This is a genomic window from Paenibacillus alkalitolerans, assembly GCF_016482785.1.
GTDB lineage: Bacteria > Bacillota > Bacilli > Paenibacillales > YIM-B00363 > Paenibacillus_AE > Paenibacillus_AE alkalitolerans.
On the sequence record NZ_JAEMXM010000031.1, the window covers coordinates 1 to 55,486 of the forward strand.

Below are 55,486 nucleotides of genomic sequence, written 5' to 3' on the forward strand. Positions count from 1 at the left end.
GTTTCATTGTGGAACAAGCGCTGCCATTTATCCGCCTCCTGATTCCGCACGAAGCGGGTAAGTCCTTGTAGGCGAAGTTTTTTCTTGAAACATAAGAATATACCTTTCATATCGCAAAAATTTATAAATCGTCGAATTAAGCCCCGCAGCCTGTTCAGGCTTACGGGGCCTCATTCGCTTCGACTCTGTTTCTGTCTCTCGTAATACCGCCGCATTTTCCCGGTTTCCGCAATCCCGCATACTGCTCCAACGACGGCTCCGGTGTATTCCCCGAACAAGCGGGTCCGCGGACGGATCGAAACTAATCCTTCAATACAAAGTCGCCAAGCCTGTTCCCGCTTTTCAACTTCAACTTGTAAGACGTATCGGTTCCGGGTACCCCAACGTCCAGATGGACGGCTCGTATCCACCCGCCTCTTTCCGCCCCGATGTCGGCTTCCGAATAGCTGTAATTCGCTTTTTTTTCGATTTCGGTGAGGTGCTCGATATATGTATCCAATCGTCCCAGTTGAATTTCAAGCAATTCGTCTAGGATCGCTCTGTCGGGATGATTTTGAATGAGCTGCCGTAGATGGGGATGACACAGCACGCCGCGGTTGCGGTATCGTTCTTTGAAGTCTTCATCCCCCTCATAATAATCGATGATGGATTCCACATACCTCAGCTCGCACGATCTGGCCATTTCACACAGCGGACAGCGATTGTTGGATGAAAAGCTGTCCAAATAACGAACGGTTTCCGTGTCCGTCTTCTTCTTCGGTTCCTCTTTAATGCCTTGCAATATCGATCGTATACGCTGAACGGGGCTTTCTTTACTGACAGCTTCGCCGATCTTATTTCTCTCATTCATAAAAAGTTCCAGCGATGCCCGATGCTGCTCCAGCAGACCCCTGTACATCACGGCATGGGCCACAGGGTCTCCCGCCTCCCTCACCTGCCAAGCATGATGGTTGCAATAGCCTTTGGCACGTATGTAAGATCCCCTTAGCTCCGTATCGGTGAAGCCTTCCCGAAGAATAACCTTGACAGCGCGGTCGATTCTTTGTTCCACAAGCGTGCACACGGCGCAAGTTCCGTGCTGCAACGCATCCCGCAAATCATGATAGAGAACGTATTTGTCCATTGTATTACCGCCTTCCGTGGAGTTGAGGTTATTATTTCCTCCACGTGACAGGACATGCGCTGCAACGAGAAATAGGGAGTTATGTCCCTTCGAGCCTTGTTTTGTCGCCTTTCCCGACTTTTAAGCATACGGGACCCGACTAAATGTACGGATTGGCTGACTAATGGACGATTTCAAGGCGTGAAGATGGCTGAATTAAGCAGCTTTACCCTGATTAATTGTCAGGAAAGGCGACTAATAGAATGAATAAACCCTACTGATTTGTAAGCCAAAAGCCGATTATGTACACATTAGTCGACTTTCCTGACAATTAACACGAGTTAGGCTGTCTATTAAGCCGGTTACTCTGACTATTGCCGCACCAAAAAACCGCCGCCCGAAGGCAGCGGTTAATGACAGCTATAGATCCCGGTTCTTAACGTTAATCCGCAAGAGCGCGCGCTCAAGGGCGCGTTCCGCGCGGCGGAAGTCGACGTTTTCCTGCTGCGCTTCGCGCAAACGCGCTTCCGCGCGTTCACGGGCCCGCGCAGCGCGGTCCACATCGATTTCTTCCGGAAGCTCGGCGCTTTCGGCCAAAATGATGACCTTATCTTTCCGAACTTCCATAAATCCGCCGTGCACGGCGATTACATGGTCTTTCTGCCCTTCGATCTTGGCTGTGACGGCAGCGATGCGGAGGGGAGTAACAATTGGAATGTGGTTAGGCAAAATGCCGAGTTCCCCGTCAATTCCCTTAGCAATCACCATCTTCACTTCTTGCGAGTAAATCTTTCTCTCCGGCGTGACGATCTCCAACAACATTGTGCTCATGGGCTATATACCCCCGATCACAATTTCTTCGCTTTTTCTACTGCTTCTTCGATGGTGCCAACGTAGAGGAAAGCGGCTTCCGGAAGGTCGTCGTGTTTACCTTCGAGAATTTCTTTGAAGCTTCGAACCGTTTCTTTAACCGGCACGTACTTGCCCGGCTGGCCCGTGAACTGCTCGGCGACGTGGAACGCCTGGGACAAGAAGCGCTGCACTTTCCGTGCGCGCGAAACGGTCAACTTGTCTTCATCGGACAATTCGTCCATACCGAGAATCGCAATGATATCTTGCAGTTCCTTATAGCGGGCGAGAAGACGCTTCACGCCTTGCGCCACTTCATAATGCTCATGGCCGACAACTTCCGGCGTCAAGATTCTGGAGCTGGAAGCCAGCGGATCCACCGCAGGGTAAATGCCGAGCTCCGAAATTTTACGCTCCAAGTTCGTCGTTGCGTCCAAGTGAGCGAATGTCGTCGCCGGCGCCGGGTCGGTGTAGTCGTCAGCAGGAACGTAGATCGCCTGGATCGATGTAACCGAACCCTTCTTGGTCGAGGTGATCCGTTCTTGAAGCTGACCCATTTCCGTCGCGAGCGTCGGCTGGTAACCTACCGCGGACGGCATCCGTCCGAGCAACGCGGACACTTCCGAACCGGCCTGCGTGAAACGGAAGATGTTGTCGACGAACAGAAGAACGTCGCGGCCTTCTTCGTCGCGGAAAAACTCAGCCATCGTCAGACCCGTCAAGGCAACGCGCAAACGCGCTCCCGGCGGTTCGTTCATTTGGCCGAACACCATCGCGGTTTTGTCGATAACGCCGGAATCTTTCATCTCGTGATACAAATCGTTACCTTCGCGAGTCCGCTCGCCGACGCCGGCAAATACGGAGATACCGCCGTGTTCTTGAGCGATGTTGTTGATGAGCTCTTGGATCAATACGGTTTTGCCTACGCCCGCGCCGCCGAATAGTCCGATTTTACCGCCCTTCGCGTACGGTGCAAGCAAGTCGATAACTTTAATGCCGGTTTCAAGAATTTCCGCTTGCGTGGACAATTCCGCGAATTCCGGAGCTTCGCGGTGAATCGGCAATACCGCGTCTCGCGACACGTCGCCGGCGTTGTCGATCGGATCGCCAAGGACGTTGAATACGCGTCCGAGCGTAACCGCACCTACCGGTACGGAAATCGGAGCTCCGGTGTCGGCGACTTCGCCGCCGCGCACCAAACCGTCCGTCGATGACATCGCGATCGTACGGGCGACGTTATCGCCTAAGTGAACCGCCACTTCCGCGGTAACGACCGCGTTAGCGTCGCCGGCGGTGCGATACAATTTAATCGCATTGGAGATTCCAGGCAGTTGACCGCGCTCGAACTCTACGTCGACGACCGGCCCCATGACCTGAAGAATGCGTCCTTTGTTCATCGTTTACCCTCCTTGCTCGTAATGGAGCACTACGCGTCAATCTCACGATTGACTTCTTGCTCGTGATAGAGCACTACGCGTCAACCGAAGGTTGACTCCTTGCTCATGATAGAGCACTTCGCGTCAACCGCCAGGTTGACTCTTTGCTCTCTATAATCCCGTTAACTACCCTTGCGCGTTCGCGCCGGCTACGATTTCCGAAATCTCTTGCGTAATGGCCGCTTGACGCGCCCGGTTGTACTGCAGCGTAAGCGTCGAGATGAACTTTGTCGCGTTCTTGGTCGCATTGCTCATCGCCGTCATCCTCGCGCCGAACTCACTCGCTTTGCCTTCGAGAACAGCGCTGTAAATGAGCGTTTCCGCATAACGCGGCAGAATATGATCCAGCACGACTTCGGGACTCGGTTCAAATTCGTAGCTCGCGGTAACGCCTCCGTCCGACTTCACTTCCCCGAGCGGGAGAAGCGTCTTATCGACAGGCTTTTGCGAAATCGCCGAGTGGAACTCGTTGTACACCATCACCAACTGGTCGATCGTGCCTTCTTCGTAAGCTTTCACCGCAGTCGCGGCGATGTCTTTAATATCCGAGAAACGGGGGAAATCCGGCAAACCGGTCGTTTCGAACGCTACGGGTATGTCACGGCGGCGAAAGAAATCGCGTCCCTTGCGCCCGGTGACGAAGATCATATATTCGTCCTTCGAGCCGTGCTTCTCGCGAAGCGCCACCATCACTTTCCTCAGCAGGTTCGCATTGTAGCCGCCGGCCAATCCGCGGTCAGAGGTGATTACCAAGTAACCCGTCCTCTTAATGGGACGCTTCTCAAGCATCGGATGCTTGACGTCGCCGCCGGCGGAAGCGATGCTTGCGATCACTTCCCGAAGCTTGTCGGCGTATGGACGTGCCGACTGGGCCGCGTCCTGCGCCCGCTTCAAGCGTGCAGCGGCGATCATTTCCATCGCTTTCGTGATCTGCTTCGTGTTCTGTATGCTTTTGATCTGCCGTTTAATATCGCGAATGCCTTTAGCCATGTCTATTCACTCTCCTTCCGCGCTTACGCCGAAACGGAGAAGCCCTTTTTGAACTTTTCCACCGCTTCCGTAATGAGCGTTTCGGTGTCCTTGCTCAAATCCTTCGTATCGCGAATCGCGCCGAAGATTTGAGGGTAGTTCGCATCGACATAGGCGAGGAAATCTTTCTCGAAACGGATTACATCGCCAACCGGAATATCGTCGAGGAAGCCTTTCGTCGCGATATAAATCGAAACGACTTGCTTCTCAACCGGCATCGGTTCGTGAACGCCCTGCTTCAATATTTCCATCGTGCGGGCGCCGCGGGTTAAGCGGGCTTGCGTCGATTTATCCAAATCGGAGCCGAACTGCGCGAATGCGGCGAGCTCGCGGTATTGTGCGAGGTCAAGACGCAGCGTGCCCGCGACTTTCTTCATCGCCTTGATTTGCGCGGAACCGCCGACGCGGGAAACGGAAATACCGGTATTAACCGCCGGACGCTGTCCCGCATAGAACAAGTCGGATTCCAAGAAAATTTGTCCGTCCGTGATCGAGATCACGTTCGTCGGAATGTACGCCGATACGTCGGAAGCTTGCGTCTCGATGAACGGAAGCGCCGTCAAGGAGCCGCCGCCGAGCTCGTCGTTCAATTTCGCCGCGCGCTCGAGCAAACGGGAGTGCAAGTAGAATACGTCGCCCGGATACGCTTCGCGTCCCGGAGGACGGCGGAGCAAGAGGGACAATTCGCGGTAAGCCGCAGCTTGCTTCGTCAAGTCGTCGTAGATGATCAAGACGTGCTGGCCTTTATACATGAAATATTCGCCCATCGCGCAGCCCGCGTACGGTGCCAACCAAAGAAGCGGAGCCGGCTCGGAAGCGCCTGCGTTGACGACGATGGAATATTCCATAGCGCCGTGACGGCGGAGCGTTTCCACAACTTGCGCAACGGTGGATTGCTTTTGGCCGATGGCAACGTAGATACAAATCACGCCGTTGCCCTTCTGGTTAAGGATCGTGTCGATCGCAATCGAAGTTTTACCCGTTTGGCGGTCGCCGATAATGAGCTCGCGCTGGCCGCGGCCGATCGGGATCATCGAGTCGATCGCTTTGATGCCGGTTTGCATCGGCTCGTGAACCGATTTCCGGTCGATAACGCCCGGCGCCGGAGATTCCACCGCACGGGCTTCCGTCGTCTCGATCGGTCCTCTGCCGTCTAACGGCTGGCCGAGCGGGTTCACGACGCGGCCGAGCATCGCTTCGCCGACCGGAACTTCCATGATACGTCCCGTACGCTTAACTTGCTGGCCTTCTTTGATTTCTTTGTAAGGACCGAGAATAACGATACCTACATTATCTTCCTCGAGGTTGAACGCATAACCCACAGTACCGTTCTCGAACTCGAGCAACTCCCCGGCCATGACGTTCGAGAGCCCGTGCGCGCGCGCGATACCGTCGCCGATCTGGATGACGGTGCCGACTTCGACCACGCGAGCTTCGGATTGAAACTGTTCTATTTGCTGCTTAATCAGCGTGCTGATTTCTTCGGGTCTGATACTCAATGAACCTCACCCCTATCGTGCTTTATTGAACGATCTTTCCATTTCGGCCAACTGCGTAGCCAAGCTGCCGTCATACAGCGTGTCGCCGATGCGGATACGGACACCGCCAAGGAGCGACGGGTCGACAGCCGGCTCCACGGTTATTTTCTTTCCGGTTAACGCGCTGAATTGCCGCGCGATTTCATCCTGTTGTTCTTCCGTCAGTTCGAACGCTGAAGTTACCGACGCTTTCGCGCGGCCGAGCGCCTCGTCCGCAATCGAAATATAAGCGGAGAGTACCGCGGAAATCGCCGAACCGCGACCGCGTTCAACGAGCAGCTGAAGCGCGTTCATCACGTGGTCCGACACCTTCCCGCCGACAGCGTCCTTCAACGCGCGAATCTTTACGTCGCTGCCGATGTTCGGATGGTCGAAGAACGCCCGCACTTCCGCATTGCCGCCGATCGCCTCGGCTACCGCCGCCAATTGCGCTTGCGTCTCTTCAATCGCACCCTTATCTTTCGCCACTTCGAACAGCGCTTTCGCGTACCTCTTAGCCGCTACCGCCGCGCCGCTCATCGGTTCCCTACCTCTTTCAGGTACTTGTCGATCAGCTGGTCTTGCGCCTTCGGATCGACTTCTTTCTCGATAATCTTGGAAGCGATCTTGACGGACATCTCGCCGACTTGACTGCGAAGCTCCGCAATCGCTTGGTTTTTCTCGTTGACGATATCCTGCATCGCGCTTTCTTTCAAACGCTGAGCCTCAGCCTTCGCGGCTTCGATCATTTCCTCCGCCGACTTCGTGCTGATCTTGCGGGTTTGCTCAACGATATCTTGCGCTTCCTTGCGGGCTTGTTCGATCGCTTTGCGCTGTTCCTCCAGCAAAGCGGAGGCTTCCTTGCGGCTTTTCTCCGCTTGCTCGATTTCGCCGAGAACGTGAGCCTTGCGCTTCTCCATTACGCTGAACAACGGACCAAACGCATACTTATTTAACAGTAAATAAAGAATCGCGAACGCGACAATCGCGAATACCGTTGATTCCCAATGGAAATCCATGTGGGGGTCACTCCCTTCTTTAAGGCGTTCATTCGCAGTCTACGCGGACACCGGGCGAGGCAAAACGAAGGCGCGGAGGCGTTTGGCCATCCCCGCCGAACCTCGCCGGCACTTTCTAAGCAGTGCCTATTAAGCTGCGCCGTAGAACAAGAATGCCAATACGACCGCGATGATCGGAAGAGCCTCGACGAGAGCGACACCGATAAACATTGTCGTTTGAAGCGAACCTTTCAATTCCGGTTGACGAGCGATACCTTCGACCGTCTTGCTGACGATCATACCGTTACCGAGACCTGCGCCGAGCGCACCCAAACCAATTGCGATAGAAGCCGCCAAAAATGCCATTGCACCCATGAATAAAATCCTCCTTGACCTATTGAAAGGTTTATTTAATGTATTGTGTATCCCTTACCTGCAATACAGGCCGAGCCGCCCCTTAATGGTGAGGGGTATCGAGCTCTTGGGACAAGTACACCATCGTAAGCATGACGAAGATGAACGCTTGAATCGCGCCGACGAAGAGCGAGAACCCTTGCCAGATGACCAGACCCGGAATCCCGAATACACCTGCGCCGATTAATACCGCGATCAGAACTTCGCCTGCAAAAATGTTCCCGAACAAACGAAGACCGAGCGTAAGCAGCTTGGCCGCCTGCTTCAGCAGGTTGAGCGGGAAGAACAAAAAGTGCGGTTCGAAATAGTGCTTCAAGTAATGCTTCGTGTTTTGCGTCAATCCTAAGAAGTGTACCAGTAAGATCGTGATGAGCGCGAGTCCCATCGTGACGGACGCGTCGGCCGTCGGCGACTTCCACCAGACCACTTCCGCGTGCGGATGATGGTTGCCGGCTTCATGCTGCTTGTGCAGCGCCTCGGTAACCGATTTCACTTCATACCCGAATACGCTGAATTCTTTGTCGTGTTCGGTAACGACAGCGAACGGCAAGCCGAGCATGTTCCCAATGAAGATGAACATGATGAGCGTAAGCCCGAGCGAGACGAACTGCTTGCCGATCTTCATGTCCATTGTGCTGGAAATGATGTTGCGCACGAAATCGACGACCCACTCCATAAAATTCTGAAGCTTCCCGGGATTCGTCACGGACAAATTCCTTACGGACATGCGTGCAAGTACAAACACGATAATACAGGTGACGGTAATCATGAGGATCGCCGACAAGTCGATGCTAAATCCGCCTACGTCAATAATCGGTGATTCATGCATGTTTCATTTTTCACCCCTTTCCGCGAGGAATACCAAGAAAACCCAATAGGAGTGTTGCCAATTGCGTCACAAAGTATCCGGCGATGACCGCATAAAGATTGATGCCGGGAACTCTCAAAGCGATCACGACCGCCAGAACCGCTACCGCCGCTCTCGTAAGAAATCCCAGATTCGTACGCCGGTACGACTGCGCCGCGGCGCTGTCCGCAATTCGTTTCACCTTACGAAACAGATATATCGCGTTGACCCAGCCGGCAAGCGCCCCGACCGCAAGACCTGCGGCAATCGGACGCGCCGTAGGGAACAAAGCCCAAGTTAGGAGGCAAAAGGACAAAAAAAAGAAGATAAACCTCGTAACGGACCGAAGATGAACGTTCAAATCATCCATCGGCGCCCTCCATGAACTTTTTGATAAGTAGGATGACGCTCCAGACGCCGGCCGCAATTCCGAGCAGCAGTCCCGCAACCATCCACAAGACGCTGCCCGTCAAGCGCTGTATGTACGAGCCGAGAAAAAAGCCCGCCAATACGCAGACGACAAAATCGATCCCGAGAGCATTTACTATTAAAAACGTCTTCCAAGGCCGTACTGGTTTCTTCTTCGGTTCCTTGTTTTCCGCTTTCATCCCTGTAACCCTCACTAATTGTAACGAAGTGTGAGAAGCTTTGTCAATTCTCCTAATTTCAAACATTCCGTGAACGACCGACCCAAAAACCCTTATGCGGCAATAGTTTTCGGCCTTTCACAACCATACAGTACAACTGTATGCTGTTAACTTTGGCGCTTATGGACGAAACGGTTCAGGACGCTTGTCCGAAACTCCGAAATGGTAAAGGACCGCTTGCACGATTCGCTCCGATGCGCGAGCGTCTCCGTAAGGGTTTGCCGCCCGGCTCATTCTCTCGTACAGCGCCTTGTCCGTAAGCAGCGCCCTCGCGCGTTCGTAAATGCGGTCTTCATCCGTCCCGACGAGCTCAAGCGTGCCCGCGTCGATGCCTTCCGGACGCTCCGTCGTGTCGCGAAGGACAAGCACCGGAACTCCGAACGAAGGCGCTTCCTCCTGCAATCCGCCCGAGTCCGTCAAGATCAAATGCGTATGCGGATAGAAGTTGTACATTTCCTCGAGGTCGAACGGATCGACCAGCTTGATTCGCGGATGGCCGCCGAGCATCTCGTGAGCCGGCTCTTTCACCGCGGGGTTCGGGTGAATCGGGTACACGACCGCGATATCGTCGAACTCGTCGGCGATGCGCCGAACGGCGCGGAACACTCTGCGGTGCGGTTCTCCCTGCGACTCGCGGCGGTGCGCGGTCATGAGGACGAGCCTCTTCCCTTGCGCCCATTCAAGCAGCGGGTGACTGTAATTTTCCTTCACGATGTACCGGCCCACGTCCGTTACTGTGTTTCCGGTAATGTAAATCGCGTCCTCCGGCTTGTTCTCCTTGCGGAGATTGTTCGCCGACCAGTCCGTCGGGGCGAAATGCAGATCAGCAAGCACGCCCGTCAACTGCCGGTTCATCTCTTCCGGATACGGCGACAGCTTGTTCCATGTGCGCAAGCCAGCCTCTACGTGCCCGACCTGGATTTGCTGCAGGAACGCCGCAAAGCTGGCAAGGAACGTAGTGATTGTGTCCCCGTGAACAAGCACGATATCCGGCTTTTCTTCCTTCAGCACCGGCTCAAGCCCTTGCAGGACGCGGATGCTCACTTCATTCAACGTTTGGCGCTGTTTCATTACGTTTAAATCGTAATCCGGCCGGATATCGAACGTTTCAAGTACGCTGTCCAGCAATTCCCGGTGCTGCGCCGTCACGCAGACGACCGAATCGATCGTTTCTTTATGCTTCTCAAGCTCGAGTATGAGCGGGGCCATCTTAACCGCTTCCGGCCTCCCGCCGAACACCGTCATGACTTTAATGCGTTTGGTCATCGGTTTCCCTCACCTTTTTCGTAAAATCACTGTCTTAATCAGCCGAGAGGACTCCCACTTCTATAAGGAGAAAATCGGCTCTTCTTTGGATTTATCCGGAAATTAGGTGTTGCTGTTGTGGGTAAATATGGTATAATCTTGATAGGAACGTATGTTCTATGACAACTGAACATTGCGATTGTAGCAGGTACACCATGGCTCTGTTACGTAAAATGTTCAAGCCACCGTAAGAGCCGAGGAAGTGCTGAAGTTTTAATGTTCCAACAGGCTCAAAAGTAGTCCCAAAGGTTTGTCCGCGATTGACACACCAGAAAACCCCATTTCAACTGGAGTAAATGGCGGGAGTATTCATTTCGTTCCGAACAAGCGGTCGCCGGCGTCGCCGAGACCGGGAATGATGTAGCCGTGATCGTTCAAGTAATCGTCGATGGCTGCCGTGTATATATCGACGTCCGGATGCGCTTCCTGCATCGCCCGCACGCCCTCCGGCGCCGCGATCAGACACATGAGCTTGATTTGGACGCAGCCGCGCTTCTTCAAGAGGTCGATCGCCGCGATCGCAGAACCGCCGGTCGCCAGCATCGGGTCGATGACGATCAATTCCCGCTCCGTGACATCGGTAGGCAGCTTGGCGTAATATTCCACGGGCTGAAGCGTTTCCGGATCGCGGTACAGGCCGATATGCCCGACTTTTGCGGCCGGCAGCAGCTTCAGGATACCGTCGACCATTCCGAGACCCGCGCGTAAGATCGGTATGAGGCCGAGCATACGGCCGGAAATAATCTTGCTGTCGGCCTCAGCCACCGGAGTTTTTACCTTGGTGCTCTCAAGCGGTATGTCACGGGTGATTTCGTACGCCATCAGCGTCGCCACCTCGTCGACCAATTCCCTGAAGTCTTTCGTATTCGTGCGCTCGTCGCGTATGTATGTAAGCTTGTGCTGGATTAGCGGATGGTCGCACAGAAACACTTTCCCCATGCGCTTAGGCCTCCTGACTATGGTCGTTATAAGCAAAAATCTTAACCATTATAACATTGTCCTACTTTGCATGCACCTATGCCCGGCCTTCTTAGGTTCTACCCCCTAGCAACAGTTCATAGAATCCTAATACTAGCGCAAAAGGACTCTATCACACCGCACAATCGGCAAGGAGAAGAGCAAACCATGAAATGGAAGCACGTCGGACGATTTCTCGCCGAAACGGCCGGAAGTTTGGCCAGGGCATTCGGAACGGTAGTTGTATGGTGCATTGTGGGCATTTTCGCGGTCGTCACGATCGTCTCTATTCTTTGGAAGATGGAAGATACGCCGGTACGCGGCTTGGAGGGAGCGGCGGCGTCTTTGCCGAGCGTAGTATTCATCGATATGCTCGGAATGGAGGTCCGGCAGCTGCCGCAGGACGCCAATTCGTCCTCGTTCTCCTCGGAGAAAGTGACCGGGTTTCTTACGCGGCTCGCTACGGGCGTCGACATCGGGGATCCGCGCACCCTGGCCGCCCAAGTGCTGCCGGGCGCTCCGAATAACGAATACGTGATTCTCGTTCGCGGCAAAGATACGGAGGCGCACGAATTCCCGTTGGAAATACCTCCGTCTCCGGATTTGGGGCTGCACGAGGAGCCTGCGGAAGACGGCAATTCCGGGCAGGATCCCGCGCAGCCGAATGACGGTACGCCCGGAACACCGGAGGCGGATCCGGAGCCGAACACGCCGCCGGCCGCCGACTTGTCCAAAAAAATCGCATTCGTCTATCACACCCACAATACGGAATCATACTTGCCCGAGTTGGACGGCGAGACGAAGCCGGATCGTGCCTATTCGCTCAAAGACAGTTCCATCACCGTAACGGCTGTGGGCAAACATTTAGTCGAGCGTTTGGCGGACAAAGGGATCGGAGCGCTGCATAACGAATCGGCCTACAGTTGGAAAACGGCTTACACGCAGTCAAGGAAAACAGTGAAAGCCGTTATGCAGAAAAATGCCGAACTGCAGTTTATCCTTGACCTCCATCGCGATTCGGCCCGAAGGGAGAAAACCACTCTTACGAAAGACGGCAAGACTTACGCAAAGCTTTGGTTCGTCATCGGCAAGAGAAATCCCGAATTTGAAAAAAATTTCAAATTTGCCGAAGAGATCAGCAGACGGGTGGATGAGAAAATTCCCGGTCTTTCAAAGGGGGTTGTCGGCAAACTGGAAGGATCGAACGGCGAGTTCAACCAATCCCTTTCTCCTCAAAGCGTGCTAGTCGAAGTCGGAGGCGTTGATAATTCGTTGGAAGAGGCGAAAAGGTCCATGGAGATCCTGGCTGAGGCGCTTGCGGAAATGTATTGGGATAGCGAAGAAACCGAGGAAGCGAGTGCGCCCGTTGCGTCCGCTCAAGAAGCGGAATCTCAGAAGAACCAATAACGGGTTTTATTTTCCTGAGGATTTGGTTACCTTAATTCCGAACAACCGGCGCATGACCGCTTAAGAAAAGAGGTAACGGAAGATGCAGATGGGAATGGGCGAAATGACGGACTGGCTTCTCGGCCATGTGAACGAATCCGTGATCATCCGCAAGGAAGAAGAAGGCGACGTGGATCAAGTAATGCTGGAATTAGAGAAAATATCGTACCGCGCGGGACAACCCGAAGCCGACGATTATGTGGATGACGACCGGATCATATTGCACGGCAAAGGAAAGATAGCCGCAGACGAAGAGGGCGGCGCCTCCGGCCTGCCAAGGAATTCTTACGAAATTGCGCTCGAGGGCGATTGCAGCGGCACATTGCAAAACAACGAACTGTTGATCCGCACGGAAAGAGCCGTTTACCGCGTCGCACCGGTCCGCCAATAAGCTTTCAACACGCAGCGTTCGCACAGGCGGACGCTGTTTTTTCTTTGCATGATTTCGCCAAAGCCGAGGGATACTGGTAACCGAGCATGAATCTTCATCAACGAGGGGGCACAGGCATGACTAAGAAATACCGTTCTTCCTTCCTGGCAATCCTGCTTCTCATCGGCATATTGGTTACATCTTGCGCCGGCGCGGCTGATGATAACGCGGGAGAAACGCCGCCGGCCGGCGACGGTGACGCGGCTGCCGGACAAGGCACCTTCTTGGAAAGAGCCATGAATAAAGAATTTGCCGGTACGGCGGTCAAAATGTTCGGTCCTTTCACCGACGAAGACGCCGTGAAATTCGACGCCGCGATAAAGCCGTTCGAGGAGCAAACCGGCATCGACATTCAATACGAAGGCTCCAAAGAATTCGAAGCGACGATCGCCATCCGCGTGAACGGCGGCAACGCGCCGGATATCGCGGATTTCCCGCAGCCGGGTTTGCTCGCGAATTTCGTCAAGGACGGCAAGGTGCTGGACGCCGGCACATTCTTGGACATGGACAAGTTGAAGCAAAACTACAACCAAAGCTGGCTCGACATGGCGATGATGGACGGCCCCAACGGCGATATTATGGCGGGCGTCTGGCACCGGGTTAACGCAAAGAGCTTGGTCTGGTATCCGAAGAAAGAATTTGAAGAGGCAGGATATAAGATTCCGCAGACGTGGGACGAGTTGATCGCCCTGTCCAACCAAATCGTCGAAGACGGCGGCACGCCATGGTGTATCGGCATCGAATCCGGCGCCGCCACCGGCTGGCCCGCGACGGACTGGCTGGAAGAGATCATGCTCCGCACCACGTCGCTCGAAAACTACGATAAGTGGACGACCGGCGAGCTTCCTTTCACCGACGAATCCGTAAAGAACGCCGTCAAGAAAATGTCTGAGATTTGGTTAAACAACGATTATGTGTACGGAGGACGCAAAGCGATCGTAACGACGTTCTTCGGAGATTCTCCGAAGCCGATGTTCGACAATCCGCCGGGCTGCTATATGCATAAACAAGGCAACTTTATTACGAGCTTCTTCCCTCCAGGCTTGGCCGCGGGTGAAGATTACAGCTTCTTCTACCTGCCGCCGATCGACGAACAATTCGGTAAGCCGGTCCTTGTTGCGGGCGACTTGATGGCCGCTTTCAACGACCGTCCGGAAGTTAGAGCCGTAATGGAATTTTTCACGACGGGCGAATCGGTGAGTGGCTGGGTCGCATCCGGCGGCGCGATTTCACCGCATAAGGACCTTCCGCTCGACGCTTACACGAACGAGGTCGACCGCGGCATTGCGGAGATTATCCTGAACGCGGACAGCGCCCGATTCGACGGATCCGACTTGATGCCTGGCGCCGTGGGCGCGGGCACGTTCTGGAAAGGCATGACCGACTATATAAGCGGCACGGTCGATCTGGATGAAGCGATGACGGAAATCCAAGCAGGCTGGACGACCGTGAAGTAAAACACGAAACGATAAGCGGCGGAGCCCTCCGCCGTTTTTTCTCTAGAAAGGTGGATTCACTCATGAACTCGACCGGACAACCTCCGAACCGGCGGAAGAAACAACCGTTTACCGGCCGTTTGGCGCTGCTCTCCGTCGTTGTGCCCGCGGCTGCCGTTTTATTGGTTTACGTGGTGTTTCGGTTTTTGCGGGACATAAACCAAGGCTTGCACCCGGTCGTGCAAACCGTCAGCGCCATTGTAGTAGGCGTCGGAGGCTTCGCGCTCGCGTACTTTGCCGTTCACTGGCTGGTGGAACGATATCCGGACTGGGTGAAAGAGCATGTCCAACCGCTCGTGTTTATCGGCCCCGGCATAGGCCTCCTCACCTGGCTGCTGTTCATCCCGACCATCCGGACGCTTTATTTAAGCTTTCTGGACGCAAGAGCGAAACGTTTCGTCGGGCTTGCAAACTATGTGACCGTGTTCACGGAACGGACGCTCGTCACCGCGCTTCGGAACAACCTGTACTGGGTCGTGCTGGGCACATTCGCTTGCGTATCGATCGGTCTGTTGATCGCAATCCTCGCCGAACGGAGCAAATTCGAAAGACTGGCCAAAGCGCTTATTTTCTTGCCGATGGCCATATCGTTCGTTGCGGCGGGCATTATCTGGCGGTTCATTTACTACTACACGCCCGGCAACCAGCCTCAGATCGGGCTGTTGAACGCGATCGTCACGGCGTTCGGGGGCGAACCGCAAGCTTGGACTTCGCTCGTTCAGCCGTGGAACAATTTCTTCCTCATTGTCATCTTGATTTGGATACAGACGGGTTTCGCCATGGTCATATTTTCAGCCGCGATCAAGGGCGTGCCCGACGATCTGTTGGAAGCCGGACGAATGGACGGAGCGAATGAAGTCAGAATCTTCTTCTCCATCATCATCCCGTTCATTCAAAGCACGATCGTTGCCGTCACAACGACGATTATCGTGTTTACGCTGAAAATCTTCGATATCGTCATCGTCATGACCGGCGGACAGTACGGTACGGAGGTCATCGCGACCCAGTTTTACCGGCAGTTCTTTACATACGGTAATTCCGGAGTCGGCTCAACGATCGCAATCGTTCTCCTAATAGCCGTCATACCGGTCATCATCTACAACTTGCGGACGTTCCGACAGGAAGGAGGATTCCGATGAAAGCTAAGGCGCGGAAAAAGCGGATAACCGCCGGACAAATCATTATTAATGCCGCATTGGCGCTCATCGTGCTCATCTGGACGATTCCGGCATTCGGCTTGCTGGTATCTTCGTTTCGAACCCCGGACGCCATACTCGGTTCGGGCTGGTGGACGGTTTTGCCGCACAGGGAGTATGCGATGGCCGAGCAAATCCAACTGCCGAAAGAAACATCGCTGCGCGCACCGATTGAAGTGCCGGGGTACGGAACGTATACGAACAGAGAACTGCTCGAGGGCGTGCCTTTGGAGGGAGGGCAGCGTCTCGTGTGGGCTGACCGCCGCGAGCGGCTACTGAACGTGGAGACTTTGGATTGGACCGCCAACTGGAGCTTTACACTGGATAACTACCGAAATGTGTTGACTGGCAAGACGTTTGAAGTCAATATCGGGGGCACAACGCAGACCGTCAGAGGAGACAACTTGTCGCGCGCCTTCCTGAATACCGTTACCGTTACGCTGCCTGCAGTCGTCTTTCCCATTCTTCTCGCGTCGTTCGCGGCGTACGGTTTTGCTTGGATGAGGTTTCCAGGCCGTAAATCGATGTTCGTCATCGTCATCGCCTTGCTCGTCGTACCGCTGCAGGTAGCGCTCATCCCGGTGTTAAGGGATTACACGACTCTAAACATTAACGGCACCTATTTGTCCGTGTGGCTTGCGCATACCGGCTTCGGCTTGCCGCTCGCCACGTACTTCCTGTTCAACTTCATCAGCCAGCTGCCCAGAGACATCTTTGAATCCGCGTTTATCGACGGCGCCGGCCACTATACGATCTTCACCCGGTTAATACTGCCGCTTGCGGTGCCGGCGATCGCATCCATCGGCATATTCCAGTTTTTATGGGTATGGAACGATTACCTGGTCTCGCTCGTCTTTCTTGGCAACCAGCCGAACGTGCAGGTGCTGTCCATGCGCCTCGCGGATATGGTCGGCTCCCGCGGCAACGATTGGCACCTGCTGACCGCCGGCGCGTTCGTATCGATGATTGTTCCTTTGATCGTGTTCTTCTCGCTCCAACGTTACTTCATCCGCGGGCTGCTTGGAGGCTCGGTGAAGGGATAAGATGCGGCTGCTCCTGAGGGGCAGCTTTTTTGCTCGGCTAGTGGCCTTTTGAAATTAGAGGACTAGAAAATAGAGGAACCACAGACCGTTATCGTAGCATTTTTGCCATATACCAAAACTATAGAGGAAGTAGAGGGTTTTATTCGAACGATTTAACTCGTCTTTTCCACATTTCCATCACAATAGCGCCCCCCAGTTCCTCTATTTTCGAAATTCTCCGGAAAACCAGGCTTACAACGCCCCCAACTTCCTCTATTTTCTCAATGACGCATTACATGGTGTTATCGTGTAACGCAAAGTGACCCACTGTAACACAAAGTGATGTAACACCCGACGTTACCCGCTACGGAAGCGAAATTCGGGCGATTACCGGATAATGATCCGACGGGTATTTCCCGGCATACCGGTCCCGATCGACGACGATACGGTCGATAAACACGTCTTCGGTGGTGAAGATGTAATCGATCGGTTCACCGCCTGCCCTGCCGCCGCGAAAGCCGTGATAAGTGGCGCCGACGGCCGCCGTGCCTCCGGGATACGCGCCGTAGGCGTCAACCAGCCGGCAAGGCGGGGCGCTTAACTGCGCCACCGCCGGACGGCGGGGCCGCGTGTTGAAGTCGCCCAGCAAGACGGCGGGCTCACCGGCGCAGGCGCGGCGCTCGATCAGGCGCGCCGCCGCAAGCGCCGCGCCGCGCTCGCGCGCAAGGCCGCTAATGTGGTCCAGATGCACATTGTAGACGGCCAGTCGCGCTCCCGAACCGTCGGCCGCTTCGAATGCTGCCCACGTGCATATGCGGGGGAATGCCGCACCCCATCCGCGGCTGCCCGGCTTCTCCGGCGCCGGGGAGAGCCAGAACGTCCCGTGCTCCACTGGCGTCCAATGCTCTTTCGCAAAGTAAATCGCGCAATGCTCGCCTTGGGAGCCTCCGTCCCGGCCCTCACCAATGCGCGCATAACCGGGAAGCAGCGAATCCAGCTCCTCCAGCATAAGCGGAAGCCCTTCTTGGGTGCCGATCAAATCCGCCCCGGCGGACAAAATCGCTTCCGCCGCGCCTCGCTTCCTGCACCTCCAAGCGTTGCGCCCGTCCATCCATGAATTCCTCCGCAAATTAAAGGTCATCACCGCTGTTTGCCGCATCGCCGCCGCCTCCTTTTTTCCCAAATATTATAACCTCTCGTAAAGGATTTTTTTGCCGGATGTCAGAAATTATTTATAACCAAAAAAACATTCGGGAGCCGTATGGAAAAAGAAATCGTATTGGGGCAAACAAAGCATAGCGGCGACGGCGATGAAGAAGCCGCATTAATCGAACGGGCGCAGCTTCTTCATGACGCCAAACAAGCGGAAGAAAAGGGATTGCAGGCATTGGAGCGGCTGCGGGATGCTCTGTCGCCGCTGCACGACGAAGCTGATCAATGAACCAAAAAAATTAACCGGATTCCGCAGGTAACGGGGGATCCGGTTTTGATTTCCATTCGTGCGCGTGCCTCCCAGGAGATGCTCGACAGCCTGCGAGCCTTCGTTTTCGTTACTCCGTTCGTTGATTCAGCAGTTCTTCGATCAATATGCCGTTGATTCGCAGCCCTTCTATTTTGCAGTTAGTCAGATTTACATTCGTCAAGTCACAACCGGTGAACGTGCTGCCGGCGACTGCGACATTATCGAATACGACAGGTTGATCCTTCGCACCTGCGTTACGAATCGTTACCCCGCTAATATTCGCTCCGTCGATCGTAAGCCGGCTCAAATTCGCATCGCTGATTTTGCCGTCCCTCATATTCATATCGTTGAAATGGCAGTTGCTTAAGTCCGCATAAGTAACTTTGACGCGGGGCAGGGAAATGTCGTGAAATGTGACGTTTTCCGCACGGCAGTCGTTGAATTCGGAGCCGGAAATATCCGAATTTCTAACGACAAGCTTTTGTTTGGGCTCCCTCTTGTCCAGTATTTCGATCAAAACTTCATTTTCATTCAAATCGTTCGCCTCGCTTTCGTTTTTTTAGGATCGCTCATTTTCGCCTGTCCGGTTAATAGATGCCATAAGAACAAACTTTTGGACATGTAATTTCAAAAATAATATTTTTGTACGATAAAAAGTTAACTCCGTTCATGGGACAGGAGCCTCGTTTGCGCTACAATAGTGCCATCACATGCATCAGAGGAGTGGCGGAACATGGCTAAATTTAATGTGGCTGTCGTCGGCTGCGGAGGAATGGCGAGGAAATGGGTCGAAGGCGCGCTTCGCCGTGACGATTGCGAAATTGTCGCTTTTGTCGACATAAATGCTGAGAACGCCGAGCGGTACCGGAACGAATTCGGCGTCGGTCAAACGTTCACCGATGTGCGGACGGCGATCGGGGCGACGGGCACAAATCTTGTGTTTGACGTTACGATACCGGAAAGTCATTTCACCGTTGTGACGACAGCTTTAGAGATGGGATGCGACGTGTTCGGGGAAAAGCCGATGGCCCATTCGATCGACGCGGCGCGCCGCGTAATAGAAACAGTCGAACGTACCGGACGCACCTATTCCGTGATGCAAAACCGCCGTTATATAAAGAACATCCGGGCACTTGGAGAAGCCGTAACTTCAGGCGTCATAGGAGAGCCGGGATTCATATGCGCCGACTTCTTTATCGGAGCGCACTTCGGCGGATTCCGCGAGGCGATGGATTCTCCGTTGATCCTCGATATGGCCATTCACACGTTCGATCAAGCCCGGTTCATTACGGGCAAAGATCCGGTCGCCGTATATTGCCACGAATTTAATCCGAAAGGTTCTTGGTATAAGGGAAACGCTTCGGCGGTCTGTATTTTCGAATACGCGGACGGTTCCGTATTTAATTACAGGGGATCGTGGAGCGCTGAAGGGCATCCGACTTCATGGGAAGCGGAGTGGCGCATCGTCGGAAGCAAAGGAACGGCCATGTGGGACGGCAAGAACGCGCCTTATTGCGAGGTTGTCATTCCTCCGCAGGAACGCGTCTTCTTGAATTCCTACAACCGGGTCGAGGCCGAAACGACTTGGACCGGAAGAGAGTACCATGACGGTTGTTTTGACGAAATGTTCGCCGCTCTGATCGAAGGCCGCCCGGCCGAAACCGACTGCCGCGACAATATCAAGAGCGTGGCGATGGTTTACGGGGCGATAGAGAGCGCAAGAACGGGCAAGAAAGTGATCTTGGGATAATCGGCGGAAAAGCACCCGCTCCCGGTGAAGGGAATGAGTGCTTTTTTTTATTCGGGTGGAACTTAAAATGTGAAAAGCGCGTTTGTATGATATACAAATCATATAAGGGAGATTATAGGAAGCAATGCTCAAAAAACTACTTTTACTTTGGTTATTTGCAATATTGGTTGGGGGGTGCGGGTTCGCGGATGATAAAGAGGCAGAGCCTGATTCATCCCAAACAGAAACGGTCGGCACGCAGCCTTTATCAGAGAAAACGGAATTAGCGGCTGCGGACGGTGTTACTCTTTACGGCGGCAAAGAAGAGGGTGGGGTTTTTAGAGTGATAACGATTAAAACCGGCAATACGGAAAAAAGCTTTTCCTGGTCGACGGTAACAAACGAGTCCTACTTTCCTGATCTTAAACTCATTGATACGGATCAAGACGGAAACGATGAGATTGTCATAATTGTAACTAAGGGGTATGGCACCGGTGTATATGATCAGGAAATTCATGTCCTTAACGAAGAGGATCTCTCTGAGATGCCTGTGGAAAGTGCAATTGAATTTATTAACGGCAGTGCGAAATCGGAAATTGTGAAGGCCTATGGCAAAATGAAGGTTACTCTCGATATTTCGGGTGAAAAGTTCGAACAGAGCTATGAGGAATCGTTTGCAGCGGTTTGGCATGACAAAGTCGGGTTCGGGTCGATTGTCCGTTATCAACTCGAGGACAATAAAATTGTTGCCGTTATCCCAGGCAATATTTCACCGGCTGGGTTTGTCGTTGATGTGAAGCTGGAGTACGGTGCTGATCTGAAGGTTGAGCATGTGGAGATTGTTGAAATATAAGTTGCATAGAAGCAAGACTACAATTAGAGGAAGTTTGCCTTGCGGCATAAGAATTCACCTTTTGCCGTTTATGACTCATCGTGCAGCCTTTTTTGATTAAAGGATTTTCAGGTACCTATTTATGATCATTGCTGCCTTTCAGCGGCGCATAGGGGATTTGCGGGTGCTTATTTCCACATAGTTCATGGGAAAAGCCGGCGTTCCGGCAAAAATAAGTCCCTGAAAATCCCCTATCGCTAACGCCGCCTCATCAGTACGGAGCAAATAAGTACCTCAAAGTCGCCTATTTACGGCTGAATTAATACTTCAAATTCGGGTACAGCGGATATTTCCCCGTCAGATCGTGCACCATGCCTCGCGCTTTCTCGATGACGGCAGCGTCCTTAGGCGACTTGAGCACCATGGCGATAATGCGGGCGATCGCGCGCATGTCGTCCTCGTTCATGCCCCGCGTCGTCACCGCGGGAGTGCCGATGCGGATGCCGGAGGTGACCATCGGGCCGGCCGGATCGTTCGGAATCGCGTTCTTGTTCGCGGTAATGCCGACCTCGTCCAGCACCTTCTCCGCTTCCTTGCCTGTAATGTTCAAGCTGCGGAGATCAACCAGCATTAAGTGGTTATCCGTTCCGCCGGACACGAGGTTGACGCCTTCGGACAGGAGCTGGTCCGCCATCGCTTTCGCGTTGGCCACCACTTGCGCCGCATGCGTCTTGAAATCCGGACGGAGCGCTTCGCCGAAGGAGACTCCCTTCGCGGCGATCACGTGCATGAGCGGACCGCCTTGCGTGCCGGGGAATACGGCCTTGTCGATCGCGGCCGCCCACGGCTTGCGGCACAGAATGAGGCCGCCGCGCGGACCGCGGAGCGTCTTATGCGTTGTCGACGTAACGAAGTGAGCGTGCGGCACCGGGTTCGGATGTAAGCCGCCGGCAACGAGTCCCGCGATATGCGCCATATCGACCATGAACAGCGCGCCTACATCGTTCGCGATTTGGCCGAGCGTTTCGAAATCGATGATCCGCGGATATGCGCTCGCTCCCGCGACAATCAGCCTCGGGCGGTGCTTGAACGCCAGCTTGCGCACTTGGTCGTAATCGATGTAATGCGTTTCTTCATTCACGCCGTACGCGACGAAATTATAAAGAATGCCGGATGCGTTCACCGGGCTGCCGTGCGTCAAGTGGCCGCCGTGCGCCAAGTTCATGCCGAGCACCGTATCGCCCGTATTGAGCGCCGCCAAATATACCGCCATGTTCGCTTGAGCGCCGGAGTGCGGCTGTACGTTCGCGTGCTCGGCCCCAAACAGCTGCTTCACCCGGTCGCGCGCCAAATCTTCAACGACGTCCACATATTCGCAGCCGCCATAATAGCGGCGTCCCGGATAACCTTCCGCGTACTTGTTCGTCAACACCGATCCCATCGCCTGCATGACCGCTTCGCTAACGATATTCTCGGATGCGATCAATTCCAAATTGCGCTGCTGCCTGCCCAGCTCCTCACCCATCGCCTTAAGCATGTCCGGATCTTGCGACCGCAAATGTTCCATGTTCGTCCACTCCCCAACTATTTGGTCTGAAATTTCGCTATATGTCTTCCATCGTAAGCGTCCCGGTATCCGAAGCGGCCGGCACAGGCTCAATGCCTTCCTGCGGCAGCGTGTAGACCGCCCTTATGCCGCCGACCAGCTTCGGGCGCGAATACGCGGCGTTCACCCGGGCGGCTCCGACAGTTCGTACCGACGGTCTGAACGGAACGGCCACCCGGCGAAGATGCATTCCGATGAGCGTCTCGCCGATGTCGATGCCCGCATGCGCCCGCACCTCTTCGACGATCACGCTGTCGGGCAGGTGGCGGTAGGCCCAAGCCGCCATCGCCCCTCCGGCTTTCGGCACGGGAACGACGCTGACGATCTCAAGCCCGTACCGCTCCGCGGCTTCCCGCTCCACAACAAGCGCTCGGTTCAGATGTTCGCAGCATTGGTAGGCGATGTAGCAGCCCGTCTCGTTCCGGAACCGCTGCAGCCCGGCGAACAATGCCGCCGCCACATCGGATGTTCCCGCCGTGCCGATCCGGCTGCCGAGAACCTCGCTCGTGCTGACGCCTGCCGCGACAAGCTGACCGGCACGCAATCCGCCGGCATCAGCCGTTTCCTTCGCGATCGTATACGCGTCGTCCGCCAAACTTTTCAAATCCAACTTAGTTTCCGCCACGGACATCCACCTCCCGCGATTTGTTTCGCTGCGTGTGCCAAGACGTAAACGGCGTTACGGATGAAGAGACTGCTGCGCCTCTAACGATGTCACCTTTGCGATACGGTTTTTGTGTCTTTCACCTTCGGAGAATTGCGCAGCGAGCCAAGTGCCGATTATTTCTTGCGCTAACCCGGGGCCGACCACTCGCTCTCCCATCGCCAACACATTCGAGTCGTTGTGCTCCCGCGTCGCTTTGGCGGAGAACACATCGTGAACAAGCGCGCAGCGTATTCCCGGTATTTTGTTGGCGGCGATCGACATGCCGATGCCCGTTCCGCAAATAAGGATGCCGCGGTCGGCTTCTCCGGAAATCACTTTGTTGCACACCGCGGACGCAAAATCGGGATAGTCTACCGAATCCGGCCCGTGGGCGCCGAAATCGTCCACTTCATGGCCTAACGAACGAATGAAATCAAGAAGTTCCGCTTTGAGCCGGTATCCGGCATGGTCCGCACCGATTGCTATTCTCATCGTACACGTCTCCCTTGCTTCGATGAATTATGGATAACCGCATTCGAACTAAATCAGAACACCTTTTCCAACCCATATTATACCCCAAGATGCAAAAAAGAGCATACGACACTTGCGTGTCGATGCTCTTGCCCAGGCGACCGGCGTATGCCCCGATGCTCCATTGTGGTGATCCACGAATGTCGCCAGTTACATCAGGGTCGACGTATGTTGACAACATCATATCGCATCCCGCCTGCATTGTAAAGAGGCAACGGCCGGCGCGGGAGGCGGTCTAATTCATATACTTGCGAATAATGATCCGGATCGCTTCCTCCATCTCTTGGGCAACCGCTTCGTATGTCTGGAGAGGCCCGCCGATCGGATCGCCGATATCGAAGTCGGGAAGCTTGCGTTCCAATTCATGTACCTGATTCCGTTCGTCCATAGTGACCGGTTGATTAAGCGCCATCTTCAATTGCAGATCGGCGATCAATGCTTCGCGGTCGCGCAGCAGCGCTACCGTATCCGGGTTGTCGTACGCAAACTCTTTAAGCGTGTACGTCTTTTCCACCGCTTGCGGGAAAGCTTCCAACAAGTAACGCTTGTGCTGCGACGTCATGGTAAAAATCGTATCGGCCCACTCCACCAGCTCCGCCGTCAGCTCCGAAGACTGGAACGAATGTCCGTCTTTGATCCCCCGTTTTTTCAAAACCGTTGCCGAATGCCGTGACATCGGCGCGCCGTTAATAGCGGAGACGCCGGCAGATCTGGCTTCCGCGTCGAATCCCTGCTCCTTCGCCAGCTTGCGGAACAGCGATTCCGCCATCGGGCTCCGGCACGTATTTCCGGTACATACAAATAGAAAATGCTTCACGAGCGATAGTCCCCTTTCCTTCTTTCGGACCGATGTGAAGCATGCGTGCATGCTATGTGTCTATTGTAAACCAAATAACGGTTAAATTAAAAACAAAATTCCAAATGCAAGCAAAATCGCCCCGCCCAGCGCTTCGCCGTACTCGCCGATCATGCGGCCGACCCCTCTTCCGATCAGCAGCCCTGTGGCCGACATTAAACCGCCGAACAACCCGAACATGATGACGGTCAAAATGAGGTCGGAAGCAAACATGCCGAGCGTTACTCCGACAGACAGCGAATCGACGCTCACGCTCATCGCAAATGCAACCAATCCGACCAAAGAGCCGTGATCTATGGACTGGACATTGTCGCCTCTTACCGAGCTGTAGATCATGTGGCCGCCGAGAGCGATCAATAACCCGCCGCCGACCATAACGGCTACGTCGCCAAGGAGAGTGCTTACATATTTCCCCGTGAAAAATCCGACCAACGGCATAAACACATGGAAGACTGCGATCGTCGAGCTGATCTTCGCGACGTTCATCAACCGGACGCCTCTCATCCCGACTCCGAGACTTAGCGAGAATGCGTCCATCCCGAGCGCCGCCGCCATGAGGAGGATGGTGAGCGTCTGCCCCAAATGTTCGTTAATTTCCGCCAAATCTTCCCCCTCCTGTTTGTCCGATTATCATTACACATGCTTATGCGGACAAGGAGGGAAACATGTCTTACGGCACGATAATCTTGCAGCCGCCGGCGGCCTTCTCCAGCCGGTTCATGAAGGCGAGGCCGAGACCGGAAACGTCGATGGCCTCGGCATATATGCGCGCGATGCCGCGGGCGTCGCAGTCTCTTAATGCGGCGTACAGCTTCTGCGCCGCAGCGGTTGCGTCGCCCCGGACGCCGAGGGCGGCGGTGTAGTCGGCGCGGTACGGCAGCGCCGCGCCGGGGGTTTGCGCGAACGCGAGCACCGCCGTTCGCAGCCCTTGCGCCGCGTCGGCGTCGACGCGCGCTTGAATGTGCGCGCGGACCGCATCCGCGGCGCCTTCCACCACGCACAAGCGCCCCTTCGGGGCGTAGTGCGTGTACTTCACGCCGGGGGAACGCGGAGCTCCCCCGGCGTCTGCGGCGGCGGTCGCGCCGTCCGCCGCCACAACGAATCCGGCGGCTCGCAGCGCTTCCGCCGTCACGCCACCGGGCCGCAGCACGCGTACGGCCCCGGTATCGCGGTCGACGAGCACGACCGTCGACTCCAGCCCGACGTCGGCGGCGCCTCCGTCGACGATACCGTCAATGCGGCGTTCCAGATCGTCCCGCACATGCGCGGCGACCGTCGGACTCGGCCGCCCGGAACGGTTGGCGCTCGGCGCCGCCACCGGCACCCCCGCTTGCGCGATCAGCGCAAGCGCAACCTCGTGCGCGGGCATGCGCACCGCCACCGAATCGAGCCCCGCCGTCACGCGGGGCGATACCGCGCCGGGCCGAACCGGCAGCACAACGGTCAGCGGCCCCGGCCAAAACCGCTCCATGAGCCTGCGCTCCGTCTCGCCAACCGACGCCGCCAGCGCTTCAGCCGCCTCTATACTCGCCACATGCACAATGAGCGGGTTGTCCGACGGCCGGCCTTTGGCGGCGAAAATCCGCTCCACCGCGCCGGTGTTCCGCGCATCCGCCCCAAGCCCGTACACGGTCTCGGTCGGAAACGCTACGAGCCCGCCCTCGCGCAGCATGGACGAAGCCTCCGAGAGCCGTTCCCGGAGGCTTTGTTTATCGATATTTGTTACATCCCATATGTATGTGCGTATCGCTGACATTTTGGTGATCGTCCGTCCTTTTGTGCAAATAGCCGTCTATTCTTCGCGAAACATTTGTACCCCCATCATAGCGAAAACGAGTCCGCGAAAGCAACTTCGGCGCCTGGTGTCACACCCTCACTGTGCGATCTGGGGCGGAGATCCATACATTTCGTTGAAAACCTTTCTAAACTGTACCGGTACAGACTCCAATTATTTTGATATTATCGGACATAATTCACTTATCTGTACCCGTACAGATACTGATAAATATTCTCAAACTACACTGTTACATATCATCTGTACCGGTACAGTTCATAAGGAAGCTTTGGAACGGACTATGCCGATTGACCCCGGTCTTCCCAGTTGTGATAAGCGGGAGAATCGGGAAAGGCGACTGCTCATTATCAAGCGAACCAAGCTTGTACCGTTTCCCACAATTCCGAGAACCAATCGAGCAGGAAGAACCGGTACTCCACCTCGGGAGATACTGCAGCGGTAGCCGTCACTTTCGCAAGCCCGCTTATGCCGGCCGCTTCTTCACCTTTCTCCTTCGGCGCTTCTCCTGCGGCCACATCCACGAAACAAAGCGGGGGAAACAGGACGCACCACCAATTTTGCCCGAGTCCGCTGCCGAGCGTAATCCGCAGCGCCTCGTAGGCGCCTGCCGGATATACCCGGTCGCCGTACACTTTCGTGGGGAACTGCACTACGCCGAGATCCACGTTGTAAGAATAATCGAACCCCGCTTCCTTCACCATGCGGCCGACAAGCAGCTCCAGCTCGGGCAGACGGGAGCGAACCGTCTGGCGGGCTTCATCCAAAGTTTGCGGTCCCGTTACCCATGCGTTCATCGATTCTATGACAGCATCGCGAATGCGGCGCTTGAGGATTTGATCGGCCGGAGCGTCCGAATCCGCGAGTATGCGGAGACGGATCGATTCTTGCGGAATCACGTTCGAACCCGAACCCGCAACCGCGGCGAACGCTGCATCCGTCTTGCTTTGCTCCCATGACATGACAAGCACCATTAGAGCGACATGAATAAAAAAGAATGATTTCCAAAACGATTTCATCGGGGCTCCCCCTCCTCAGCTTATAGCATCAGTATGGGCAGCCCCTGCCTTCTCTAAACCTATCACTCTAGCAAGCTATCAATTTTTCTTCGTTTCAAGTAGGGCATCACTTCGTCCGTTTCCATCCGGTAGGCGGAGGCATTGTACGTACGGGTCATTTTCAGCAATACAGGCTTTTCATCGCAATTTGCGCATGGCACAAACAGTATCACTTCGACGTATTCTCCGACTCCCGGTTGTAATGGAATCTTTATTCCGATTCCCCGGTTAGGAATCGGCTTTAAACCTAATTTACCCACAAGCCCTCTCACACTTATCCACGGAATCCACACACTTATCCCCAAACAATAGCACATATTAACACTTTCTTAACATTCAGCCGCCAAAATGTGTGCGTAACCCATCCGATTACCTACCCCTTCACCCGGCGCAACGCCAACACATGACGCTCGATACCCGCCAAATCCTCCACAATGAGCGTCTCTTCCCACCGGCCGGTTTCGGCCAGCATACGCTCCAGATCCCGGGCTTGCCCCATGCCTACTTCAAAGCCCACCAACCGCGGCCAGACGCCGAACCGTTCCATTTGCTCCAGCATGCGGCGATACGGCACCAACCCGTCCGCACCGCCGTCCAAAGCAAGATGCGGCTCGTACTCCCGCACCTCGACCTGCAGGCCGGCCAAATCCCGCGAAGGAATATACGGCGGATTCGACACTAAAATATCGATGCCGTCCGCACCGTACTCCCGTACCGCCGGTTCGAACAAATCCCCCTCGAGCAACGCGATCCGGCCGGCCACTCCGTTGCGAACGCAATTGCCGCCCGCAACTTCAAGCGCCGCCGGACTGATGTCCACAGCGGCGACCCGCCAAGAAGGACACTCCGACGCCAGCGACACCGCGATCGCGCCGCTTCCCGTCCCAATATCCACAGCGAGCGGCGAAACCCCGCAATCCGGAGGCCATAACTCTCGGCCTAAGGCAACGATACGCTCCACCAGCAGCTCCGTCTCCGGGCGCGGGATCAACACCGCCGGTGTCACTGCAAACGGCAATCCGTAAAAATACGTCTCGCCCACAATATACTGTACCGGCTCCCCCGCCGCGCGGCGCTGCAGCAGCACCCACAGCCGCTTGAACGCTTCCGCGTCCATCGGGTCGCTCCACAGAAGCAGCAGCCGCGTACGCGTCACGCCGAGAACATGCCGCATCAGCAGTTCCGCCGATGCCGCGTGCTCGCCGACTCCCCGCTCACGCAAAAAAGAAGAAGCCTTGATATAGGCTTCTCTTACCGTCATTCCGGCATCTCCTGTACTCACGCCGAATATTCCCCTCTCTCGGCCATATCCGTCTGGGATGCAACCGTCAAGGCGGACACAATCTCTTCCAAATCGCCGGCCAACACCTGATCGAGCTTGTGCAGCGTCAATCCGATGCGGTGGTCCGTCACCCGGCTTTGCGGATAGTTGTACGTCCGGATGCGCTCGCTCCGGTCGCCCGTGCCGACCTTCGTGCGGCGTTCGGAATCGTATTTCGCCTGCTCTTCCTGCAGCTTCTTCTCATAGATGCGCGCGCGCAATACGCGAAGCGCCATCTCCTTGTTCGAGTTTTGCGATTTGCCGTCTTGGCACGTAGCCACGATGCCCGTCGGAATGTGCGTCACGCGCACGGCCGATTTCGTCGTGTTTACGGACTGGCCGCCGGCTCCGCTCGAGCAGAACGTATCGACCCGGATATCGCTCTCGCGAATTTCCACCTCGACGTCTTCCACTTCCGGCATCACCACGACGGTGGAGGTCGATGTGTGGATGCGCCCGCCGGACTCTGTTTCCGGCACGCGCTGCACGCGGTGAGCGCCGCTCTCGAACTTCAATTTCGAATAAGCGCCTTTGCCCTTCACCATGAAAATAATTTCTTTGAAGCCGCCGAGATCGCTCTCGCTCGCTTCCATAACTTCCGTGCGCCAGCCCTGCGAATCGGCGTAACGGCTGTACATGCGGTACAGCTCCGCCGCAAACAACGCCGCCTCCTCGCCCCCGGCCGCGCCGCGAATTTCCACGATGACGTTCTTGTCATCGTTCGGATCCTTCGGCAGCAGCAGCACGCGGATGTTCTCCTGCAGCGCCTCTTTGCGCTCGGTCAATTCGGAAACTTCCATCTTCACCAATTCGCGCATTTCGTCGTCGAGCTTCTCGCCAAGCATGGTGCGGGCGTCATCCAACTGCGCCGACACCGATTTATATTCCTGATACGCGTCATACACCTCTTGCAGATCGGACTGCTCTTTGGAGTATTCGCGCAATTTCTTGCTGTCGTTCGCCACATCCGGATCGCAGAGCAGCTCGCTGAGCTTCTCGTACCGGTCTGCAAGCGCCTCTAGACGATCAAACATGGTCTCTCACCCTCTTATATAAGAATGACTTCATCCTTACAGTATATGTTGCGCAAAAAAACAATGTCAATGTACAAAAGCTTCCGCCCCGGCAACGAACCCTACACATTAAACCGGAAATGCATCACATCGCCGTCGCGCACGACGTATTCTTTCCCTTCGAGCCTCAGCAGCCCTTTCTCCTTCGCCGCGTTCATGGAGCCGCAAGCGATCAAATCGTCGTATGCGACAACTTCGGCCCGAATAAATCCGCGCTCGAAGTCGGTGTGAATGACGCCGGCCGCTCCCGGCGCTTTCGTGCCCGCGCGAATCGTCCACGCGCGCACTTCCTGGACCCCTGCCGTGAAGTAAGTGTACAGTCCAAGCAGCTTATACGCCGCGCGAATCAACCGGTCCAGTCCGGACTCGTTCAAGCCGAGCTCTTCCAAGAACAGCGCTTTGTCCTCGCCCTCCAGTTCGGCGATTTCGGACTCCACCTTCGCGCTGATCGGCACCACTTCCGCGCCTTCCGCCGCGGCAAATTCGCGCACCTTCGCCACATACGGATTATCGTCCGCGTTCGCAGCTTCATCTTCACTTACGTTGGCGGCATACAGAACCGGTTTCATTGTGATGAGATGCAGATCCCGCAACAAAAGCCGCTCTTCGTCCGACAGCTCCACGCTGCGCGCAGGCTTGTCGCTATATAACGCCTCTTTCACCCGCTCCAGCGCTTCCGCTTCGACCGCATACTTTTTATCGCCGCTCTTCAAGTTTTTCTTTGTCCGATCCAGACGCTTCTCCACAGACTCGACATCGGCCAAAATCAATTCCAAATTGATCGTCTCGATATCGCTCAGAGGGTTGACGCCGCCGGAAACGTGAGTAATGTTTTCATCCACAAAGCAGCGGACGACGTGCACGATCGCATCCACTTCACGGATATGAGCCAAAAACTTATTCCCCAGACCTTCGCCCTTGCTCGCGCCCTTCACCAATCCCGCGATATCCACAAATTCGAATGCGGTCGGCACGATGCGCTGCGGATTGACGATTTCAGCCAATTTCTGCAGACGCTCGTCCGGCACTTCAACGACTCCTACATTCGGATCGATCGTGCAGAACGGATAATTCGCCGATTCCGCGCCCGCTTGCGTAATTGCATTGAACAAAGTCGACTTGCCCACATTCGGCAACCCGACGATCCCCGCCTTTAAAGCCATCTATTTACAACTCCCGTTCGTTATTATTCCGTTATCATACCTGTACATTATATAGCAGGCAAAGCTTCAGCACAATTTGCTCCCGCTCGTTTAAACCTTTACACTTAGAATTGTAGACAGCATTCACAGAGTTATCCACAAAATTATACACACCATGTTAACAAAAGAATGTTTGTTCGCACCAGTTATCCACAGAATCGTCCTCGGAGGACCATTTTACCATGCAAAATGACGCGCAAAACCAACATATTCACTGGATGAGAGAGGCGATCGCCGAGGCGCGGCGGGCTGAGGCGATCAACGAGGTGCCGATCGGCGCCGTTGTCGTGAAAGACGGAGAAATTATCGGCAGAGGCCACAATGTAAGGGAATCGACGGCCGATCCGACCGCTCATGCGGAAATGATCGCCATCAAGGAAGCAAGCAAACGGTTGAATGCGTGGCGCCTTACCGATTGCGACCTGTACGTGACGTTGGAACCGTGTCCGATGTGTGCGGGCGCCATCCTGCAATCGCGAATTCGGCGTGTAATATACGCGACCCCCGATCCCAAGGCCGGCTGTGCGGGAACGCTGATGAATTTGCTGCAGGATCCGCGCTTCAATCACCGGACGGAGGTCGTTGCCGGCGTGCTGCAGGAGGAGTGCTCTTCCATGCTTAGCGACTTCTTTAGAAAGCTCAGAAAAAAACAGTGAGGTGTTTGAGAGCCATATGACGTTTACATATTTCCCATTCGACATATCGCAGCCGGAACACGCAAAGAGCGTAGTTGAACTGCAGCAATTGTCATATCCGGTGGAAGCGAAATTGATCGGACTCGAAACGATTCCCCCGCTTCTAGACACGCCCGATACCCTGATGAGCTGCGGTGAAACGTTCATCGGCTGCTTTGAAGGAGACCTGTTAGCCGGCGCCGTTTCCTACAAGCTGGACGGCGACACGGTCGATATTCACCGAATGATGGTGCATCCCGAAAGGTTTCGAAGAGGCATTGCACAATCGCTCCTGGATGCCGTTCTATCCGTTCCGGGAGCGCGCAAAGCGGTCGTATCTACAGGATCGGCGAACGTTCCGGCCGTCAAGCTTTACGAGAGAAACGGATTTAAAGAAACGGAAAAAGTCGAAATCGCGCCCGCCGTTACCATCACCCGCTTTGAAAATGATCTGTCCTGAACATCAACAAAGTAGCTGTTTTCCCCATCGTAGTTAGTGTATCATTGAATACGGACGAACAGGGCTTAATTTGATGATTCACCGGGTTGGGGAAGAACTTGCCGCCGCTCCTTAACTCTTGATATCCACAGGCCGGTATTTCCCGTCGGGGGCCGATTGATATGTTTGACGTCGTAATGCTATTGAAAAATATTCCGATTCTTGAAGACTTTGATCCCGAAGATTTGAAGGCAGTCGGTCCTTTGCTGAAGGAACGAAATTACAAGAGAGGGTCCATCCTCTTTTTCGAGGGGGACCCGGGGGAAGAATTATTCGTAATCGGATCGGGATTCGTAAAAATTTACCGCTTGGAACAAGCGCTGGATCAAACGAAAGAAATTACGCTGTCGCTGTTTAAAGACGGGGACTACTTCGGTGAAATGTCGTTGATCGAGAAGGATGGCACCCGCTCCGCCACCGCGGAAACGATCGAACCGAGCACTATATTTACGCTTTCGCGCAACGACTTCGTCCAATTTTTGGAGAGAAGTCCTTTGCTTTGTCTGAAATTGCTCGAAGTGACGATGAAACGGCTGCGCAAAGCGAACGACCAAATTCACGATCTCACGTTCTTGGACGTACGCTCGCGCATTATTAAAAACATCGATCGTCTCTCGGCCGAGTATGGCGTTGAGGCCGGCGGCCGCTTGCGGATCGATCTCAAGCTGACTCACCAGCAAATCGCCAACATGGTCGGCACCGTCCGGGAATCGGTAACGAAAGTGCTCCAAGAATTGCAAGATGACGGAATCATAACGATCGATAAGAAGCGTATTATTATATTGGACGCCATTCGTTTGAAGAAATCGATCCAATTATAACCGGTTTTTTTGTGCGAAATTGCTATGGCGCTTGGGTGTTGCAACCCGTTATAATTCATGTTAGATTAATATTTACTTCGTGCGCCCGTAGCTCAGCCGGATAGAGCGACAGTTTCCTAAACTGTGCGTCGCGGGTTCGAATCCCGCCGTGGCGCGTACCAAACCCTTGTGTATCAAGGGTTTTTCTTTTTTGTAACATAAACCGATTGCGTTCTTGCATCCCAGGCCACTGTGGCGTTCACCGCTTCGGCCAGTTCGCGCAGCGCCACATAACCGGATCCGCCGATCAGTACCGTCGGAAAGGGAATACCGTTGACGGTCACCATTCTCGCTTCTTGCTGCCAACCTACCGCAGCTCCCAAAGCTTCACCTGTCCGTCTGGCCGGAGTCCACGTCTGACCGTCGATCAGCCGGCCGTCGGTGATATGCTTGCCGTTAATACGCACAATGACGGGGTCACCGAGTTTCGGCTTCTGCAATGAGGCATCCGCGACCTGATCGAGAAACCATTCCTTTGTAATCGCGCTGCCCGGGCACGTTTTTCCGGGTTGCATCTCCCGGTGGAACCGGATATCTCCCGTAACGCGTCCCCACAAATACATGACTGCGCGGGTCAGACCGACAGACGTACTTAACTGCGGACCTTCCAGCTTCTCGTTCCCGTAATCAAAGTTGCCGATCATCTCGAACATGAAAGGGTGAACTCCGTCATTATCCGGATCGTTATTGCCGTATGCCGAGGCCGGCGGAACAAGAAGCGACCGGCCGTCCCAAATATATCCTTCCGGATCGATCGAAGCGTGCTGCGCGATATCTGTAAATCCTCTCAGCAGGTGCGCGCGCCACATGATCTGAATTATTCGTTCCTTATTCATCTCTTTCCGATAATCGGCGATTGTGGGCCTCCATGTGCCGTGAACGTGAATCTTGGAGAAATACACCTTGCCGGTATTCGGCCGCAAAACTTGTTCAATATAGTCGGGGAGCGTGTATCGTTTGAACTGCCGTTGAACCATAATGTTACTCATCTCCCTTCATTTCATTACGCGCCAGCTCATACTCGAGCTCGCGTTGATTATATACTATGATATATATCTAAAGGCAGTCCCGAATTATTGACTTCAAGCCGGCAGTTGACCCGATCTCTCGGGGCAGATCAATTTGTCCTATCCGCTTCAAACGAACGAAATCGAATAGCGACTGTATATTGGCAAACAAAGGAAGCGGTTACAAGGCAATCTATGTGAATATTCAAAAAATTTACCGCAAATAATACAGCTACACCAACAAGGAGGTGACACCAAATGCCACGAAGAAACGTACCGGTTGTACCGCAAGCTATCAATGCTTTGGAACAATTGAAGTATGAATCCGCGCGTGAAGTCGGCGTTCAAGTACCGCCGGACGGTTATTGGGGACATGTAGCCGCTCGCGATGCGGGCGCGGTCGGTGGAAGCATGGTTCGAAAGATGGTTCAGATCGCAGAGCAAACGTTGGCTGGTCGTCGTTAATTGCCGAAGCTGCGGTTGATTTCCTCCTGTCATATATTGCGTTAACCGGGAGCCTGCTCGCAGGCTCCCGTTCCTGTTTGGGCAATACGAAATAACCGTATTACTTTGATATTTTCCGGCCGATTCGGAAGCGAGTTCGGGAAGCAAGTTTCTCTTGATTTCGCAACTAAATCATGTTACATTATTCGATGTCGTCGCTATTAAAGCACGGCTTCGTCGAGACGTGGCTCAGCTTGGTAGAGCGCTTGGTTCGGGACCAAGAGGTCGCAGGTTCGAATCCTGTCGTCTCGATACCGTTAAATACAAGGAACTGCGGGCTTTGGCCCGCAGTTCTTTTTTTACACAAGAAAAACAAGCCGAACGCAGCTCGTGAAATGCTACCGGATCCGGGAGCTGCGGCGGTCAATGTCATAATCGAAACCGCGATTCCGGCGTGATTCGATATAACGTCGCATTAAAAGATGATAATAAAGAATAGTCAATGTAATGGTGATCAAATATACAGGAAGCGAGTACAATAATTTCCACGTATTGTACTTATAAACACGGGTTAAGACGCTCACCCATTCAAAGCCGGTCGCAAACATCGACCACAGCACGATATACAACCATACGGCGAAGCCCTTCGGCTTCCATCTGTCGTAAAAATATATTAAGTAATACCCGAACGGCGTATATAAAAAATACATCAGCAAATCGAATATTTCATATTTGGGGCTGTCGTTTACATCGAATGAATCGGTTGGCGGAGTGCCGAGAATATGATCCAATGTTTTGGCGGATGCCACACTGAAGAGCATGATAAGCAGAGCGACGGATGTGGGGAGTCTTTTGGGCAGCAAAAGAATGATGACGGCATTTACGGCGATCGTTGCCAGGACGAACCACTCGTTCGTGTCGAATTTTTCCGGTAAAAGTATCAATCTAATTCGAGCTCCCTTTTCAAAACACGCTGAAATCCTTTATGAAAAGCCATTACCAAAATGATGAGCGCAAGCCAAGACACGATCGTCATCCATATTTGCCAGTGCACATGTTTGATTAATCCTGTCCAGACGGTGACATACTGCATAAAAGACAAAGTAAGAACGGCGATTACGGTATAAACGGATTTCAATATGTACGAACGCGCCCTTTTGCATAAATCTGCAAGCCAAATGATAAATAACGGAATGAAGATGAGACGATTGACAACCAGCGCCAAATAGTCAGTGGGGTTCATCGTATATGTGATCCATCCCAGGTTTATCGTTAAGGCGGCAAAGAAGCTTTGATAAAAAAATGTCATCGAGATCCAGAGAAATATCATTTCAAACATATGAAGCCTTTTGGGTACGACCGCAAACAGAATGGCAACCATAAGGTTCAGCGACAGGTAGGCTGCAAACGACATATTGGTTCTCCTGGAAATGTTTGATTGTGAAGATTATTTCCGAATTCACCGTACACTATTCACGATGTAGTCTTTTCGTTCCCGCCAAGGCATAGGATTGCAGTAACCGTGTGTTGGAGGGATTCAAGTGCTGACTGCATCCGACTTGTCCGCTTGGGAGGAGCACCGGTTTTGGGTGGAAATATTGGGCGATCACGCACGCTTCGTCAGGGATGCCTTGTCGCCGGAAGAGGCGGGGTGGGTGGCCGCGGCGCAAGCCTATATCGGCGATTTTCGCCGGCTTCGTGAAAGCTTGAGCGGCTTGCCGCCTTCCGCTCCCGCTTCTTCCGCCGCGATGATTCGATTCGCCGTCGAAAGCCAAGGAACTGCCGCGAGTTATTACCGCTTTGAAGGCGGCTTGCAGCATTTGCGGATATTCAATCGGGTAAACCTTGACCTGACCCCTAGCTTCTTGAACGGGACGCTCAATGAAAATCAGGAGTATTTACGGCTTCTATCCTTCTATGTGCAAGGGCTAAATCCGGCTCCGCTCCCGCTGAGCGAGCTGCTCGATTTGTGGCTGGGCGATCAGCTCGGACACGCTTTGCTGCTGTCGCGCATTCTGGATCCCGTAGAGATACCGCTTATTGAACGGGCCGAAGCGGTGATTCGCGAACTTCAATCTCACCTTGTGAAAAACCAGGCCATTAAAGGCTATTTGCGGTTTACGCCCCCAAATTTCCCATTGCAGATGAATTTCGGCGGACAAGTAGCACGGTCGGTGGCCGTCTTCTATAATTTGGTCCTGGAAGTTATATCTCTGTATAAAGAATCTGAAGTATTGAACAAAACGACCTTGCGTTTCTTGGAGCATCATATTCCGGAGACGTGCTACTTTATGCAAAAATTGGCGCGCTTTAACCGGAGTTTTCTTACGATCCCCGATTGCCCTTTAACGAAACCTTCGTTCGACGGATAAAGTACAGACCCCGGGCACAAGTGAAAAATGGTTGAGCGGGCGTAAACCCTCCGCTCAACCATTTGTCCATCGTACGGACGACAGATCCGTCTGAATCGCTTATTTTTTCCCGGCCTTCTTAAGCGTCTCCGCCAGCATCTTGTTGAATTGCTTTTCCGCGGCCAACATTTTCGGAAGCACTTCCTTAATTTGCTTCTCGTCCCCGGACTCGACCGCCCGTGAAAATTGTTTCACCGTGTCCATATGGTCTTGCATTTTTTCGTCGCCTTCATGGAATTTCCGCTTCATTTCCTGACGAAACGAATCCCGGCCGGCTCCATCCAATCCCTTGACCGCTTCCATAAGCCGCTTCCGCTCTTCGAACACCTTCCTCCACTCTCCGCTTGTCTCAGGAGCATAGCGGTCGGCGAGCAGCTGCATATACATCTCCTGGTGAACGGAGGGGCCTAATACGGCGTGATGCCGGTGGTGATGGTGGTGCTTTTCCGGCTGAGCGACCGCAGTACCCGCTCCGAAGAGGGTTGCCGCAGCAAGTGTCAGCGTAACAATTATCAGCTTTCGCATATCGTTCCTCCCGTCTGCAATTAAAACAACCGGGAGTAGTATGCTTCTAATTGGAAACATTATGCATTCGGCTTTAATTCTAACGTTAATCCGGCAGCCCCCGGTAACGCCCGGTCCGAAGCTCCTTCGCATACTCGTTCAAATACGGCATCTTTTCGGCTGCGGCCATGCGAATCGCTGCTTCGATATCATACGGGACGCGTGCAAGTGTCAATCCGAACGGCCCCGCCTCTTGACTCCCGTAATCCCCTTCGATAATTGCATATGAGGCTTGCGTGATGTCGAGCGGGTTTCCGACACTTCCGGCATTGAACAGCATTTTTCCGGGAAAATGCTGCACATAAGCGTTATGGACATCCCCGTAACCGACAACATGCGGGCGCGCTCCATGCGCAGGTGTTCCGGTCTGTTCCGTATTGTCGAACATGGATAAGCGCAATTCGAGCGGATGCCATGGTTGGACCCGCTTGTACACGCTCTCGGGAGAAGCGTGAAACAACCGGATAAATTTGCCGCTGCACCAAAACTCCAATGAAAACGGCAAGCCCTTAAGGTATGACAAGCGCTCTTCTCCAAGCCTGTTCCGATGCCACCTTAGCTCCGGCTTTTCGGTCTGTTCGGTTATGAACTCATCCCAGTTTCCTTGAACGACCGCCTCGCAGCTGCCGCGGATCGTATCTACCGTTCTATCCGGGTGAGGGCCTTTGCCGACTAAATCGCCGAGGCAGAAGATGCGCCCGATATCGCGCTGCCGAATATCTTTCAAGACGGCTTCCAGCGCCGGAACATTCCCGTGAATATCGGAAATAATCGCGATGCGTTCCATCCCCCGAACCCTCCTGCTTGAATGTTCTATCCGAGGTGCAGCCTAACGTAACCCGCGTCCCCCAAGAAATCTTCTCTAGTAAGCTTCTCGCCTGTAAGCCGTCGACGATAATCCGTAATCGTTCCTTCATGGCTGACAATGAAGACTCGTTCGCCTTGCCGGGAGCGAATCCATTCGAACAGCCGGCTTACAGCCTCTTCGAACCGCTCGGGAACCGCCCGATTCAGCCCTTCGTTCGTCAATCCTCTATAGTGTTCGTGCAGCACGATCGTCTGTGGGAACTTCCGCTTCACGGCTTTCGCGCTAAGTATGTAATCGCACATGTGCGTCGCTCCCCAGCTATCCGCCGTCGGAAACATTCTAGGCCCTACAAGAGGAGTGACGTAAATTGGCGCTTGAGCGCGTTCGGCAAGAATGGCGGATGTTTCAAGCGTTCTTATTGTGGGACTAGTCACCAATACATCTCCGTGCGTTACTCTCAGCAAGTCCCTTAGCGCCGCGGCTTGCTCACGGCCGCGATCCGTCAACGCGGGATGAATCTTCTCCAGCGATCCCGGCACATCAACAGTATGTTCCCCTTGGGCATGGCGAATGAAATAAATCTCCAACCCCCACACTCCTTGCTTCGGTTCTACCTTCGCGGACAACCTACGGTTGCCTCTTTGTTCCAGCCCGGTAAGGCTTTTCATCATGGATACGCCCGAACGACTTATTTTATCCCAAGATCCCGATTCGTTTGTTGAACTTACTGTACCATATTTTTTACGGTTGCGGGTAAGCGTTTGCATTCTGCCCGCCGGACGTATCCTGCGTACATACTGGCAAAACCAGGATATTTATCAAGGATACATGCTATAATGTAAACGGATGGCGGAATCATTGTCCTATCCTTAATATTCAGTGGAGGAGACGGTTCTCACATGAAATTTCAAGATTATCCTTACTCTCGCCCCGATGTGGAGAAGTTTGTTTCGGAATTTCGAGCTCTTCTCGACAAATTCACATCCGCAAAGAACGCAGAAGGGCAAAATGCCGCTTTAGCCGAAATTAACCGTTTAAGATCGGGCTTCGGCACCATGGAAAGCATCTCCCATGTTCGGCATACGGTCGATACGAAAGATCCGTTCTATGAAGCGGAGCGCGAATTTTTCGACGAAGCGGAACCGACGGCGAAGGGTCTCGTTTCGGAGCTGTATAAAGCTCTGATCGCGTCGCCTTACCGGGCGGAGCTCGAATCGAAGTGGGGACGCCATCTGTTCGCGCTTGCGGATGCCGAGGTGCGGACGTTCGCTCCCGAAATTGTAGAGGAGCTGCAGCATGAAAACAAGCTCGTCAGCGAATATGTGAAGCTGCTTGCTTCGGCTTCCATCGAGTTTGACGGAGGTACATACAATTTATCGCAAATTTCCGCCTTCCTTGAGTCGGACGACCGCGATGTCCGCCGGCGCGCATCCGGGGCCAGATGGTCGTTCTTTCAAGACAACGGAGCAAAGCTGGACGAGCTCTACGATCGATTGGTCAAAGTCCGCACCTCCGTTGCCAGAAAGCTGGGATACGACAACTTCGTCGGGCTTGCATACGATCGTCTGAACCGCACCGACTACGATGCTTCGATGGTTGCGAATTTCCGCAAGCAAGTACGCGAGCAGCTCGTTCCCGTCGCCACAAAGCTGTGGGAGCGGCAGCGGCAGCGCATCGGCGCCGATACTTTGATGTATTTTGACTTGAATTATTATTTTCCTTCCGGCAATGCGAAGCCGCACGGCGGAGTGGAATGGCAGCTGGAGCGCGGATCGAAGATGTATGCGGAACTGTCGCGGGAGACGGACGAGTTTTTCCGCTTCATGGTCGACAACGGCTTATTGGACTTGGAATCGAAGGCAGGCAAGGCAGGCGGCGGGTACTGTACGTATTTCGATTTGTATAAAGCCCCGTTTATATTTGCGAATTTTAACGGAACCGCGCATGACGTCACCGTGCTGACGCACGAGGCCGGCCATGCGTTCCAAGTGTACTGCAGCACCGGGTATGAGGTTCCGGAGTATCATTGGCCGACGCTGGAGGCGTGCGAAATTCATTCCATGAGCATGGAGTTCTTTACTTGGCCATGGATGGAATTGTTCTTCGAAGGCGACACGGAGAAATTTAAATATTATCATGTCGTGAGCTCTTTGCAATTCATACCGTACGGGGTGACGGTGGATGAGTTCCAGCACTGGGTATACGAAAATCCGGAAGCGTCGCCGTCCGAACGAAAGGCGAAATGGCGCGAGCTCGAGCGGGTCTATTTGCCGCACCGGAACTACGAAGGCAACGATTTTCTGGAACAGGGCGGCTTCTGGCAGGGGCAAAGCCATATTTACCGCACCCCGTTCTATTATATCGACTATACGCTGGCGCAAATTTGCGCGTTCCAGTTCTGGAAGCGTATGAGAGAAAACCGCGAAACGGCTTGGGCCGATTATGTCCGCTTATGCCGGGCCGGCGGGTCGAAGCCGTTCACCGAGCTTGTTGAAGCAGCCGGTTTAATTTCGCCGTTCGCCGACGGATGTATCGCTTCGGTGATCGACGCCGTCGAGCAATACTTGGCCGGCGTCGACGATTCCGCTCTGTAACATGCAATGGCTCGCGATCGTCACGATGCTGGCGGACCATATCGGCGCCGTCTGGTTCCCGGATGCGCCGGTATGGCGCTTGATCGGGCGGTTAGCGTTCCCCATCTACGCTTACTATGTCGCCGTCGGAATGGCGCGCACGCGCAACAGGCGCACGTACGTAATCCGGTTGGCATCGCTTGCCGCCATATCGCAGTTGCCCTTCATGCTGTTGTTTAACACGTGGACTGTGAATGTCATAGGCACATTCTTGGTATCGGTAACGGCGATATACCGGATGGAGCGGACCGACGATCCCCGGTTGAAATGGCTGTGGCCGGCGGGCGCCGCCGTGCTGATGGAGACGGTGCCCTTTGATTACGGAGCCTACGGTCTGGCCCTTATTCTTCTTTACCGGTATGTACAAGGGGAATTAATGTGGCTTGGCCATCTTGCGATGAACGCGGTTTATTGGTCGATGGGATCAACGCCTCTTCAAGTATTCAGCGTGTTCCCGACGTTCTTGTTCGCTTTCATGATAGGCGGTGCGGTTCGCGCAAGCGGCAGCGGCGGCAGTTTGCCGGCGTTAAGCTATTCGGCCCCGCGCTGGCTGTGGCGGGCATGGTATCCGGCGCATTTGGCATTGTTGGCGGTAATAGCCTTTGCGACAGGGGTTCGCTCATGAGCTATTTCTCCAATTAATGGATGAATCGGCAATGAAACAATTTTATTCTCGTTCTCGTTCATAATACTAGGAGACAAGCGGTCGTTCGCGACCGCAATCTTTACATATAGGAGCGAGAGAGATGAAGAAAGATAAAGGTTGGAAATTCGGCTTATTGTTAACCGTTATGGTATTGATGCTGTCCGCTTGCATGGGAAATAACGCAAATAATGAGACCGGCGAAGGAGAGCGACAGCCGCCCGCAGCGCCCGAGAACGGCGCAGATGCGTCCCCTGGAGATACGGAGACGGGAACAACCGACGGCGGGACGGATCAAACTCCGGATGAGGGCAAGGAAGCCGGCGAAACTGACGCAGCCGATCTGCCCGAAACGAAAAATCTCGAATTCGAGCTCGAGGGGATGCCGGAATCCGTGCCGGCCAAGTTAACCAGGAGCGATCAAGGGTACGCGTTTTACTTGATGGAAGGATTTGAGTTTACCCCGGAAGAACCGGGCAAAGATTTGATCTTCCACAAGCAGTTTCCGGAATTTTATTCCCGTGTGGAAATGCTGCCCGCGGACATGGACTTGAATGAATTGAAAGCTAATGCGGAAGAGACGCTGAAGCTGATCGGCGAAGTCGTTTCACAAGAAGGCGCAAACATCTTTGACGAAAATATTCGGAAAAATGCAAAGTTTTTCTATCATGCAAGCAATGCCGAACTTTCCAAAAACATTATTGTGATTGAAAACAACGGCGCCTTGTTCCGATATACATTGAATTTTCCGAACAGCGAAGCTGCGGAAGGCGTATCGCCGAGATTTTATCCGATGATCAATTCATTTGTCGTCACGCGATAATTAAATATCGGCTTACGGAAGGGCACGCACGATAACCTGCCCTTCCGTAAGCCGATTCTTTATCCGATATTATTCGCCGCTACACTTTTCACGCTAAGATACGATTCAAGCAAACCGTCATGCAAGCTGTATTTAGGCTTCCAGGAAAGCTCGCGCGCCGCTTTGTCATTGGCTAAGCAGCTGTTGCGAATATCTCCCGGCCGCTCCGGTTCGTACCGCACTTCAATGTCTTCCCCGTGAATGCCTCTTACCATTTCGACCAGCTTGTTAATGCTCGTCGGGATTCCCGTGCTGACTTGAATCGTTTGCTGATCCCCTTTGCGGACGGCGGCCATATTCGCCGACACCACGTCTTTAACGTAAACGAAGTCTCTTGTCTGCTCTCCGTCGCCAAATACGGTAACCGGTTGGCCGGATGCAAGGCGTTGCAAGAATATGGCTACGACTCCGCCTTCGCCTTTAGCCGTCTGTCTCGGCCCGTAAACGTTGGCATATCGCAAGATCGTATAGGACAGACCGTAAAGCTGGTGAAACAGTTCGATATACCACTCGCATGTCAACTTCGACAATCCGTAGTACGAAATCGGCTGCTGACGGGTTTCTTCCCGTATCATATCAACCGGTTGGTCTCCGTACACGGCGCAGGAGGAAGCGAAAATAAATTTGTTCACCGATGCCAGGCGGCAAGCTTCGAGAATATTGACGGTTCCTGCAATATTGACTCCCGCATCATAATCCGGTTGGCGAACGGAACGCTGAACGTCAACTTGGGCAGCTTGGTGAAATACCACATCGGGCTGCAAGCTCATAATAAATTCCTTAGTTTCCTCCTGTCTTATGTCCAGCTTATGCAAAGCGGCTCCCGGAGGAACATATTCGGGATTGCCGGTAACCAGATTATCGATGACGTGCACTTCAGCGCCTTCGGATACCAGCGCTTCTGCTAGATGCGAGCCGATAAAGCCGGCCCCGCCCGTTACTATCGCCTTCATCCGCACACCTCCTTGTTTAATTAGGCATGTTCCGCCTGAACCAATCGATCGTCTTCATTAACCCTTCCTCTAGGGACACGCTCGGGTTGTAACCAAGAATTTCTTTGGATCGCGTAAGATCCGGCATTCGTGCGGGCATGTCTTCGTACCCCGGGCCGTACGCCTCCTCGTACGACTTCCGTACGATTGGCGAGGCGGAACCGGCCAGCTCTCGTATTTTATTCGCCAGCTCCAGCACGGAAATCGGCCGGTCGGTACCCAAGTTGAAGGCAAGCCCGTTCGCTTTGGGATCCATTGCCTTCATCGTTCCGTCAACGCAATCGTCCACGAAAGTGAAGCAACGCGTTTGGGTACCGTCCCCATACACTTCAATCGGTTCACCGGTTAAAGCCGCTTTGATAAACCTGGAGACGACTCCGCCGTATTGCGATGAATTTTGTCTCGGACCATACGTGTTGAAGAACCGGATGACCGTTACCGGCAAACCTTTATCCGCATATGCAAAGCACATATGCTCATCCAAGGCCTTCGCGGTAGCATAACACCAACGGTGAACGGAAGGGGCGCCCAGCACCCGGTCCCCGGTCTCCTTAAACGGCATATTAGGGTTTTTTCCGTAAACCTCCGACGTAGACGAAAATACTACTTTCGTATTATATTTATATGCTGCTTCAAGAATTGCGCGAGTGCCGTCAATATTTCCTTCAATGACTTTCAACGGATTATCCACCGTATTTTTTACTCCGAGAACGGCTGCCAAGTGATAGATGACGTCGCATTGTTTCGCTAACTTGTCGACTGCTTTGCGGTTGGTTACCGAATCCTGTACAAACTTGTGATTCTTATTTCTCATCACTTGAGATAAATAATGCATCCGTCCGGTTGACATATCGTCCAGCGTGACCACCTTATGGCCTTCAGAGAGCAATCTCTCCACCAAATGCGAGCCGATAAATCCCGAACCGCCGGTTACAAGAATATTCACCTAATCCTCCCCCTCTATAGCAATACGACATTCGGTTTCTTCGAAAGAAGACCGGTTGCGTTCCGTGTGTCTATCACTAATGGAGCAAACTGAACAATAGATTCATAAGGAATGTTGGAATGATTGGTAAGAATTAACGTGCAATCATGGTTCTTGACGTATTTTTTCGTCAGCGAACAGTTTTTCAGGAGGACTCCGTCCACAGTGATCTCAGAAATATAAGGGTCATGGTAGTTTACTGTAATCCCGAGACCAAGCAGTTCTTTGATAATGGGCAGCGCAGGCGATTCCCTCACATCGTTCACATCTTTCTTATAAGCAACCCCTAAGACCAGAACTCTGCTTTCATTCAGCGGCTTGTTTTGTTCAAGGAGACGTTTCGTCTTCTCGACGATGTAATTGGGCATCTGTTCGTTGATTTTGTGCGCAACGTCGATAAACTGCAGATCGATGCCGTATTCTTTCGCTTTCCAATACAAGTAAAGCGGATCAACCGGTATACAGTGGCCGCCGATGCCCGGGCCCGGATAATAAGCCGTGAAGCCGTAAGGCTTCGTGCTTGCCGCCGCGATCGCTTCCCAGAGATCGATGTTCATCTTCTCGCAAAGCATAACCAATTCGTTCATGAAAGATATGTTTACCAGACGTTGCGAGTTTTCCAAGATTTTCGTCATTTCCGCAACTTTGGGCGAAGAAACGACGACCGTACGATTAAACACCGTTTCATAAACACGTTTGGCAAATTGAGTGCAATGTTCGCTTACTCCTCCGATAACCTTCGGAATATCGTTCAGCTCGATTTGTTTTTGTCCCGGATCGATTCTTTCCGGAGAGTATGCAAGGTAAATGTCTCTGCCTACTTTCAACCCCGTAGATTCGAAGAGCGGCAGCAGCTCCTCCTCCGTCGTACCGGGATAAGTCGTGCTCTCCAGAACAACCAATTGTCCCCTTCTAAGGTGAGGCAGCATATTGTTCACAGCCAGTCTAACGTAAGTCAAATCCGGTTTATTGTTCCGGTCCAGCGGTGTGGGCACACAGATAATGACGGCATCCGCTTTTGTAACAGTTTCATAGGAAGTGCCCACATGGAAGCGATGGTTAGCGAACATGTGCCTGATATCCTTGGCGCTGAAATCGGACAAATAGCTTTGCAGCTTTAAAAGCTTCTCTATCTTGGTTTGATCCACATCTATTCCATAGACGTAGTGATTTTTTCCAAGAAATAATTGCGCCAAGGGCAACCCCACATATCCTAAGCCTACGATCGCTAGCTTATAGTTGGCGTTGGTATTGATTTTTAATCACCTCTCCTATAGTTGCATTCATTCGAGGTATTCTACGCAGGAGTCTTTTGCGTGGTACTAGTTTCATATCCTGCTTTGCAAAAAATGGTAGAATGCCCTGACAAGCATAGGTTATTCCGCCCGTATCTTATCCCTAACCGGGATAGTTCCCTGAAAAATACAGACATTTTCATCAGCGTCATTTGTCCCGTTCATCCTCTGGGGCAACAACATATGATGAATGGACACTTTCTACAGGAAGGATGGGATAAATGAGAATACTTCTGGCCTCCTATTTTTATCTTCCTCATGTCGGAGGGCTGTGGACGCATGTGTCTCATTTGCAAAGAACGCTCGAGAAACTTGGCCATCAAGTAGACATATTCGGCCATCATCCCGATATGCAAAAGTACTATTTCGTCAACAGCGGCAGGTCCGTCGATAAGTCGAAGATCAAAGACCCGATCTACAACAACATGGTCAGATATTTTCTGCGGGAACGTAACGATGTGGTCGAATGGATCCGTTGGAAGGAGATCGAGCGGTACTCTTATGAAGCTGCATTGGTTTACTTCGGTTTGGAAAAATACGACTTGATTCATGCCCAGGATATCATTTCAACAAGAGCGTTATGGCGGGTGAAACCGGAGCGCATCCCTTTGATTTCGACGATACACGGCTGTTTGGCTACCGAATATCTTCATTCCGGCGAAATCAAACATACGAATTCACAGGAGTGGAGATATGCCGCCAAAGAAGAGCATTACGGCGCATCCTCCAGCCACTTGACGATCGTTCCGACACAATGGTTGAAAAATGTTTTGTCGTCTAATTTCCGAGTCCCCGAAAACCATATCCGGGTCATTCCTTACGGTATGGATATCGACAGCTTCTCAAGAAGGATGGAGGCAGAAAGCTCTCTTGCTCGCCCTTTAAACAAAAAGCTGTTGATTTGTCCTGCGCGTCTCGTGCCGGTGAAAGGTCACAAAACTTTGCTTGAAGCGCTGTCCATGTTAAAGAAAGTACGATCGGACTGGGTTTGTTGGTTCTTGGGAGACGGGGCGTTGCGGGCATCTTTGAGCGAACAGGCCAGACGGCTGAACTTGCAGCATGACGTATTGTTTTTGGGCGAGCGCAGCGACCTTCCGTCCATCATGAAACAAGCGGATATTCTGGTGCTTCCGAGCTTGCAGGATAACCAGCCGTTCTCCATTATGGAAGCGCAAATTGCCGGTAAGGCCATAGTCGCCTCCGATGCCGGCGGCATCCCGGAAATGGTCACTCACGGCGAAACAGGTCTCATATTTCCCAAGGGAGACAGCAAGGCCCTTTATTCCCGCCTGAACAAGGTGCTTTCAAACGATGAATTAAGGAACCGTTTGGGCAACAACGCGCAAAATTGGGGACGCGCCCACTGGTCGCTCGGCTTAAGAATCGGGCAGACGTTGCAGTTATATGAACAGGTCATGGCCAAGAAGCGAAAAGCAAAGGAGGCAATCCGATGGTAGGGAATAATTGGTTTCAAACGTTACGGCTCAACGGCGGCAGCGATATGTTGGTGTTATTAAACAAGAAACCGGCCATCAGGAAGCGTAAAGCGAAAAATGCGCCGCTCTCAGCCCCTAATGCCACGAAACCGCTGCGCAAACGAAAAAAACGGGCGGCAAAGAAAGTTGTGAAATTTAAAAAACGGAAGCCGTTATCCGTATGGGGGAAATATCCGAAAAATAAACCCGGCAAAAAGACGAGAATCAAAACGATAGCCAAAACGGCAGCCAAACGGAGAAAGAAGAGAAGAATAAAATACCGGGTGAGAAGACGCATCCCGCTTCCCGTTGCCGTTGGGGGCTCTTACATCCCGCCGGCTCCCGTTGAGATTCAGAGCCCGGTGACTGCGGCGCCGGCAGCAACGGAAGCGGTAAATGAAAGTCCGGCAAAAAGCTGGATGGATGCTCCCGAACCGAATACCGCTGTCGGAACCGCCTTTACAGCACCGCTGGAACCCGTTGCTTCGGAGGTACAGCAGGTGTTTACGTTTGGCTTGGAAACGAACGCGGACGAATTGGACCTTGATCCGGGCGTGTGGTCAAAGATCACATCCGATTTCCCGGCAACCTACAGTATACCGGATCCGGATGTTTTCCCGGATGCGGATGCTTCCGATGATTTCGGATCGGGCGTATACGTCAATCTCGATACTCCGATTTATTCGGACTTGCCGGATGAACCGGAATCGGACGATACGTGACAATAACTTCTTCGAAGCAGGAGGAAAGAGATGGCGAATTCAGTCCCTTTCTATTTGATAAAGAGAGTGGAAGGCGAGGGTGAGAACGACCGCTTCGGCGATCGAATCGCATGCGGGGACATCAACGGCGACGGTGCCGCCGAATGGGTCATCTCCGCAAGCTCGGCCGCACGCATCGAAGGTTCGGGCGGGGTAAATCCGCAAGTCCACTACTATGTAGGCAAGATTCATGTGTTGTCCGCGGATTTCCGTCCGTTATATACAATCAACGGCGAAAAGACCGGAGAGCGGTTCGGCGCCTCGTTGGTCTTGGGGGATGTGAACGGCGACGGTATACCGGAAATTATCGTCGGTTCGCCGCGCGCAGGAAATGAGCGGTTCGTCCAATGCGGTATGATTTCCATATATTCCGGCGTCAACGGCGAACTGCTCCACCGGTGGTACGGCAAAGAAGATTTCGCCAGGCTCGGATCCGAGCTTGCCGTGCTTGATTGGAATCGCGACGGAAGGCCGGATATCGCGGCCTCCTCTCATATGAAGGATCCTCAAGGGGTGGATTTGAACGGTAATGTAAGCATCTACTCTATTCATGACTTCAGTCTGATCGGCGAATTTTCCGGAACTGAGAAGGAAGCGTTCGGAGCATCCCTCTGTGCGGCCGATTTGAACGGTGACGGTTATGACGAATTGATTGTAGGCGCTCCTAAGGCTTCCGTTGGCGGATTGAACCGCAACGGCAAAGTATACGTTTTCTCCGCTTCGGAAGGCCTTGTGCACGAATCTCAGGGTAAACGTTCTTATGACGAATATGGCTTGCACGTCTCTTCCGGGGACCTTGACGGCGATGGCGTACAAGATTTGCTTATAGGATCCCCTATGGCAAGTGACGAATTTTACTTTTCCGGTTCCATTACCGCCTTTTCCTTGAAAAAAAACGAGATCTTATTGGAACGATACGGCTGGTTCGGCAGACAAGGACTTGGGCACCGATTGCAGGTCGCAGCCGGCTTGCCTGACGGTTCACCGAAAATATTTGCCGGGTCCCGGTGCGGAACCGCTTATTACTTCGATGCCGGCGGTAAGGAAATTTCGCAATTTTCCGGATTCGATCCGGAAGCTTTCGGATATTCTCTTGCCGTCCGACAGGACGAAAACATGATGCGGATCGCGATCGGCGCGGTTTCCGGTCTCAATCAGACGAAGTATATGTCAGGTGCCGTATACTTCATATCCACCGCCCCTCCTGCTGACGATAAAACTTCGACAAGTAAGATGATTCAATACGAACCGGAAGCAGAGGACCCCGTTAAAGTCTTTAGAACGGCACCTGGCGCTGCAGAGCGATTGAAAATTTTGTTTGCGACGTACTGGTACCTCCCCCACGTGGGCGGAGTAGATTTGTATGTCCGCATGTTGAAGAACCAATTGGAGAAAGCGGGACACCATGTCGATGTATTGGCCCACCATCCGGATATGGTCCACTACTATCTGGTGAACGGCGGAAAGAAAGTCGAGAAGTGGCAAATCAAACGGATCATCTACGACAAAATGATGAGGTTTTATCAGCGTCATATGCCCCACGTCGATCCTTGGGTCCGCTACCGTGACATTGAGCGTTACAGCTTTGAAGCGGCTGCCTTGCTTTTTGACCTGGATCAATACGATATCATTCATACGCAAGACATCATCTCCACCCGCGCCATCTCGAGAGTCAAACCGCAAACAAATGCGCTTGTCGCCACAATCCACGGATTATTGGCGAAGGAGTATCTCATTTACGGAAGCGTTGAGAGCAAGGAAAGCACCGCATGGAAATATGTGTCCGCCGAAGAATACTACGGTTGCGTATCCGCGGACGCAACCATTGTTCCGACCGATTGGCTGAGGAGGGAAATGGCGGAGTTTGAAGTTCCGGCCTCGCAGCTCGCAGTCATTCCATACGGAATGAATATTCCGGAATTTGAACGGGAATCGGCGAAGCCGTTATCCGACGTACCCGAGAAGAAATCCGCGATAACCATAAGCTGTCCTGCAAGAATGGTTCCGGTCAAGGGACATCGCACGTTATTAGGGGCGCTGAGCCGCATCGCGGATGACCAAACTTGGCACTGTTGGCTTATCGGTGACGGCCTGCTTATGGAAGAAATCAAACAATGGATTGAGGAGTACCGTCTAACCGACCGGGTAACACTGCTCGGTTACCGTGACGATGTTCCGGGATTATTGAAGCAATCGGATATTATGGTGCTGCCTTCCCTTCAGGACAATTTGCCTTTTTCCATCATGGAAGCGCAGTTGGCGGGCGTCCCGATCGTTGCCTCCAATGCGGGTGGTATTCCGGAAATGATACAACATGAACAGACCGGGCTTTTATTTGAAAAAGGCAACGAGGAACAACTGGCCGATAGGCTTATAACACTGGCCCGCGATCCGGGATTGCGCGGACAACTGACCAAAAATGCAAGAGAGTGGGCGTTGAGGCAATGGTCTGAGTCCGTTATGGTTGAGCGGACAATGAACGTTTATGAAAGGGCGTTAAGAAAGGTGCGGGAAAAACGATGATACGGTTGGAGTTGTTTCCAGACTTGGATCTGAGCATTTGGAACGAATTGCGGCAGCTGCTGCCGGAGCATTACCGGCTTCCCGACATAGACTTTATGTATGCTTTAGATCCGCTGTTTCATGCCGAATCCGAACTCGAAACAGTTACTTCGCTGGCATCCCGCGATTGGGAAGACATCGATGATCCGTTGTGGCAAGACATTCTTAGACTTATGCCTATTGACTATCAAATGCCCGATATGCTGTTGTTAAACAAACTCATTGACCCGTGAGCAGCGACTAGAAAATGGGTGAATTGTCTCATGCAAATGGCTTATACATGCGAGCTGGGCATTTCATAGAATGAGTGTAACCGTTGCGGTTGTCTAGAATATTTAGGAAAGAGAGGTAAGTCAGTGGCAAAAAAACCTGCGAAGAAGGGCTACACCTATACGATACCGAAAGACTGGTCCACGCCTTATGACCGAATATTCAATTTTACGACCTACGATTTCGGTTATGCGCCGCCTGCTTTAGAGAAAGATATTTGGGATCGTATCGTATCCCGCCTTCCCGCTTCCTATTCTGCTCCGGATTTGGATCAATTGGGATTGTTTCTTACAAAAATCGGCACATCGATAAAACCAAAGGAAGTAATAGACGCGGAATTCCAACGAGTCAATCCGAGAGCAAAATAATAAGGAGAGAAGGCAATGAAAATTTTGCTGGCTACCTTCTGGGGCGTACCCGCCAAAGGAAGTGCCCACACCTACATCGACTTATTAAGAAAAGGACTTGCTGCAGCCGGTCATCAAGTGGATCTGCTTTCGCACGACGCCTGGATGAACAATATTCTTCTTAATGGAAACTTGGCTCATTCCATTTACAAAGCAAAAATCAGAGATACCATCACGAAAGAGTTGTTACTGTACTTCCAAAGGCACTATCAAACCGAAGTGGAAGACTGGATGTTTTTCCGCGAGCTGGAGCGGTCCACTTATGAACTGTCCGCCGCATATGTTACGGATTTGAATCAATACGACATCGTTCACACTCAAGACATCGTTTCGACACGAGCTTTGTCCCGCATCCTCCCGGCCGGAAAACCGCTTGTCGCCACCATACACGGCCTGCTGGTTGAAGAAATGAGAAAGCAAGGACAAATATTCGGTAAAGACTCTGCAAGATGGCACTATGTGGCCGCCGAAGAGCATTACGCGCTGATGTCCGCGAACGTCGCAGTAGCGCCCCAATGGTTAAAAGACGAATACCAGAACAATTTTCAGATCCCGCAAGGGAAAATCCTCAGCGAACCTTATGAGCTTAATAACCAAAAGGTTGCCGTTCAAAGGATATTGAAAGTTTATCAATCCGTATTAGGAAAATAATAACGAAAGGTTGGATATGAATGGAAAACTACAAACAGCGTATAGAGCAATTAGAGCCGGTTATCGTCGACCTCTTGAACATGAAGCTGGAGTCCATTCCGGAAAAATTCCACGATCTCATACCTGCCGGCTATACTCCGGAAGAAAAATTGATGTGGCTGGAGAAGGCGCACAGGGGCGGATTGTTCCACAGCTGGCCCCTGCTGACGGACGAAGTGCTGGAAGACATGATGTTCCATCCGGTTATGAGCGACGATAATGAGATGGATCCCGTCCAGCTTCGAGCTGAAAAACTCTCGCTAATAATGGAAGGTATCATCGAATCGAAATTAAACGAGCTTCCGGAGGAGCTCCGGGATATTTTCCCTCCGCAGTTCAGCGCGGAAGATAAGGTGATGTGGCTGGCTAAAGCGGAGAAAAAAGGTTTGATTCGCAGCAGCGGCAATGCGGCAATGTGGGCTCAGCGCGGCAAATTGGGAACCGGCCCTAACACCGGCCCCGGAACGGCGCCCGGAACCGGCCCCGGAACCGAAATCATGAGCTACAATCCTACTGCCAAAAAACAAAAAATGGAGTTTGAAGAAGAAGAAGAATTCTAATCAGGAGTAACCGACACATTGGAGATCTTCAGCCTCTCACGGGAATGTCCGCATTCCCGGCGGAGGCGTATTTTTTGAGGCGACATATTTCCAGAAGGAGGGAAAGATGGTACATGAAAATACTTTTGGCCAAGTATAAGTCATTTCCTCGCTTCGGCGGAATAGCAACCTACGTCAATCACTTGTATCACAAATTGACCGAACTCGGTCATCAAGTCGATATACTTGCTCATAAACCGGGGATGAACGAAATATATACGGGAAAGCGGAGCATTGCAAAAAAACCGATCAGGGATGAATTGGAGCCCGGTATGCTCGATTATTTCCGAAGTAATTACTCACACTTCACGAAGTGGATGATCTGGAGAGAATTAGAAAATTATACTTATGAGCATGCGGTCCGACATTTCGATCTGAGCGGCTACGATATTATTCACACTCAAGATATTATTTCCACCAGATGTTTAGCGCGAATCAAGCCTCCGACCGTGCCTTTGGTCGTTTCGTTCCATAATTGCAAGACTAGAGAATGGTATACCAGCAAGGAATACGAAAAGAAGACGAAATTGGAAATGAAGTATGTCCTAACCGAAGAAACCTACAGTGCTCATGCCGCAGATCATCTCATTATGCCTTGCAAATGGTTATGGGATGAATTCGGCAATTTGGGAGATCTGACATCCGATGTTTCCATCTACCCATACGGCATTGATTTAAATAAATTTTACCGGGACTCCCTTAAACAAGTCTCGATCCCTGACGGCGGAAAAACGATTATCGCTTGTCCAGCGAGGCTTGTGCCGATTAAAGGACACACCTACTTGTTGTCCGCATTGCATCGATTGAAAGCGCTGGGTTTCTCCTTCGGGTGCTGGATGATCGGGGAAGGCATCATGATGGAGCAATTAAAAGAGGAAACCCGCAAGCTCGGACTTGACAAGGATGTGTTGTTTTTGGGCGGCAGGGACGATGTTCCCGCATTGCTCGCCGCATCGGACATTGTGGTGCTCCCTTCGGTGCATGACACGCTTCCGTTTACGGTGATGGAGAGCCAATTGGCGGGGAAGCCCGTTGTCGCAACGAACGTTGGGGGCATTCCGGAGATGATCGAGCACAATAAAACCGGGTTGATGGTGAATCCGCGCGATAGCGACGCATTGGCATACGAATTGAGCCGCTTGCTGTCCTCGGATAAGCTTCGGCATGATTTGGGCAGCGCCGCTCAGCTTTGGGCGCAAAACCAATGGTCTCTGGACAATATGATCGCGCGAACGCTGGAGGTTTATAATACGGCGATGAGCAAAGATAAAGTCGAGATTATGTCTAATCCGGATAGAGATATTCCCGACCGGCTGTTTTTATCGCAATTGGAAGGTCCCGGGATTAGCAATGACGTTGGGTACGTTGAAGAAGCGAATATTTCCGGCATCGTAATTGATGCGGAACTAAATATTGTGAAGGACGCGGCAGTCCATTTGTTCGACCATTCGAACATCATGTTGGTCAGCACCATGTCCGATGCGCAAGGCAAATTTGTATTTTCCGGACTCCCGGCAGGAAAGTACTCGATTATGGCCTCAAAGGACGGCGTACCTCCCAACTCACGCAACTTTACTCTGCACAATGAACCGATATCGGATTTTACGATTATGCTATAACATTGCTATTCACGGTCTGACTGCCTTGAATATACTTCGATGAAGGTTTGGTTATAGGAGCCGGATGGAAGAAGAACACTGGCCCACTGGACAGTGTTCTTCTTTGTTCACTGCTGTATTCGATTCATGAGCCTTCGCCGTGATTGTTCCTTGAATGCTGCCGGTTTTTTACCTTTTTTGAACCGGATAACGGCTCTACGGGCTGGTGGGGATTCTTCTTGATGCGTGCGGCTTCCTCTTTTGCATCGTTATGACCGATATGAGGATCTATTGTGTATATCTCTTTAGACATGGCGAATCACTTCTCCGATTCGTGATATTGTTCCGCTTCATGGCGCTGCGAGCCGACGCTTAGTTTGTCGCGGTGGCGGCGATCGTCTTGATCTTGCTGCAGCTGCATGTTCGTATGAGCGGTAATATTCGGTCTTTCCAGCTCGTCCACAACATTTTGCAAATTTTTATCCACGCCGTTCTTGGCCCTTGTCATGGATTCGTCAGTCCCTTCAGACGTTGTGCGCATTCATGAATGTGACGGATATAGTCCTCGATTAAGGTTTGAATGACTTCGGTTCCTTCGTTAACCGCTATACCGTCGATGTCAACGTCGATAAACTCAACATGAACTTCCCGTTGGTCCACATACGTGCATTTAAAATCGAACGTATACTGTGTGCGGCCTGCAGTGGTGATGTGAATATGAAGCACATCGGGATCCTTCTCGTCCGGATTTACAGACGCTTTGTCGGACGGGCTTATGACGAGCTGCAGCTGTTCATTCCAAGCCTCGACCAGCTTTTGCGGATCTACGGACAACACCGAAACCTTGCTCATCGGCATACACCTCCCCTTATAAATTGAGGAAACGGGGACGGTTTTATGCATGGGGGCCACTGGAAGGCCGCCGAGCTCCTGATGCGACGCCTGCGTGCCGATGCCGCGGAACTTTTGCCCGTTAGACCGACTGCACGCATCTTCCGTCAATGGATGTAACGGATTTGTCCGCTAAACAAACGGAGAGGGTGGGATCTCATTTCACCCACCCTCTCTTATGTAAATGTCATTATTTAATAATTATGGCGGAGAGGGTGGGATACTCCTCCAGCCGGTAACTACGGCTGTCGGAGGCTGCGAAGCGAATCCTCACGAAGCTTATGCTCCGGCGAACCCACTTCTCAGGTTCTCACCCACCCTCTCTTATGTAAATGTCATTATTTATTATAATTATGGCGGAGAGGGTGGGATTCGAACCCACGGTAGCCTCACGACTACGGCGGTTTTCAAGACCGCTGCCTTAAACCACTCGACCACCTCTCCGCGAACCGGAGATCCCGGTCCAACCGATAACAAAAATCGGCGGCAATAAGCATTGTAACATAGAACGGATTTCAATGACAATGCTTACTTCTTGGTAATGCGTGTAACGCCGCCCATGTACGGCTGCAGCGCCTCGGGAATCTGTACGCTGCCGTCCTCTTGCTGATAATTCTCGAGGATTGCTGCGATCGTCCGGTCGACCGCCAACCCCGAACCATTCAACGTATGGACGAACTCGGGCTTCGACTTGGCATCTCTGCGGAACCGTATCCCTGCCCGGCGGGCTTGGAAATCCTCCGTGTTGCTGCAAGAT

63 protein-coding genes, 3 tRNA genes and 1 riboswitch (1 of these 67 cut by a window edge) are annotated in these 55,486 nt (G+C 52.9%); of the genes, 26 read left to right on the forward strand and 40 right to left on the reverse strand.

Going from position 1 to position 55,486, the window contains the following annotated elements; all coding sequences use genetic code 11:
• Positions 1–27: 27 nt before the first annotated feature.
• The 14 genes from JET16_RS31205 to upp all read right to left on the reverse strand — a co-directional run bounded on the left by JET16_RS31205 (position 28) and on the right by upp (position 11,083).
• Positions 28–306, reverse strand: a complete 279-nt coding sequence (locus JET16_RS31205) for a CGNR zinc finger domain-containing protein (RefSeq protein WP_407673208.1) — start codon at positions 304–306, stop codon at positions 28–30.
• Positions 302–1,123 (reverse strand): DUF6062 family protein, encoded by an 822-nt coding sequence (locus JET16_RS27250; protein WP_199623526.1) that lies wholly within the window; start codon positions 1,121–1,123, stop codon positions 302–304. Before JET16_RS27250 ends, JET16_RS31205 begins: the two co-directional genes overlap by 5 nt.
• Positions 1,124–1,522: 399 nt before the next feature.
• Entirely contained in the window at positions 1,523–1,933 is a 411-nt protein-coding gene (locus JET16_RS27255; RefSeq protein ID WP_199623542.1) for a F0F1 ATP synthase subunit epsilon, read from the reverse strand.
• Between the two features lie 17 nt (positions 1,934–1,950).
• Positions 1,951–3,348, reverse strand: a complete 1,398-nt coding sequence (gene atpD, locus JET16_RS27260; protein WP_199623545.1) for a F0F1 ATP synthase subunit beta — start codon at positions 3,346–3,348, stop codon at positions 1,951–1,953.
• A gap of 165 nt (positions 3,349–3,513) precedes the next feature.
• Entirely contained in the window at positions 3,514–4,377 is an 864-nt protein-coding gene (gene atpG, locus JET16_RS27265) for an ATP synthase F1 subunit gamma (protein WP_199623548.1), read from the reverse strand.
• A gap of 23 nt (positions 4,378–4,400) precedes the next feature.
• Positions 4,401–5,915: a F0F1 ATP synthase subunit alpha gene (gene atpA / locus JET16_RS27270; RefSeq protein WP_199623550.1), complete on the reverse strand. Its 1,515-nt coding sequence runs from the start codon at positions 5,913–5,915 to the stop codon at positions 4,401–4,403.
• 12 nt (positions 5,916–5,927) lie between these two features.
• Positions 5,928–6,473, reverse strand: coding sequence for a F0F1 ATP synthase subunit delta (locus tag JET16_RS27275; RefSeq protein ID WP_199623553.1), 546 nt, complete (start codon positions 6,471–6,473; stop codon positions 5,928–5,930).
• Positions 6,470–6,952 carry a F0F1 ATP synthase subunit B gene (atpF, locus tag JET16_RS27280; RefSeq protein ID WP_199623556.1) on the reverse strand — a complete coding sequence of 161 codons (483 nt, stop codon included), beginning with the start codon at positions 6,950–6,952 and terminating at the stop codon, positions 6,470–6,472. The genes JET16_RS27275 and atpF overlap by 4 nt, the downstream gene beginning before the upstream one ends.
• 129 nt (positions 6,953–7,081) lie before the next feature.
• On the reverse strand, positions 7,082–7,306 hold the full coding sequence (atpE, locus tag JET16_RS27285; RefSeq protein WP_199623558.1) for a F0F1 ATP synthase subunit C: 225 nt from the start codon (positions 7,304–7,306) through the stop codon (positions 7,082–7,084).
• A gap of 82 nt (positions 7,307–7,388) precedes the next feature.
• Positions 7,389–8,174: a F0F1 ATP synthase subunit A gene (atpB, locus tag JET16_RS27290; RefSeq protein ID WP_199623561.1), complete on the reverse strand. Its 786-nt coding sequence runs from the start codon at positions 8,172–8,174 to the stop codon at positions 7,389–7,391.
• Between the two features lie 10 nt (positions 8,175–8,184).
• Positions 8,185–8,562, reverse strand: coding sequence for an ATP synthase subunit I (locus tag JET16_RS27295; protein ID WP_199623570.1), 378 nt, complete (start codon positions 8,560–8,562; stop codon positions 8,185–8,187).
• Positions 8,555–8,800: an AtpZ/AtpI family protein gene (locus tag JET16_RS27300; protein ID WP_199623584.1), complete on the reverse strand. Its 246-nt coding sequence runs from the start codon at positions 8,798–8,800 to the stop codon at positions 8,555–8,557. The genes JET16_RS27295 and JET16_RS27300 overlap by 8 nt, the downstream gene beginning before the upstream one ends.
• A 159-nt stretch (positions 8,801–8,959) precedes the next feature.
• A complete protein-coding gene (wecB, locus tag JET16_RS27305) occupies positions 8,960–10,105 on the reverse strand; it encodes a non-hydrolyzing UDP-N-acetylglucosamine 2-epimerase (RefSeq protein WP_199623588.1) in 1,146 nt (381 codons plus the stop codon).
• A 348-nt stretch (positions 10,106–10,453) separates the two neighbouring features.
• Positions 10,454–11,083 (reverse strand): uracil phosphoribosyltransferase, encoded by a 630-nt coding sequence (gene upp / locus JET16_RS27310; RefSeq protein WP_199623591.1) that lies wholly within the window; start codon positions 11,081–11,083, stop codon positions 10,454–10,456.
• 186 nt (positions 11,084–11,269) lie between these two features.
• Here upp and spoIIP point away from each other — a divergent pair, with 186 nt between their 5' ends.
• From spoIIP to JET16_RS27335, 5 genes are all read left to right on the forward strand, one after another.
• Positions 11,270–12,508 carry a stage II sporulation protein P gene (gene spoIIP, locus JET16_RS27315; protein WP_199623594.1) on the forward strand — a complete coding sequence of 413 codons (1,239 nt, stop codon included), beginning with the start codon at positions 11,270–11,272 and terminating at the stop codon, positions 12,506–12,508.
• An 82-nt stretch (positions 12,509–12,590) separates the two neighbouring features.
• Entirely contained in the window at positions 12,591–12,938 is a 348-nt protein-coding gene (locus JET16_RS27320; protein ID WP_199623597.1) for a hypothetical protein, read from the forward strand.
• A gap of 116 nt (positions 12,939–13,054) precedes the next feature.
• Positions 13,055–14,434, forward strand: a complete 1,380-nt coding sequence (locus JET16_RS27325; RefSeq protein ID WP_199623600.1) for an ABC transporter substrate-binding protein — start codon at positions 13,055–13,057, stop codon at positions 14,432–14,434.
• A gap of 62 nt (positions 14,435–14,496) precedes the next feature.
• Positions 14,497–15,612 carry a carbohydrate ABC transporter permease gene (locus tag JET16_RS27330; protein WP_199623603.1) on the forward strand — a complete coding sequence of 372 codons (1,116 nt, stop codon included), beginning with the start codon at positions 14,497–14,499 and terminating at the stop codon, positions 15,610–15,612.
• Positions 15,609–16,712, forward strand: a complete 1,104-nt coding sequence (locus tag JET16_RS27335) for a carbohydrate ABC transporter permease (RefSeq protein ID WP_199623605.1) — start codon at positions 15,609–15,611, stop codon at positions 16,710–16,712. Before JET16_RS27330 ends, JET16_RS27335 begins: the two co-directional genes overlap by 4 nt.
• A 343-nt stretch (positions 16,713–17,055) precedes the next feature.
• On the opposite strand, the gene JET16_RS27340 is transcribed toward JET16_RS27335, so the two are convergent.
• The gene (locus JET16_RS27340; RefSeq protein ID WP_199623608.1) at positions 17,056–17,850 is read right to left on the reverse strand and encodes an endonuclease/exonuclease/phosphatase family protein; all 795 of its coding nucleotides are present in this window, start codon (positions 17,848–17,850) and stop codon (positions 17,056–17,058) included.
• Between the two features lie 102 nt (positions 17,851–17,952).
• On the opposite strand from JET16_RS27340, the gene JET16_RS27345 reads away from it, so the two are divergent.
• Positions 17,953–18,132: a hypothetical protein gene (locus JET16_RS27345; RefSeq protein ID WP_199623611.1), complete on the forward strand. Its 180-nt coding sequence runs from the start codon at positions 17,953–17,955 to the stop codon at positions 18,130–18,132.
• Between the two features lie 109 nt (positions 18,133–18,241).
• On the opposite strand, the gene JET16_RS27350 is transcribed toward JET16_RS27345, so the two are convergent.
• The gene (locus tag JET16_RS27350; protein ID WP_199623614.1) at positions 18,242–18,688 is read right to left on the reverse strand and encodes a pentapeptide repeat-containing protein; all 447 of its coding nucleotides are present in this window, start codon (positions 18,686–18,688) and stop codon (positions 18,242–18,244) included.
• A gap of 198 nt (positions 18,689–18,886) precedes the next feature.
• Here JET16_RS27350 and JET16_RS27355 point away from each other — a divergent pair, with 198 nt between their 5' ends.
• Together JET16_RS27355 and JET16_RS27360 are read left to right on the forward strand one after the other, a co-directional pair.
• Positions 18,887–19,903, forward strand: a complete 1,017-nt coding sequence (locus tag JET16_RS27355; RefSeq protein WP_199623616.1) for a Gfo/Idh/MocA family protein — start codon at positions 18,887–18,889, stop codon at positions 19,901–19,903.
• Between the two features lie 124 nt (positions 19,904–20,027).
• Complete coding sequence (locus tag JET16_RS27360; protein WP_199623618.1) at positions 20,028–20,735, forward strand: hypothetical protein; 708 nt, start codon at positions 20,028–20,030, stop codon at positions 20,733–20,735.
• A 298-nt stretch (positions 20,736–21,033) separates the two neighbouring features.
• Here JET16_RS27360 and JET16_RS27365 read toward each other — a convergent pair whose 3' ends face one another.
• From JET16_RS27365 to ychF, 10 genes are all read right to left on the reverse strand, one after another.
• Positions 21,034–22,281, reverse strand: a complete 1,248-nt coding sequence (locus JET16_RS27365) for a serine hydroxymethyltransferase (protein ID WP_199623620.1) — start codon at positions 22,279–22,281, stop codon at positions 21,034–21,036.
• A gap of 37 nt (positions 22,282–22,318) precedes the next feature.
• Positions 22,319–22,951, reverse strand: a complete 633-nt coding sequence (locus JET16_RS27370; protein ID WP_199623622.1) for a TIGR01440 family protein — start codon at positions 22,949–22,951, stop codon at positions 22,319–22,321.
• A gap of 48 nt (positions 22,952–22,999) precedes the next feature.
• Complete coding sequence (gene rpiB / locus JET16_RS27375; protein WP_199623624.1) at positions 23,000–23,458, reverse strand: ribose 5-phosphate isomerase B; 459 nt, start codon at positions 23,456–23,458, stop codon at positions 23,000–23,002.
• A gap of 123 nt (positions 23,459–23,581) precedes the next feature.
• Positions 23,582–23,661, reverse strand: a riboswitch (ZMP/ZTP riboswitch).
• A gap of 71 nt (positions 23,662–23,732) precedes the next feature.
• Positions 23,733–24,314: a low molecular weight protein arginine phosphatase gene (locus tag JET16_RS27380; protein ID WP_199623627.1), complete on the reverse strand. Its 582-nt coding sequence runs from the start codon at positions 24,312–24,314 to the stop codon at positions 23,733–23,735.
• Positions 24,315–24,395: 81 nt separating this feature from the next.
• The gene (locus JET16_RS27385; protein WP_199623794.1) at positions 24,396–24,908 is read right to left on the reverse strand and encodes a manganese efflux pump MntP; all 513 of its coding nucleotides are present in this window, start codon (positions 24,906–24,908) and stop codon (positions 24,396–24,398) included.
• A gap of 115 nt (positions 24,909–25,023) precedes the next feature.
• Positions 25,024–26,109, reverse strand: a complete 1,086-nt coding sequence (locus JET16_RS27390) for an L-threonylcarbamoyladenylate synthase (protein ID WP_199623635.1) — start codon at positions 26,107–26,109, stop codon at positions 25,024–25,026.
• A 386-nt stretch (positions 26,110–26,495) separates the two neighbouring features.
• Positions 26,496–27,164, reverse strand: a complete 669-nt coding sequence (gene spoIIR / locus JET16_RS27395) for a stage II sporulation protein R (RefSeq protein ID WP_199623640.1) — start codon at positions 27,162–27,164, stop codon at positions 26,496–26,498.
• A 412-nt stretch (positions 27,165–27,576) separates the two neighbouring features.
• On the reverse strand, positions 27,577–28,464 hold the full coding sequence (gene prmC, locus JET16_RS27400; RefSeq protein WP_199623643.1) for a peptide chain release factor N(5)-glutamine methyltransferase: 888 nt from the start codon (positions 28,462–28,464) through the stop codon (positions 27,577–27,579).
• Positions 28,465–28,481: 17 nt separating this feature from the next.
• A complete protein-coding gene (gene prfA / locus JET16_RS27405) occupies positions 28,482–29,558 on the reverse strand; it encodes a peptide chain release factor 1 (protein WP_199623646.1) in 1,077 nt (358 codons plus the stop codon).
• Positions 29,559–29,659: 101 nt separating this feature from the next.
• Positions 29,660–30,760, reverse strand: coding sequence for a redox-regulated ATPase YchF (ychF, locus tag JET16_RS27410; protein WP_199623649.1), 1,101 nt, complete (start codon positions 30,758–30,760; stop codon positions 29,660–29,662).
• A 221-nt stretch (positions 30,761–30,981) separates the two neighbouring features.
• Between ychF and tadA the strand changes: the two genes are divergently transcribed.
• The 4 genes from tadA (at position 30,982) to JET16_RS27430 (ending at position 32,949) form a co-directional block, all read left to right on the forward strand.
• Positions 30,982–31,455, forward strand: coding sequence for a tRNA adenosine(34) deaminase TadA (tadA, locus tag JET16_RS27415; RefSeq protein ID WP_199623652.1), 474 nt, complete (start codon positions 30,982–30,984; stop codon positions 31,453–31,455).
• 16 nt (positions 31,456–31,471) lie between these two features.
• Positions 31,472–31,933 carry a GNAT family N-acetyltransferase gene (locus JET16_RS27420; RefSeq protein WP_199623655.1) on the forward strand — a complete coding sequence of 154 codons (462 nt, stop codon included), beginning with the start codon at positions 31,472–31,474 and terminating at the stop codon, positions 31,931–31,933.
• Between the two features lie 161 nt (positions 31,934–32,094).
• Entirely contained in the window at positions 32,095–32,793 is a 699-nt protein-coding gene (locus JET16_RS27425) for a Crp/Fnr family transcriptional regulator (protein ID WP_199623657.1), read from the forward strand.
• Positions 32,794–32,874: 81 nt separating this feature from the next.
• Positions 32,875–32,949: transfer RNA gene (locus tag JET16_RS27430), tRNA-Arg, on the forward strand.
• A gap of 17 nt (positions 32,950–32,966) precedes the next feature.
• On the opposite strand, the gene JET16_RS27435 is transcribed toward JET16_RS27430, so the two are convergent.
• Positions 32,967–33,809, reverse strand: a complete 843-nt coding sequence (locus JET16_RS27435; protein ID WP_199623660.1) for a stalk domain-containing protein — start codon at positions 33,807–33,809, stop codon at positions 32,967–32,969.
• A 288-nt stretch (positions 33,810–34,097) separates the two neighbouring features.
• On the opposite strand from JET16_RS27435, the gene JET16_RS27440 reads away from it, so the two are divergent.
• Both JET16_RS27440 and JET16_RS27445 read left to right on the forward strand, forming a co-directional pair.
• Positions 34,098–34,304 carry an alpha/beta-type small acid-soluble spore protein gene (locus tag JET16_RS27440; protein ID WP_199623663.1) on the forward strand — a complete coding sequence of 69 codons (207 nt, stop codon included), beginning with the start codon at positions 34,098–34,100 and terminating at the stop codon, positions 34,302–34,304.
• 217 nt (positions 34,305–34,521) lie between these two features.
• Positions 34,522–34,595: transfer RNA gene (locus JET16_RS27445), tRNA-Pro, on the forward strand.
• Positions 34,596–34,681: 86 nt separating this feature from the next.
• Here the strand turns inward: JET16_RS27445 and JET16_RS27450 are convergent.
• Both JET16_RS27450 and JET16_RS27455 read right to left on the reverse strand, forming a co-directional pair.
• Positions 34,682–35,227, reverse strand: a complete 546-nt coding sequence (locus tag JET16_RS27450) for a hypothetical protein (protein ID WP_199623676.1) — start codon at positions 35,225–35,227, stop codon at positions 34,682–34,684.
• Positions 35,224–35,697, reverse strand: coding sequence for a hypothetical protein (locus JET16_RS27455; protein ID WP_199623679.1), 474 nt, complete (start codon positions 35,695–35,697; stop codon positions 35,224–35,226). Before JET16_RS27455 ends, JET16_RS27450 begins: the two co-directional genes overlap by 4 nt.
• Before the next feature lie 127 nt (positions 35,698–35,824).
• On the opposite strand from JET16_RS27455, the gene JET16_RS27460 reads away from it, so the two are divergent.
• Positions 35,825–36,655 carry a DUF2935 domain-containing protein gene (locus tag JET16_RS27460; protein ID WP_325176790.1) on the forward strand — a complete coding sequence of 277 codons (831 nt, stop codon included), beginning with the start codon at positions 35,825–35,827 and terminating at the stop codon, positions 36,653–36,655.
• 99 nt (positions 36,656–36,754) lie between these two features.
• Here the strand turns inward: JET16_RS27460 and JET16_RS27465 are convergent, their stop codons facing one another.
• From JET16_RS27465 to JET16_RS27475, 3 genes are all read right to left on the reverse strand, one after another.
• Positions 36,755–37,219, reverse strand: a complete 465-nt coding sequence (locus JET16_RS27465; protein ID WP_199623682.1) for a hypothetical protein — start codon at positions 37,217–37,219, stop codon at positions 36,755–36,757.
• Between the two features lie 85 nt (positions 37,220–37,304).
• On the reverse strand, positions 37,305–38,045 hold the full coding sequence (locus JET16_RS27470; RefSeq protein WP_199623685.1) for a metallophosphoesterase family protein: 741 nt from the start codon (positions 38,043–38,045) through the stop codon (positions 37,305–37,307).
• Positions 38,046–38,071: 26 nt separating this feature from the next.
• Complete coding sequence (locus JET16_RS27475) at positions 38,072–38,692, reverse strand: histidine phosphatase family protein (protein WP_199623687.1); 621 nt, start codon at positions 38,690–38,692, stop codon at positions 38,072–38,074.
• Between the two features lie 273 nt (positions 38,693–38,965).
• Between JET16_RS27475 and JET16_RS27480 the strand changes: the two genes are divergently transcribed.
• From JET16_RS27480 to JET16_RS27490, 3 genes are all read left to right on the forward strand, one after another.
• Positions 38,966–40,660, forward strand: coding sequence for a M3 family oligoendopeptidase (locus JET16_RS27480; RefSeq protein WP_199623691.1), 1,695 nt, complete (start codon positions 38,966–38,968; stop codon positions 40,658–40,660).
• 1 nt (position 40,661) lies between these two features.
• On the forward strand, positions 40,662–41,324 hold the full coding sequence (locus JET16_RS27485; RefSeq protein WP_199623694.1) for a TraX family protein: 663 nt from the start codon (positions 40,662–40,664) through the stop codon (positions 41,322–41,324).
• Positions 41,325–41,445: 121 nt separating this feature from the next.
• A complete protein-coding gene (locus JET16_RS27490) occupies positions 41,446–42,165 on the forward strand; it encodes a hypothetical protein (RefSeq protein WP_199623697.1) in 720 nt (239 codons plus the stop codon).
• A 59-nt stretch (positions 42,166–42,224) separates the two neighbouring features.
• Here the strand turns inward: JET16_RS27490 and JET16_RS27495 are convergent, their stop codons facing one another.
• The 3 genes from JET16_RS27495 to JET16_RS27505 are packed head-to-tail and all read right to left on the reverse strand — an operon-like array spanning position 42,225 to position 45,437.
• Positions 42,225–43,157, reverse strand: a complete 933-nt coding sequence (locus JET16_RS27495) for an NAD-dependent epimerase/dehydratase family protein (protein WP_199623700.1) — start codon at positions 43,155–43,157, stop codon at positions 42,225–42,227.
• Between the two features lie 16 nt (positions 43,158–43,173).
• Positions 43,174–44,142: an SDR family NAD(P)-dependent oxidoreductase gene (locus JET16_RS27500; protein ID WP_199623713.1), complete on the reverse strand. Its 969-nt coding sequence runs from the start codon at positions 44,140–44,142 to the stop codon at positions 43,174–43,176.
• A 14-nt stretch (positions 44,143–44,156) separates the two neighbouring features.
• Positions 44,157–45,437, reverse strand: a complete 1,281-nt coding sequence (locus JET16_RS27505) for a nucleotide sugar dehydrogenase (protein ID WP_199623812.1) — start codon at positions 45,435–45,437, stop codon at positions 44,157–44,159.
• A 260-nt stretch (positions 45,438–45,697) separates the two neighbouring features.
• Here JET16_RS27505 and JET16_RS27510 point away from each other — a divergent pair, with 260 nt between their 5' ends.
• The 8 genes from JET16_RS27510 to JET16_RS27545 all read left to right on the forward strand — a co-directional run bounded on the left by JET16_RS27510 (position 45,698) and on the right by JET16_RS27545 (position 53,859).
• Complete coding sequence (locus JET16_RS27510; protein ID WP_199623716.1) at positions 45,698–46,933, forward strand: glycosyltransferase family 4 protein; 1,236 nt, start codon at positions 45,698–45,700, stop codon at positions 46,931–46,933.
• Positions 46,927–47,673 carry a hypothetical protein gene (locus tag JET16_RS27515; protein ID WP_199623719.1) on the forward strand — a complete coding sequence of 249 codons (747 nt, stop codon included), beginning with the start codon at positions 46,927–46,929 and terminating at the stop codon, positions 47,671–47,673. Before JET16_RS27510 ends, JET16_RS27515 begins: the two co-directional genes overlap by 7 nt.
• Positions 47,674–47,703: 30 nt before the next feature.
• Positions 47,704–50,235 carry a glycosyltransferase gene (locus tag JET16_RS27520; RefSeq protein WP_199623722.1) on the forward strand — a complete coding sequence of 844 codons (2,532 nt, stop codon included), beginning with the start codon at positions 47,704–47,706 and terminating at the stop codon, positions 50,233–50,235.
• A complete protein-coding gene (locus tag JET16_RS27525; protein WP_199623735.1) occupies positions 50,232–50,507 on the forward strand; it encodes a hypothetical protein in 276 nt (91 codons plus the stop codon). The genes JET16_RS27520 and JET16_RS27525 overlap by 4 nt, the downstream gene beginning before the upstream one ends.
• Positions 50,508–50,630: 123 nt before the next feature.
• Entirely contained in the window at positions 50,631–50,912 is a 282-nt protein-coding gene (locus tag JET16_RS27530) for a hypothetical protein (protein ID WP_199623738.1), read from the forward strand.
• Positions 50,913–50,927: 15 nt separating this feature from the next.
• Entirely contained in the window at positions 50,928–51,602 is a 675-nt protein-coding gene (locus JET16_RS27535; protein ID WP_199623741.1) for a glycosyltransferase family 4 protein, read from the forward strand.
• Positions 51,603–51,622: 20 nt separating this feature from the next.
• A complete protein-coding gene (locus JET16_RS27540) occupies positions 51,623–52,201 on the forward strand; it encodes a radical SAM protein (RefSeq protein ID WP_199623744.1) in 579 nt (192 codons plus the stop codon).
• A 113-nt stretch (positions 52,202–52,314) separates the two neighbouring features.
• Entirely contained in the window at positions 52,315–53,859 is a 1,545-nt protein-coding gene (locus JET16_RS27545; protein WP_199623747.1) for a glycosyltransferase, read from the forward strand.
• Between the two features lie 124 nt (positions 53,860–53,983).
• On the opposite strand, the gene JET16_RS27550 is transcribed toward JET16_RS27545, so the two are convergent.
• From JET16_RS27550 to serS, 5 genes are all read right to left on the reverse strand, one after another.
• A complete protein-coding gene (locus JET16_RS27550; protein WP_199623750.1) occupies positions 53,984–54,151 on the reverse strand; it encodes a small acid-soluble spore protein P in 168 nt (55 codons plus the stop codon).
• Positions 54,152–54,157: 6 nt separating this feature from the next.
• Positions 54,158–54,346 (reverse strand): hypothetical protein, encoded by a 189-nt coding sequence (locus JET16_RS27555; protein WP_199623753.1) that lies wholly within the window; start codon positions 54,344–54,346, stop codon positions 54,158–54,160.
• Positions 54,343–54,690 (reverse strand): hypothetical protein, encoded by a 348-nt coding sequence (locus JET16_RS27560; RefSeq protein WP_199623756.1) that lies wholly within the window; start codon positions 54,688–54,690, stop codon positions 54,343–54,345. The genes JET16_RS27555 and JET16_RS27560 overlap by 4 nt, the downstream gene beginning before the upstream one ends.
• A 393-nt stretch (positions 54,691–55,083) precedes the next feature.
• A tRNA-Ser gene (locus JET16_RS27565) sits at positions 55,084–55,173 on the reverse strand.
• A gap of 84 nt (positions 55,174–55,257) precedes the next feature.
• On the reverse strand, positions 55,258–55,486 hold the 3' end of the coding sequence (serS, locus tag JET16_RS27570) for a serine--tRNA ligase (protein WP_199623770.1). Its footprint extends 1,052 nt past the window's final position; 229 of the gene's 1,281 nt are visible here — the last part of the coding sequence; the start codon falls outside the window, past its right edge; it ends in the stop codon at positions 55,258–55,260.

What these genes read in the sequence shown, in the direction of transcription:
- spoIIR (WP_199623640.1), bottom strand. Translation starts at nt 27,164, where the DNA reads ATGAAATCGTTTTGGAAATCATTCTTTTTTATTCATGTCGCTCTAATG.
- JET16_RS27560 (WP_199623756.1), bottom strand. Translation starts at nt 54,690, where the DNA reads ATGAGCAAGGTTTCGGTGTTGTCCGTAGATCCGCAAAAGCTGGTCGAG.
- atpD (WP_199623545.1), bottom strand. Translation starts at nt 3,348, where the DNA reads ATGAACAAAGGACGCATTCTTCAGGTCATGGGGCCGGTCGTCGACGTA.
- JET16_RS27325 (WP_199623600.1), top strand. Translation starts at nt 13,055, where the DNA reads ATGACTAAGAAATACCGTTCTTCCTTCCTGGCAATCCTGCTTCTCATC.
- JET16_RS27355 (WP_199623616.1), top strand. Translation starts at nt 18,887, where the DNA reads ATGGCTAAATTTAATGTGGCTGTCGTCGGCTGCGGAGGAATGGCGAGG.
- JET16_RS27360 (WP_199623618.1), top strand. Translation starts at nt 20,028, where the DNA reads ATGCTCAAAAAACTACTTTTACTTTGGTTATTTGCAATATTGGTTGGG.
- JET16_RS27520 (WP_199623722.1), top strand. Translation starts at nt 47,704, where the DNA reads ATGGCGAATTCAGTCCCTTTCTATTTGATAAAGAGAGTGGAAGGCGAG.
- ychF (WP_199623649.1), bottom strand. Translation starts at nt 30,760, where the DNA reads ATGGCTTTAAAGGCGGGGATCGTCGGGTTGCCGAATGTGGGCAAGTCG.
- JET16_RS27510 (WP_199623716.1), top strand. Translation starts at nt 45,698, where the DNA reads ATGAGAATACTTCTGGCCTCCTATTTTTATCTTCCTCATGTCGGAGGG.
- JET16_RS27385 (WP_199623794.1), bottom strand. Translation starts at nt 24,908, where the DNA reads ATGGCGGCGGCGCTCGGGATGGACGCATTCTCGCTAAGTCTCGGAGTC.
- JET16_RS27330 (WP_199623603.1), top strand. Translation starts at nt 14,497, where the DNA reads ATGAACTCGACCGGACAACCTCCGAACCGGCGGAAGAAACAACCGTTT.
- JET16_RS27525 (WP_199623735.1), top strand. Translation starts at nt 50,232, where the DNA reads ATGATACGGTTGGAGTTGTTTCCAGACTTGGATCTGAGCATTTGGAAC.
- JET16_RS27300 (WP_199623584.1), bottom strand. Translation starts at nt 8,800, where the DNA reads ATGAAAGCGGAAAACAAGGAACCGAAGAAGAAACCAGTACGGCCTTGG.
- JET16_RS27295 (WP_199623570.1), bottom strand. Translation starts at nt 8,562, where the DNA reads ATGGATGATTTGAACGTTCATCTTCGGTCCGTTACGAGGTTTATCTTC.
- JET16_RS27250 (WP_199623526.1), bottom strand. Translation starts at nt 1,123, where the DNA reads ATGGACAAATACGTTCTCTATCATGATTTGCGGGATGCGTTGCAGCAC.
- JET16_RS27495 (WP_199623700.1), bottom strand. Translation starts at nt 43,157, where the DNA reads ATGAAGGCGATAGTAACGGGCGGGGCCGGCTTTATCGGCTCGCATCTA.
- JET16_RS27335 (WP_199623605.1), top strand. Translation starts at nt 15,609, where the DNA reads ATGAAAGCTAAGGCGCGGAAAAAGCGGATAACCGCCGGACAAATCATT.
- JET16_RS27545 (WP_199623747.1), top strand. Translation starts at nt 52,315, where the DNA reads ATGAAAATACTTTTGGCCAAGTATAAGTCATTTCCTCGCTTCGGCGGA.
- spoIIP (WP_199623594.1), top strand. Translation starts at nt 11,270, where the DNA reads ATGAAATGGAAGCACGTCGGACGATTTCTCGCCGAAACGGCCGGAAGT.
- JET16_RS27555 (WP_199623753.1), bottom strand. Translation starts at nt 54,346, where the DNA reads ATGACAAGGGCCAAGAACGGCGTGGATAAAAATTTGCAAAATGTTGTG.
- JET16_RS27420 (WP_199623655.1), top strand. Translation starts at nt 31,472, where the DNA reads ATGACGTTTACATATTTCCCATTCGACATATCGCAGCCGGAACACGCA.
- JET16_RS27370 (WP_199623622.1), bottom strand. Translation starts at nt 22,951, where the DNA reads ATGTCCGTGGCGGAAACTAAGTTGGATTTGAAAAGTTTGGCGGACGAC.
- JET16_RS27515 (WP_199623719.1), top strand. Translation starts at nt 46,927, where the DNA reads ATGGTAGGGAATAATTGGTTTCAAACGTTACGGCTCAACGGCGGCAGC.
- JET16_RS27540 (WP_199623744.1), top strand. Translation starts at nt 51,623, where the DNA reads ATGGAAAACTACAAACAGCGTATAGAGCAATTAGAGCCGGTTATCGTC.
- JET16_RS27440 (WP_199623663.1), top strand. Translation starts at nt 34,098, where the DNA reads ATGCCACGAAGAAACGTACCGGTTGTACCGCAAGCTATCAATGCTTTG.
- JET16_RS27470 (WP_199623685.1), bottom strand. Translation starts at nt 38,045, where the DNA reads ATGGAACGCATCGCGATTATTTCCGATATTCACGGGAATGTTCCGGCG.
- rpiB (WP_199623624.1), bottom strand. Translation starts at nt 23,458, where the DNA reads ATGAGAATAGCAATCGGTGCGGACCATGCCGGATACCGGCTCAAAGCG.
- JET16_RS27275 (WP_199623553.1), bottom strand. Translation starts at nt 6,473, where the DNA reads ATGAGCGGCGCGGCGGTAGCGGCTAAGAGGTACGCGAAAGCGCTGTTC.
- JET16_RS27255 (WP_199623542.1), bottom strand. Translation starts at nt 1,933, where the DNA reads ATGAGCACAATGTTGTTGGAGATCGTCACGCCGGAGAGAAAGATTTAC.
- prmC (WP_199623643.1), bottom strand. Translation starts at nt 28,464, where the DNA reads ATGACGGTAAGAGAAGCCTATATCAAGGCTTCTTCTTTTTTGCGTGAG.
- JET16_RS27425 (WP_199623657.1), top strand. Translation starts at nt 32,095, where the DNA reads ATGTTTGACGTCGTAATGCTATTGAAAAATATTCCGATTCTTGAAGAC.
- atpF (WP_199623556.1), bottom strand. Translation starts at nt 6,952, where the DNA reads ATGGATTTCCATTGGGAATCAACGGTATTCGCGATTGTCGCGTTCGCG.
- atpG (WP_199623548.1), bottom strand. Translation starts at nt 4,377, where the DNA reads ATGGCTAAAGGCATTCGCGATATTAAACGGCAGATCAAAAGCATACAG.
- JET16_RS27490 (WP_199623697.1), top strand. Translation starts at nt 41,446, where the DNA reads ATGAAGAAAGATAAAGGTTGGAAATTCGGCTTATTGTTAACCGTTATG.
- JET16_RS27485 (WP_199623694.1), top strand. Translation starts at nt 40,662, where the DNA reads ATGCAATGGCTCGCGATCGTCACGATGCTGGCGGACCATATCGGCGCC.
- JET16_RS27365 (WP_199623620.1), bottom strand. Translation starts at nt 22,281, where the DNA reads ATGGAACATTTGCGGTCGCAAGATCCGGACATGCTTAAGGCGATGGGT.
- JET16_RS27480 (WP_199623691.1), top strand. Translation starts at nt 38,966, where the DNA reads ATGAAATTTCAAGATTATCCTTACTCTCGCCCCGATGTGGAGAAGTTT.
- JET16_RS27390 (WP_199623635.1), bottom strand. Translation starts at nt 26,109, where the DNA reads ATGTCAGCGATACGCACATACATATGGGATGTAACAAATATCGATAAA.
- upp (WP_199623591.1), bottom strand. Translation starts at nt 11,083, where the DNA reads ATGGGGAAAGTGTTTCTGTGCGACCATCCGCTAATCCAGCACAAGCTT.
- atpE (WP_199623558.1), bottom strand. Translation starts at nt 7,306, where the DNA reads ATGGGTGCAATGGCATTTTTGGCGGCTTCTATCGCAATTGGTTTGGGT.
- JET16_RS27455 (WP_199623679.1), bottom strand. Translation starts at nt 35,697, where the DNA reads ATGTCGTTTGCAGCCTACCTGTCGCTGAACCTTATGGTTGCCATTCTG.
- JET16_RS27550 (WP_199623750.1), bottom strand. Translation starts at nt 54,151, where the DNA reads ATGTCTAAAGAGATATACACAATAGATCCTCATATCGGTCATAACGAT.
- tadA (WP_199623652.1), top strand. Translation starts at nt 30,982, where the DNA reads ATGCAAAATGACGCGCAAAACCAACATATTCACTGGATGAGAGAGGCG.
- JET16_RS27320 (WP_199623597.1), top strand. Translation starts at nt 12,591, where the DNA reads ATGCAGATGGGAATGGGCGAAATGACGGACTGGCTTCTCGGCCATGTG.
- prfA (WP_199623646.1), bottom strand. Translation starts at nt 29,558, where the DNA reads ATGTTTGATCGTCTAGAGGCGCTTGCAGACCGGTACGAGAAGCTCAGC.
- JET16_RS27435 (WP_199623660.1), bottom strand. Translation starts at nt 33,809, where the DNA reads ATGGTTCAACGGCAGTTCAAACGATACACGCTCCCCGACTATATTGAA.
- JET16_RS27465 (WP_199623682.1), bottom strand. Translation starts at nt 37,219, where the DNA reads ATGCGAAAGCTGATAATTGTTACGCTGACACTTGCTGCGGCAACCCTC.
- wecB (WP_199623588.1), bottom strand. Translation starts at nt 10,105, where the DNA reads ATGACCAAACGCATTAAAGTCATGACGGTGTTCGGCGGGAGGCCGGAA.
- JET16_RS27535 (WP_199623741.1), top strand. Translation starts at nt 50,928, where the DNA reads ATGAAAATTTTGCTGGCTACCTTCTGGGGCGTACCCGCCAAAGGAAGT.
- atpB (WP_199623561.1), bottom strand. Translation starts at nt 8,174, where the DNA reads ATGCATGAATCACCGATTATTGACGTAGGCGGATTTAGCATCGACTTG.
- JET16_RS27340 (WP_199623608.1), bottom strand. Translation starts at nt 17,850, where the DNA reads ATGCGGCAAACAGCGGTGATGACCTTTAATTTGCGGAGGAATTCATGG.
- JET16_RS27345 (WP_199623611.1), top strand. Translation starts at nt 17,953, where the DNA reads ATGGAAAAAGAAATCGTATTGGGGCAAACAAAGCATAGCGGCGACGGC.